Source organism: Pseudodesulfovibrio hydrargyri (genome assembly GCF_001874525.1).
GTDB classification, from domain to species: domain Bacteria; phylum Desulfobacterota; class Desulfovibrionia; order Desulfovibrionales; family Desulfovibrionaceae; genus Pseudodesulfovibrio; species Pseudodesulfovibrio hydrargyri.
Genome location: NZ_LKAQ01000004.1, coordinates 920,937 through 977,407, shown reverse-complemented (window position 1 = coordinate 977,407; position 56,471 = coordinate 920,937). Strand labels below are relative to the sequence as shown.

Sequence of the window (56,471 nt, the reverse complement as noted above, 5' to 3'; positions counted from 1 at the left end):
TGGCCCGCGTCTCGCCCGGTTTCGACCCGGTCACGCGCAAGATCAACGTGGACCTGGAGATCACCGAGGGCGACTTCGCGTTCCGGGGCGGCATCCGCACCGAGCTGGAGGTGGTCCTGCCCGATCCCGGGGGGGCCGTGGTCGTGCCCGCCTCGGCCCTGATCAAGGCGTACGAGGAGCATTTCCTGATGACCCCGGACGGCAGGCGCGTCCGCGTGGTCCTGCTCGGCTCGGCGGGCGATGATCTGCGCCGGGTGTCCGGCCCGGAGGTACGTCCCGGCGGCGTCTTCCTGCTCAATCCCTAACCCCCGGCGAGACGAGCCATGCACAAGGATTCGCCCACCCAGGCCCTGATCCGGTTCTCACTGGGCCAGAAGGTCTTCGTCAACCTCATGTTCGTCCTGCTCATGGTGGTGGGCGTGTTTTGCGTCTTCGAGCTGCCCGTGGAGCGCTATCCGGATGTGCGCATGGGCAAGGTGGTCATCTCCGCCTTCCTGCCCGGGGCCAGCCCGGACGAGGTGGAGACCCTGGTCACGCGCAAGATCGAGGACGCGCTCGAGGATCTGGAAAACGTGGAGTTCATCCGCTCCCGCTCTTTCCGCCAGCGCTGCTCCATCATGGTCAAGTTCCTGGACGACACCGATTACGACAAGTTGTATGACGAACTGCGTTTCAAGGTGTTGTCCATCCAGAATGACCTGCCCGACGATATGGACCCGCCGGAGTTCACGGTCATCCGCGTGTCCGAGTGGCTGCCGGTCCTGTCCGTGAACCTGCTCGGGGACCGCTCCAACCGCGCCCTGAGCCTTATGGCCGACGAGCTCAAGATTCCCCTGCAGTCCATCCCCGGGGTCAAGGAGGTCCAGATCAACGGGGAGTATACCCGGGAGTTCCACGTGGCCCTGGACCCGGTCAAGATGATGCGCTTCGGGGTCACCTTCGATCAGGTGGGCCAGGCGTTGCAGGGGGCCAACGTGTCGGTCCCGGCGGGCGATTTCATCAGCGATTCCGGCGAGTACGTAATTGTGGTCGACGAGAAGTTCCGGTCCCGCGACGAGGTCGCCCGGACCATCGTGCGGCGCGACCTGGACGGCTCCTTCGTGACCGTGGGCGACGTTTTGAGCTCGGCGGGCATGGACTACCGCGACCCGTTCGTGGTCTCGTCGGTCAACGGCAAGGACGCCGTGTCGGTCAAGGTCCTCAAGTCGCCCGAGGGCAACTCCCTGGACATCGGGGCCGCCGTGGAAAAGGTGGTCGCCGACTTCAAACCCGTGCTCGACAAGGAGGGCGTCCAGGCGGTGGTCACCCAGGACCAGCGCATCAACATCCGCGAAAACATCAACACGCTCGGCTCCAACCTGCTGGTGGGCATCGTCCTGGTCTGCGGCTGCATCTGGCTGGTCATGGGGTTCCGCAACGCCATGCTGACCACCATGGGCGTGCCTTTCTCCTTCCTGGTGACCATGATCATCATGTGGCTGACCGACAACTCCATCAACGAGATCACCCTCTTCTCCTTCGTCCTGGTCAGCGGCATCATCGTGGACGACGCCATCGTGGTGGTCGAGAACATCTACCGCCACGTCCAGGAGGGCAAGACCCTGCGCGAGGCCGTGGTGGACGGGGCCAGCGAGGTCTTTCTGCCCGTGGTGGCGGCCACCTCCACCACCGTGGCCGCGTTCATGCCCATGCTGATCATGACCGGGTCCACGGGCGAGTTCTTCGCCCTGGTGCCCAAGGCCGTTTCCTTTGCCATCATCGCCTCCCTGATCGAGTGCCTGGCCATCCTGCCTCTGCACTTCCTGGACTGGCCCGGCGCGGACAGGCTCGGCAGGCAGGCCGCCGAGCACCTCCAGGCCCGGGACCCGCGCTTCATGAACTGGCTGAAACGGGCGACCGACGCGGTCCTGCGCAGGACCCTGCGCCACCGCTGGAAGACCCTGGGACTGGTGGCCGTGGCCTTCTTCATGGCCCTGTTCATGCTCGGGGTCTCGGTCACCGGGGTCATGCCCCTGCTGCGCATCAAGTTCTTTCCGGACGAATACACCCTCTACTACGTGTCCATGGAAGGCCCGGTGGGCACGGACGTGTACACGGCGTCGGAACGGGCCAAGGAGGTCTCCAGGGCCCTGCTGGCGCTGGGGCCCGGGACCACCAAGGCGTGTTCCGGCCTGGGCGGCATGGACATCAACGAGGACTACGAGAATATCTTCGGCCCCAATCGGGCCATCGTCATCGTGGAGCTGCCCCGCCAGGGTGAGCAGGACTTTGTGGACAATCCGGAAAACGACCCTCAGCTCCTTCTGGACGTCATCCGGGAGAAACTCGAGCCCTTTGCCTCAAACGGCTGGAAACTGCGCGTCTGGCCCGAACAGGGCGGCCCTCCGGCGGGCAAGGACGTGAACATCCGCGTGCTCGGCCCGGACCAGGACGCGGTCACGGCGCTGAAGGACAACGTCTTCAACTGGATACGGGCCAACAAGAAGCTCTCGCCGTACCTCTTGGACCTGGCCACGGACACGGGCACGGACAACCGCGTCTTCCGGTTCATCCCCATCCCGAGCCTGGTGGCCGAGTACGGCCTGACCCCGGCCCAGGTGGTCTCCCTGGCTGGCGGCATCCTGGACGGCCGGTTCGTGGGCAAGTTCCGGGCGGCGGACGAGGACATCGACCTGCGCATGAAGATCGACAAGCGGTTCCTGTCCACCCCGGAGGACGCCCTGGACATCCCGATCCTGCAGAACGACACCGGCCCGGTGCGCGTGGGCGACCTGGCCGAGGTGCGCACCTACCGGGAGCCCGGCCAGCTTAACCGTTTCCAGGGACAGCGGGCAGTGACCCTGACCGCCAACATCCGCGAGGGCGCGCCGGTCAGCGCGCCGAGCGTGGTCCACGACGTCCGGGCCCATTACCGATCCATCCAGGGGGGCTACCCCGGCGCGACGCTCAGCTTTGCGGGCGAGTACGAATCCACGGGAAGGTCCTTCACCTCGCTCATGTACGCCTTCTGCATCGCCCTGCTGGTCATGTACACCATCCTGGCTTGCCAGTTCCAATCCTACGTCCAGCCCGCCATCATCCTGTCCGCCGTGGCCTTTGCCCTGATCGGCGTGGTCTTCGGGACCTTCCTGACCCGCTCCCTGTTCACCATCAACAGCTTCATCGCCACCGTGGGCGTGGCCGGGGTCGTGGTCAACGACTCCCTGGTCCTGCTCGATTTCATCAACCGCCTGTACGCCAAGGGGTATGAGCGCGCCGACGCCATCCGCGAGGCCGTGCGCGTGCGCCTGCGGCCTATCCTGCTGACCACCCTGACCACCACCCTGGGCCTGCTGCCCATGGCGCTGGGCATCCCCTACTACTCCGTGGTCTGGGGTACCATGGCCACGACCTTCGTCACCGGCCTGTGCGTGGCCACGGCCATGACCCTGCTGGTCATGCCCATCCTCTGGGACCTGGTCGCCCGGCGCAGGGAGCGCAAGGACCGGAAACGGTCCGTCAGACAGGGTTTTGACGGCCAGAAAGCGCAAGCCGATGAAATTTAGAGTAAGTCTAGATTAATTTTAGAAAATTGGGATGCAGTTGGGAATAATGAGGATTATCATTATTGGATGGAGCTCTGACGCCCGTTAGAATCGGCAGGCCGGTTGTTCGTGTCCCTGCACGGGAGGCGGGGAACGTCCGCCAAACGTCAGCGGCAGAGGGCGTCCAGAAACGATTGCGCCTTGTCCGGCGCGACGCTCACCCACCAGACAAGATCACCCTCCTGCCAGATGAGATGGACCTGGCCCATGCCGGTGAACCGGTATACGGCCCGCCCACCGTGGTCCAGCCGCCTGGGCTCCCGGAAAGGCGACTTGGGGTTCTCGAACATCTTGTGAACCATGAGCCCGGTCTGGCGGCGGGCCTCTTTTTCCGAGCTTACGCGCGACACCCAGACCTCGGCCGGACGCTCGTCACCTTCGGCGTAGCTGGCAATGGCGCTGGCCTTTGCCTTCAGCGCCTTGCCATGCAGGCGGTCCACTTCGGCCTGGGCTTCGGCTCCGGTGACCAACCGCACGCGCCTCAGCCCGCCCGCCGCCTCGGGCAGCAGCCCGGACAGGTCGTCGGCCAGGGCCGGAACCGCCATGGCCAAAACAAACACGCAACACAGGGTCAGGCAAGCGCGGCGCATCTATCGGGCCTCCGCCGTCGGGGGTACAGGGGGCTTGTGGTCGGCCTGGGGCGCGGTCTCGGGCGTCGCTTCGGGCTTGGGTTCCGCCTTGGGCTCGGCCTTGGACCTGGGCTTCCCGAGTTTGCCCAGGTCGGCGGTGAAGGTCTTGCCGCCGCGCAGGACCGTGAAGACCAGCGGTTCGTCCGCGTCGTGCACCCTGGTTCCGGCCATGTGCAGGCTGAACAGCCCCTCAAGCGGGATGCCCGAGGCCTCGGTCAGCAGGTCGCCGGGGCGCAGTCCGGCCCGGTCCGCTCTGGAGCCGCGCGACACGGACTCCACCAGGATGCCGTCCGCCTGGCCGGACAGGACCATGCCCATGCGCGAGCGGTAGGTGTCCGGCGAATAGAAGAACACGTCCCCGGCCTCGGAGTCGAACTCCCCTCCCCGCCACGGCATGACGGTCAGGATGCGCGCCGCCGGGTCGAACCAGCGGATGCGCTTGGCGATGCCCCAGCCGTATTCCACGTGCCCGGCCCCGGCCACCACCAGCACGGGCCAGTCGAACTGTCTGCGCAGCCGCACGGCCTCTTCCGCCATCTTGGAGTCCCAGATGGACTGGACCAGATAGAACCGCTCGCGCTCTTGTTCGTCCTTGGCGTTCTTGTTCTTGTGCATGGCCATGACCGCGTTCAGGAAGGCGCGCTGGTCCGTGGCGGGCGGCATGATCTCCCTGGGCAGCAGCGCCTTTTCCTCGTCGCTCAGTCCGTCCAGGCCGTCCTTGGTGATTTTGCGCACCACCGTTGAGGGCACATTCAGCCCGGCCACGGGTACGCCGTTGCGCTTGGCAATGGCGAAATGGTCGCGGAACAGCCCGAAATCATAGCCCCAGTTCTCGGACCAATCGAGCTCCTCGGGCAGTCCGTCCAGGCTCACCTGCCCCTTGCAGTAATCATCCAGCTCCTGTTGCCGGTCCACGCCGACCATCTCCAGCCCCAGGGACAGCCCGTCGCCGTTGCCGGACAGCGCGTCCAACAACGCTTGCTGTACCTTGTGGTCCACCGGGTTGCGGTGCCCCTCGCCAATGAGGATGTAGTCGTAACCCTTTGCCATGGCGGCGACCTCTTTCAGGCTCAGCGGTTGTCCATACCTGGAGATGAACTCGCCCTGCTGCGGCAGGAAGGTCACGGGCATGGGCGCGTCCCCGATGGCGTCGGGCCGCGTCTCGGGCGTATTCCTCACGCACGCGCCCAGAGTCAGAATCAGGCCCGGCAGGCAAAGGCACAACACGCCCTGACGCACGGTCCGCAATATGTGCTCGATCATGAAAACCTCGTTACTTGTCGAATTCGGCATACCAGATTGCCATGGGCAGCCCGGCCGCATCACGCTCCGCAGGGTCGGGCAAAGACCGCATTCGCCTTGCGCCCTGCCGCCCTGTCACGGCCAGGATCAGGGCGTCGAACATGTCGTCCCCGGCCACCTTGGATGCCGGAAACATGCCCCGCACCCGGTCCAGCAGCCCGCGGACGTCCGGCACGAACCTCGTCAGAATTTCATACCGTTCCAACACCCCGGGCGTGTCCCGCTTGGGGTATCGCATGGGCGCTCCCCCGGCCAGGGCGAAGCACAGTTCCGGGTGCGATTCGAACACCTTCTCCACAGCCCCAAGATTTGCGGCAAAGAACAAATCGACTTCTTCAATTTTTTTTATAATACCCAATGATTGTTCGGATAAAGACTTACCGGAAGCTTTCCGGTTGATTTCCTTTGCCGCAACCTTGGACCCGGCGTGGAGCGCGGCGCGGGCAGGCGTATTGAACACGCTGGCCCGCCTCGGCCCGAGCCGTTCCCTGAGCAGGCTCTCTGCTGTGCGGTTGGCGTTGTCCGCCAGCCCGATGGGGATGTCCACCAGCACGCTTGCCGCGTCCCGGTGCTCGGACCACAGGTCGGCGAACAAGGGATACACGCCCACGTCCCACCGGCCGTCCGCCACCCAGGCCGCGCACCAACCGGCCTTGCATCCGTCCACGCCCACGAATTTCATACCAGCACCTATACGCACCCCCGGCAGCGGCTGCAACCAACTGCAGCAAAGCGCACAAGGAGGAAGATGCCTCCGGCGGCCAGAGGGGAAACTTTTGAAAAAGTTTCCCCTCTGGACTCCCCTTCAAAACTTTTTGTTTGCCTTCGGCAGGGGCGTGCGAAGCGGGATGGCGGATTGTTGTGCGGGGGGAGTGAGAGTAGCTCGGCTGTGCGGCGTTTTGGAACTGTTGGAAAAGAATGGAGCTTTACCGCGTTGCCGCCATCCGCGAAGCGGCAAAAAAAAGTTTAGGAAGGGAGAGGGGATGGGGGTCCGGGGGAAGGGGAGAGGGAAAGCCCTTTCCAAAGGGTTTCCCTCTCCCTTCCCCGGCCGCCGGAGGCGTCTTTTCTACACGAACTTTCTGCGCAGGATGCCGCAGAGGTAGTCGATGATGGTCACGGAGACGATGACCATGATCATCATGGTGCAGACTTCGCGGTAGAGGTAGCCGTTGATCTTGTCGAACATGAGGAAGCCGATGCCGCCCGCGCCCACGAAGCCGAGGATGGTGGCCGAGCGGACGTTGGATTCGAAGCGCAGCAGGGTGTAGCTGACCACGAGCGGCATGACCTGCGGGATGACCGAGAAGGCCATGATCTGGGCCGGGCCCGCGCCCGAGGCGGTGACCGCCTCCACCTGGCCGGGTTCGATCTGTTCGATGGCTTCGGAAAAGACCTTGCCCAGGATGCCGAAGGTGTGGATGGCCAGGGCCAGGACGCCCGCGTAGGGGCCCAGGCCGATGACGGCCACGAAGATCAGGGCCATGACGAATTCGTTGAACCCGCGGCAGAAGTCGAGCACGCGCCGGGCCGCGAACTGGCCGAACCAGCGCACCGCGCGCTGCCAGATGCCGTCGCCCTGGACCATCAGCTCAAGGGTGTTGCTGGCCGCGAACATGGCCATGGGGATGGCCGCCACAAAGGCGATGAGCGTGCCCCAGATGGCGATGGCCACGGTCTCGATGAGCGCCTTGGAGTATTCCATGAGGTGCGGCCAGGCGGTCTCGGGCGGGAAGTAGCCGCCGGTCTTTTCGTCCGCGATGCGGTCGTATTCGCTCTGCACGATGCGGTCGCGGTCCGCCGGGGTCATGGTCTCCATGCGGGCGTCGGCGCGTTTTTGGGCCTCGCGCTGCATGGCCACCGGGTCGAGCGTTCTGCCGGTGGCGGCGTATTCCGCCTTGACCGCCTGGTAGGACTCCTCGAAGGCGATGATCGCGGGCAGCCGCTTGGCCTGGTCCATGGCCGCCTGCTTGTCCGCGTCGTTGAGCTGCCTGCCGAACAGGTACTCGAAGGCGTTCTGGCGCTTGGCGTAGAGCTTGAACGGGTCGATGTCCGTGGAGATGTAGGAGGCCACGAGCACGGCCAGGATGATGGCCACCAGGCCCCCCAGGGCGAGCTTCCGGGGGAAGCTCTTCCTGGGAGTGACCTGATCGAGTGTCAGATCATGAGACATCGTTACTTCTTCTTGGCCAGTTCGGCCTTGAGACGCTTGAGGTATCGGACCATGTCGTAGTCCTTGTCCGAGGTGTGGCGGTAGCCGCCGTTCTGCAGGATTTCCAGGGCCTCGGGGTCATCGTCGATCTTGAGCAGGGAACCGGCGATGGCCACCTTCAGGCTCTCGGGCAGATCCTTGCGCACGGCGATGGGCGCGCCCGGGATCATGTCGGAGCGCTTGATGATGTTGAAGTCGTCCAGGGAGGCGGCGCCCTTCTCGATCATGCGGTCCATGTCGATGTTGTTGGTGGCGGCCACCTGGATGGAGCCGTTTTTGACGGCCAGGATGGACGCGCCGTGGGAGCCGGAGAAGCGCACTTCCTGGAAGTACTTCTCGGGGTCGATCTTCATGTCGCGGGCGAAGATGACGTTGGGCACGAGGTAGCCGGAGGTGGAGTTGGGATCGGTGAAGGCGAAGGTCTTGCCCTGGGCCTTGTCCATGTCGGTGATGCCGGAATCCTTCTTGGTGATGATGATGCCGGTGTAGCCGGGCTGGCCGTCCTTGTTCAGCTCCATGACCACGGCCTCGGCGTTGGCCTTTTCAGCGGCCTCCACGTAGCTCTTGGGGCCGAAGTAGGCCAGGTCGATGTGGCTGTTGGCCATGGCGGTGATGATGCCGTTGTAGTCCGAGGCGGTGAAGATCTCGACCTTGACGCCGAGGTCCTTTTCCAGTTCGGCGGCGATGGGCTTGGCGCGCTTGGCGGAGTCGGCCGCGCCTTCGGTGGGGATGAAGCCGAGCTTCAGGGTGGTCGGCCACTCGGCCGGTCCGGCGAAGGCCAGGCCGGGCAGGGCCACGGTCAGCGCCAGGGCCGCCGTCATGAGCACTTTGGTCAGTTTCGAGAACATTGGGGAATCTCCTGTGATTGTTGAGGTTGACGCGGTTTTGCCGATCGGCGGCCGGTTCGCTGCCGGGTATGGATCAGGCGGCGGAGAGCTCTTCCAGGGCCTCTTCCGCCTTGTCGCCGTAGATGCACGACACGGTCTCGGCGTCCAGGTCGCGGGCCGTGCCGTCAAAGATCAGTTCGCCCTTGGACATGCCCAGGATGCGCTTGCCGTAGCGCTGGGCGAAATCGATGTGGTGCAGGTTCACGAGCACCGGAATGCCCTTGTCCTCGTGGATCCTGGCCAGGATCTGCATGACCGTCTCCGAGCTGCGCGGGTCGAGGCTGGCGATGGGCTCGTCGGCCAGGAAGACCTCGGGCTCCTGGGCCAGGGCGCGGGCGATGGCCACGCGCTGCTGCTGGCCGCCGGACAGGGCGTCGGCCCGGCGAAAGGCCAGGTCCCCGATGCCCACCTGCCGCAGGCAGTCGAAGGCGAACTCCCGCTCGGCCTTGGAGAACTGGCGGAACATGGACAGGCAGCGCTTGACCGGGTGGGCGTTGAAGCGCAGCCGCCCGACGAGCACGTTTTCGATCACGGTCAGGCGGCGGACCAGGTTGAACTGCTGGAAGATCATGCCCACGCGGCGACGCACCTGCCTGAGCTGCCCGCCGTTGACCCGGGTGACGTCCTCGCCGAACAGGGCGATGGACCCCTGGGTCGGGCGGATCAGCCGGTTCATGCAGCGCAGCAGCGTGGACTTGCCCGCCCCGGACAGGCCGATGATGACACAGAAGTCGTTCGCGTTGACCGTCACGGACACGTCCCTCAGGGCCACGGTGCCGTTGGGGTAGACCTTGCTCAGCTCCTTGGCCTGGATGGCCTCGCGGTGCTGGCGGTTGCGGATATCGATGGATTTCATGAAAGCCTCCCGACTCGTTCTTTGGGATATGTTCGGGGGAGGCCCGGCCCGAAGGCGGCGGCTTCCCTCACCGTGAACGGTCTACACACCCCCTGCAACAGGGATATTGTGACCGGGTGACGGTTTGACGAAATCGTCGCCCGGAGCTGTCACAATCAGGCCGCGTTTTTGGCTGGTATTTCAAGTGGTCCGGAACATCCGACCGCCCACGTCCGTAACACGGCGGGCACGCCCTCGATCTCGCGTACCCGGACCAGGTCCGCGCGCAGCCCGCAGGCTATGGCTCCCCGGTCGTTCAACCCCACGGCCTGGGCCGGGTTGGCGCTGATCCGGGCCACGGCCTCGGGCAGGGCGAAGTCCAGACGGTGGTGCAGGGCGAAGGCCCCGGCCACCAAGCTGCCGGGCACGTAGTCCGAGGAGATGATGTCGAGCAGCCCGGCCTCGGCCAGTTCGCGGGCCGAGACATTGCCCGAATGGGACGCGCCGCGCACCAGGTTGGGCCCGCCCATGACGATTTGGATGCCCGCTTCACGGGCCAACCGGGCGGCCTCCAGGGTGGTCGGGAACTCGGAGATGGCCATGCCCTCGGCCACGGCCTGGCCGATGTGCTCGGCCAGGGTGTCGTCGTGGCTGGCCATGGGCAGGTTCCGTTCTCGGCACAGGGAGACGATCCGTTCGCGGTTGCCTGCGGCGCACGCCTGCTGGGTGGCCCGCAGTCGCTTCTCGATTTCGGCGAATTCCTCGTCGCTCCAGCCCTTCTTGTAATATTTTCGGTACTTGTCCGTGTCCGTGAACTGGCGCTGGCCCGGGGTGTGGTCCATGAGCGAGACGAGCATGAGGACCGGGTCGTCGATGTGCGGCAGGAGCATGTCCATGACCTTGGGATCGGAGAATTCGCAGCGCAGGTGCAGCCGGTGGTCCGCCTTGAGCACCCCGGTGGCCCGGGCCCTTGAGAGCGCCCGCAGGGACATGCGCATCATCTCCGAGCGGTTGGGGCCGTCGTGGTATTCGCCCAGAGACACCGCGTCGAGCACCGTGGTCACGCCCGCGCCCGCCATGGTGTTGTCGTGGGCCAGGACCGCGCCGATGGGGTCGGGCCAGAACACGCCCGGCCTGGGCTCCAGTTCCTGCTCCAGGTTGTCGGTGTGCAGCTCCACGAAGCCGGGCAGGAGATAGTCGTTTTCCAGGTCCAGGGCGTTGGTCGCGTGGCACGGGCCCGGCTCGATGGCCTGGATGATTCCGTCCGTGATCTTGACCGAGCCGGTGAGTATCTCGTCGCGCAGGACGATGCGCGCGTTTTTGATAATGCGGTCCATGGTTATGCGGCCTCCTTGAAGCTGCGCATTTCGAACAGTCTGTCGGCCACCAGGTCGCGCACTTCCTCGTCGTGGAAGATGCCGACCACGGCCGTGCCCCTCGCCTTGGCCTCGTTGATGAGTCCGACCACCACCCGCCGGTTTTCGGCGTCCAGGGAGGCGGTGGGCTCGTCCAGGAGCAGGACCGGGTATTCCACGCTGAAGCCGCGCGCGATGTTGACCCGCTGCTGCTCGCCGCCCGAGAAGGTGGCCGGAGGCAGGGACCACAGGGCGGACGGGATGTTCAGCCGTTTGAGCAGGAATGCGGCCCGGTCGCGGGCGCCCTTGAGGTCGCCGGTCAGCGTCACCAGGGGCTCGGCCACCACGTCCAGGGCCGGGACGCGCGGCACCACGCGCAGGAACTGGCTGACGTAGCCCATGGTTTTCTTGCGGATGTCGAGAACCTGCCGGGGCGTGGCCAAGGTGATGTCGACCATTTCGTCCTCGTGGCGGATGGCCACGGACCCGCGCTGCGGCCGGTAGTTGCCGTACAGGGAGCAGATGAGCGAGGACTTCCCCGCGCCCGAGGAACCGGCCAGGGCCACGCACTCGCCCGCTTCAACGGCGAGGCTCAGCCCGGAAAAGACCGGAATGACCGTGCCGCCCTGGGTGTGCAGGGTGAAGGTCTTGTCCAGGCCGCGAACGGAAATCATGGTCTTGTCTGTGGGCATGTCCGCTCCTAGGCCTGCAGGATCGAGGAGACCAGCAGTTGGGTGTAGGGGTGTTGGGGATCGTCCAGGACCTGGTCGGTCAGCCCGGTCTCGACCACCTCGCCGCGCTGCATGACCATCAGCCTGTGGGCCAGCAAACGGGCCACGGCCAGGTCGTGGGTGACGATGACGACCGATAGCCCGAGCCGGGAAACCAGGTTGCGCAAAAGGTCCAGGAGCTTGGCCTGCACGGACACGTCCAGGCCGCCGGTGGGCTCGTCCATGAACACGATCCTCGGGTTGGTGATCAGGTTGCAGGCGATCTGCAGCCGCTGCTGCATGCCGCCGGAAAAGGTCTTTGGAAAGTGGTCGATGCGCCCGGCGTCGATCTCCACCTCGGCCAGCCATTTGAGGGCCTCGGCGCGGATGTTTCCGTAGTGGCGGGCGCCCACGGACATCAGCCGCTCGCCGAGGTTGGCCCCGGCCGTGACGCCCAGCCTGAGCCCGTCGCGCGGGTTCTGGTGGACCACGCCGAGCTCGGTGCGCAGCAGCTTGCGCCGGACCGGTTCGGCGCAGCCGTGCACGTCGATGTCGCCGAACTCGCGCGACGCATAGCCGACGTTGCCCGAGGTGGGGGCGAGCCTGCCGGACAGGCAGCCGAGCAGGGTCGACTTGCCCGAGCCGGACTCGCCCACGATGCCCATGACCTCGCCGGGCCAGAGGTCGAAGGATATGTCCTTGCAGCCGATCATCTCACCGTATTTCTTGGTGATATCGCGCACGCGGATCATGGGTTGCGGTAGGGTCGTCATTCGCTTTTGTCCTGGTTTTTCTGCTTGTCGCCCGTCAGCTCCGAGAACTCCTCGCGCCCGGCCATGGGGCCGGCGTGGCCCTGGGAGCGCCGGGTGGCGCAGTAGTCCGTGTCCGAGCAGACGAACATGCGCTCGCCCTTGTCGTTGAGGATGACCTCGTCAAGGTAGCTGTCCGTGGCCCCGCACAGGGCGCAGCAGCCGTCCCAGGTCTCCACCTCGAAGGGGTAGTCCTCGAAATCCAGGCTCTTGACCTCGGTGTAGGGCGGGATGGCGTAGATGCGTTTTTCGCGGCCCGCGCCGAAGACATGCAGGGCCGGGGAGTCGTCGAGCTTGGGGTTGTCGAATTTGGGGATGGGCGAGGGGCTCATGATGTACCGTCCGTTGACCTTGACCGGGTACATGAAGTTGGTGGCGATCCGCCCGTGCCGGGCGATGTCCTCGTAAAGCTGGACGTGCATGACCCCGTACTCCTCGAGCGCGTGCATGGTCCGCGTCTCGGTCTCGCGCGGCTCCACCCAGCGCAGGGGCTCGGGGATGGGCACCTGGTAGACCATGATCTGGCCGTCCGTGAGCGGGATCTCGGGGATGCGGTGGCGGGTCTGGATGACCGTGGCGTCCACGGTTCGCTCGGTGGTCTTCACCCCGGTGACCTTGGCGAAGAACTTGCGGATGGAGACCGCGTTGGTGGTGTCGTCCGCGCCCTGGTCGATGACCTTGAAGACGTCGTCGGGCCCGAGGATGGAGGCGGACAGCTGGATGCCGCCCGTGCCCCAGCCGTAGGGCATGGGCATCTCGCGCCCGGCAAAGGGCACCTGGTAGCCGGGGATGGCCACGGCCTTGAGGATGGCCCGGCGGATCATCCGCTTGGTCTGCTCGTTCAGGTAGCCGTAGTTGTAGCCCGCTTCCACGGCGGGGGGCGTCTGGGCGTCCGAAGGATTTTTTGCGGCGGCGGTCATGCGGCCTCCTCGGTCTCGGACCCGGCCCGTTTTAGGATCTCGGCCCGCATTCCCCGGACCATGACCAGGTCGGCCTGGAAGTCCACGTAGTGCGGGAGCTTGAGGTGCTGGACGAACCCCTGGGCCTCCACGTTGTCGCTGTGGGACAGGACGAACTCCTCGTCCCGGGACGGGGCGTTGATGTCCTCGCCCAGTTCGCGGGCCTGGAGCGAGCGGTCCACCAGGGACATGGCCAGGACCTTGCGCTCGTTGTAGCCGAAGGACAGGCCGTAGCCTCGGGTGAACCGGGGCAGTTCGTCCTTGGACCCCTTGAAGCTGGTGACCATCTCGCATTCGGACACGGTGACGTCGCCGATCTCCACCTCGAAGCCGAGCTCGTCCGGGCGGATGGACACGGCCACCTCGCCCATGCGGATCTCGCCCGCAAAGGGGTGGTTGTCGCCGAAGCCGCGCTGGCTGGAATAGCCCAGCGCCAGCAGGAACCCCTCGTCCCCGCGCGCCAGGTTCTGCAACCGCACGTCGCGGGCCGCCGGGTAGGTCAGCGGGTCGCGGGTGATGTCGCCCACGGGGCGCGTTTCGTCCTCACTTTCACAGCCGTCCCCGCCGGGGCGGTCGACCAGCCCTTCCTCGGCCAGCAGGTCCATGACCCGCGAGAGGGGCGGCCGGGACTCGTCCAGGCTTTCGTCCGGGACCGTGGCCGCCGGTTCGGGCCGGGACTCGGCGGCCAGTCCGAAGTCCAGGAGCCGGTGGGTGTAGTCGAAGGTCGGTCCGAGGACCTGGCCTCCGGGGATGTCCTTGAAGGTCGCGGAGACGCGGCGGCGGACCTCCATGGCCGTGGTGTCCACGGGCAGGGAGTCGTACAGCCTGGGCAGGGTCGTGCGGTAGGCCCGCAAAAGGAAGGTCGCCTCCACCAGGTCGCCGCGCGCCTGCTTCACGGCCAGGGCCGCGAGCCAGGGGTCGTACAGGGCGCCCTCGCTCATGACCCGGTCCACGGCCAGGCGCATCTGTTGAAGAATCTGTTCCACGGTCAGTTCCGGGACGCCTTGTGCGCCCCTGCGTTCCTCGGCCATGAGCCGATGGGCGTTCTCGATGGCCTGTTCGCCACCCTTGACGGCTACGTACACGTTAAATACCCACCTGGATCGTCCTCGGCAGGGAGACGATCTCCGTTTGAGTTGCCAGAATCACGTCGAACCCCAGCGGGAAGCGCCGTCCGTTGCGCTGCATCGACCGCCAGAAATCCGGGTTGAGCCCGTCCACGTGCAGCCGGGTCTCGCCGTTGATGCCCGGGCCGGACAGGGGCACGCCCCGGCCCACGTTCATGGCCTTGACCTGGATGATCAGGGTGGCCGAGCGGTCCGGGTATTCCAGGTCGCCGGGGTGGAACAGGCCGAGGTCCGGCAGTTCCTGCCCGTCGAGGATCAGCCCGAAGGCCGCGTTCTCCGGCCTGCGGCAGACGGTGCAGCCGCAGTGGAAGCGCAGGTAGGTCTGGATATCCAGCGGCCCGGAGGGGCCGATCCACAGGGGCGTGTCCATGTCCACCAGGGCCAGGCAGACCGCGGCCGCGGCCGGGTGCAGCCCCTTGGGCGGCTCGGGCCAGTTGCCGAGCACGGTGACCGAGCCCGGATGGGACATGGTCAGGAGTATGGCCCGGAATATGCGCTGGTTCTCAAGGGCCGGTTCGCGCGGCCCTCTGGCCGCGTCCAAGGCGTGTCCTTGCATGGGTTCCCCCTAGTCTTGGCCGCGGACCATGGTGAAGAAGTTCACCCTGGTGGCCGCGGTTTTGGCTGCCCGCTCACGGCGCCCCTTGTCGAGGGCGGCGGACAGCGGGTCGATGACGGCCCGGCGCAGGGCGGGGCCGGATTCAGGGTCCTGGAGCAGCGCGTCGAACAGAGCGGCCAGTTCGGCGTGCCGCGCGTCGCGCCCGGCCACGAAGCCGTGGCCCACGCTGCCGTCCGCCAGGCGGACCGAGCAGCGGCACATGGTCATCTCGCCGAGGTTGAACCGCTCCCCCCGGGCCTCGGCCCTGGCGCGGACCATGGCCATGCCCACTTCGGGCGGACGCAGGTGCTCGTATCGGGGTTCGGGATCGAGCCGGGCGTAGGCCGCCTCCAGGCTCTCGGTGCCGGTCCTGGCGAGGACCCCCATCCATTCCTTTCTGGCTCGGGTTTGCCGGTCCATGGGGGCCTTCATGTCACTATCGGGTTTCATTTGTGTGAAATCCTCACAGGTTGTCTAGACAACCGACGGAGCCTGTGCTCTGCCGGTCGAAAAACGAATCGAGGTGCGTTCATGCTCACGCGCGGAAACGGGATCGCCCTGTGGCGGCAGATCCATGCGCAATTGGAGGCGGCCATCGCGTCCGGGCGGTTCGGGCCGGGCGACCGGCTGCCGTCGGAACACAGCCTGGCCGTGGAGTTTCAGGTCAACCGGCACACCATCCGGCGCGCCCTGTCCGTGCTCGAGGAGGACGGACGCATCCGCGTGGAGCAGGGGCGCGGCTCCTTCGTGCGCGAGCGGGTGGTCCACTATCCGGTCAGCCGCCGGACCCGCTTCAGCGAGAACCTGTCCCGCCAGCGGCGCACGCCGGGCAACGTCCTGCTCGCGGCCGTGGACGCCGAGGCCGACCCGCGGGTGGCCGAGGCCCTGGGCCTCGAGCCGGGCGAGGTGGTCACGCGGATCACCAGCGCGGGCGAGGCGGACGGCAGGCGCATCAGCTATTCCACGGCCTTTTTTCCTAAGACCTTGTTTCCGGGCATGGTCCGCGTCTATCGCGAACTCAGGTCCGTGACCCGGACGCTGGAGCACTTCGGGGTGACCGACTACTCGCGCAGGCAGACCCGGATCATCGCCCGCATGCCCACCTCCGAGGAGGCCCGGGAGCTGGGCCAGCCCAGGAACCGCCCGGTCCTCGTCACCGAGAGCGTCAACGTGGACGAGAACGGCGTGCCCGTGGAGTTCGGGGTCTGCCTGTTCGCCAGCGACTGGGTGCAGATTCTGGTGGAGCCGTGATGGGGCCGTATCCATGGTCTCGGGTCCGCGTTCCGGGTTTGTCCGGCCCGGGGGGCGGGCCGCGTTCGGGAACGTGGTAGGACAAGGGCGGGCAAGGCACACTAGACAAGTCCCTCACTTGTCCGCTTTAGGCAGGGATTTCAACTTGTTGTAACCTGATCGTCAATTTCGTCGCGGAAATGATGCGCTTCCGTGCTTTTCCAAACCGGGCGCATTTGTCAGTCAAAGGCCATGAACATGCACCCACACCCCCAAGGAGACGTCCGGCTCGGCCCGGACCCTTCTGTCCACCCCACGGCGGACGTCCGCGACAGCTCGCTCGGCCACTACACCGAGGTCCTGGAAGACTGTCTGATGCTCGAATCCACGCTGGGGGACTACGCCTACCTGAGTTCCGGCTGCGATGTGGCCTACGCCGACATCGGCAGGTTCGCGTCCGTCGCCTCCAACGTGCGCATCGGCCCGACCAACCACCCCATGTGGCGGCCGTCCCAGCACCACTTCACCTACCGCAGCGCCCGCTACGGCTTCGGCCCGGACGACGACGCGGTCTTCGAGTGGCGGCGCTCCCAGCGCACGCGCGTCGGCTGCGACGTCTGGATCGGCCACGGGGCCGTGGTCTCCAAGGACGTGCCGCCCTACGCCATCGTGGGCGGCGTCCCCGCCCGGATGATCCGCGAGCGGTTCCCGGCCCCGGTGCGCCAGCGCCTCCTGCGCCTGGCCTGGTGGGACTGGCCCCACGACTATCTGAACAAGGCGCTGCCCGACTTCCGCGAACTGGACATCGAGGCGTTCCTGGACAAGTACGGGGGCGCGGCCCTATGAATGGTCTCATGAACGGTCCCGGGAACCGGCAAACCAGCGGACGGTACGGCGTGTACTACGCCCCGGAATCGGGCGGCGGACTCGACCGCTTCGGCGCGGCCTGGCTCGGCCGGGACAACGAGACCGGCCAGCCCGTATCCCCGGCACTGCCGGACTCTCTGTCCCCGGACGAATGGCGCGCGGCCACCGAGTCGCCCCGCCGCTACGGCTTCCACGGCACGCTCATGCCGCCCTTTACGCCCCTGCCGGACGTGGATGAGGCCGGGATCATCGAGCGGCTGGAGTCCCTGGCCGGTGCCCTGGCCCCGTTCGATCTGGCCCCCCTGTCCGTGCGCGTGATCGGTTCGTTCCTGGCCCTGGTCCCGGCCGACCAGGCCCGGCTGGGCGAGGTCGCCGAAGCGTGCCTGCGGGCCATGACCCCCCTGCGGGTCCCGGCCACCGCCGAGGAGAACGAGGCCCGCCGGACTCCGGGCCTGACCCCGGTCCAGAACCGCCTGCTCGACGAGTGGGGCTACCCCTACGTGCTTTCGGAATTCCGCTTCCACATCACCCTGACCGGCCGCGTCGAGGACCCGGACCGGCGCGCGCGTCTGGCGGACATCCTGTCCGGCCTGTCCGCGCCCGTCACCGGCCGTCCCCGTCCGGTCCGCGAACTCTGCCTCTTCCACCAGCCGGACCGGTCCGCGCCGTTTCGGCTGATCCACCGGGCCCGGCTCGGCAATTCCAAGGAGAACTCATGATCCCCGGCAACCTGATCTACGTCATCGGCCCTTCCGGCTGCGGCAAGGACTCCATCATGCTCTACGCCCGCAAACACTGCCCGGGAAGCGAGGCGGCCTTCGCCCACCGCTACATCACCCGCCCGGCCGACGCCGGGGGCGAAAACCACGTGGCCCTGCTGCCCGACGAATACCGCGCCCGCCTGGACCTCGGGCTGTTCGCGCTGGCCTGGGACAGCCACGGCAACCGCTACGGCGTGGGCCTCGAGATCGACGCCTGGCTGGAGGCGGGCCTGAACGTGGTGGTCAACGGCTCCCGCGCCTACCTGCCCGAGGCAGCCCGCCGCTACCCGGACCTCGTCCCGGTGCTGGTCACCCTGGACCGGGACATCCTGCGCCAGCGCCTCATCCTGCGCGGCCGCGAGACCGCCGAGGAGATCGAGGGCCGCTTGCAACGCGCCGGGGACTATGCCGTCAGCCACCCGGCGCTGGTGACCATCGACAACAGCGGGGAGCTGGCCGAGGCCGGGCGCGCCCTGCTCGACCTGGCCCGCAGACGCCCGCCCCGCATGCGCCGGGCGGTCTGATCCGCCATCCGGGCCCCTTGACTTTGGCCGGGCAGGACTTATCAGGAGGATGTCGAAAGGCAATCTTCAACTTCTTCCTAGGAGGACGCTATGGCCAGTACCAAGCTGAACCCCTGGAATTGGTTCAAGAGGGAACACGAGCAGACCCTCCCGGTCCGTCGAAACGACCCGGGAGAAGGCGTACCCGCCTCACCGCTGGACCAGTTCCACACCGAATTCGACCGCATGGTCGAGTCCATGTTTTCCGGTTTCGGATTCCAGAACCCCGTTTTCCGTCCCGGCGCGATGCGATCGCGCCTGAGAGACGCGGCCCTCAGGCCCAAGGTGGACGTCTACGGCACGGACAAGGAATACGTTGTCCAGGCCGACCTGCCCGGGGTCGACGAAAAGGATCTGTCCGTCGAGATCGAGGGCGACTTCCTCGTCCTTTCCGCTGAAACGCACAGCGAGGAAAAGACCGAGGAAAAGGGCTACTACCGCGTGGAGCGCTCTTCGGGCTCCTTCCGCAGGGTGCTCGACCTGCCCGGCGACGTGGACCGCGACAAGATCAGCGCCAAGCTCGAAAAGGGCGTCCTGTGCGTGATCCTGCCCCGGACCGGAAAGCCGGAAGGCGCGACGCGCAAGATCGCCGTCGACGGCTCGGCCCCGGTCTAGGCCCCACCATCATTCACCCATCCGGACCCCGGTTTCCCGGCCGGGGTCTTGTCGCCTGAACTGTACGGAGGAGACATGCACTACGAATGCGACAACTGCCGCTGGAGCGGCACCTGGGACGCCCTGATCCTCGAAACCCTCTGCCCCCTCTGCCGGTCGAGCGTGAGCCCCCGGCAGGAACAGGACTCCCCCTCGTCCGAGGCCGCGCCCGGCGCCCTGACCGGCGTCACGCCCGGCCCGCCGCCCCATTGCTGACCCGTCCGGCTCCTCCCGGCCGGGCATGTCCCCCAAGACAAGGCCCCCGTTCCCGAACGGGGGCCCGTCTTTTTCCCTCTGCCCGGGCCTTGAAAATACTGCTTTACTTTGCCCGGCCAATGGCCGATAAGGAGCCAGCTCAGCGTGACTGGACGTACGAATACTTCTTTGCCCCATCGGGCGCCCATCGTTCAACACCCCGTCGAACCAAGATTTACTCCCGTACCAGAGCACTTCCGATACACCGGGCAAGCCCCGGACCCCGACCGCTGTCGCGCGCCGTCGAAAATATCCCCTTTTTACCAAAGGTTCATATGACTTTTTCCAATTTCTCCCTGGATCGGCGTATCCTCGCCGGCATCAAAGGGTGCGGCTATGAAACCCCCACCCCCATTCAAGAACAGGCCATTCCCCTCGTGCTCAAAGGCCACGACGTCATGGGCCTGGCCCAGACCGGCACCGGCAAGACCGCGGCCTTCGCCCTGCCCATCCTGCAACGGCTGTTGACCAGCAAGAAGTCGGACCGGGCCATCCCCAGCGTCCTGGTCCTGGCCCCCACCCGCGAACTTGCCCTGCAGATCGACGAGAACTTCAACGATCTGGGCAAGCAGACCGGCATCCGCTCCGGCGTGGTCATCGGCGGCGTGGGCATGAACCCGCAGATCAAGGCCTTTTCCCACTGCCGCATCATCGTGGCCTGCCCCGGCCGCCTGGTCCGGCTGTTGAACAAGGGCTCCGTGTCCCTCAACCACATCGACACCCTGGTCCTGGACGAGGCCGACCGCATGCTCGACATGGGCTTCATGCCCGACATCAAGCGCATCCTGGCCAAGCTGCCCGTCAAACGGCAGAACCTGCTCTTCTCGGCCACCATGCCCAAGGATATCCGCAAGCTTGCCGAAAATATCCTGAACAATCCCAAGACCGTCCAGGTGTCCAACACCCAACCTGTGGAGTCCGTGGAACACTGCTTCTACGCCACGGCCAACAACCTCAAGGGCGATCTGCTCACCCGGCTCCTGGACAACGACGACCGCCAGAGCGTGCTCGTCTTCACCCGGACCAAGCACAAGGCCAAGAACCTGGCCCGCAAGCTGGCCAATTCCGGCTACAACTCCACCTTCCTCCAGGGCAACATGAGCCAGAGCCAGCGCCAGCGGGCCCTGGACGGCTTCCGCGACGGCCGGTTCGACATCATGGTCGCCACCGACATCGCCGCCCGGGGCATCGACTGCGACCGCATCTCCCACGTCATCAACTTCGACATGCCCGATACCGTGGAGACCTACACCCATCGCATCGGCCGCACCGGCCGCGCGGGCCGCTCCGGATGCGCCGTCAGCCTCGTCACCAGCGAAGACAAGACCCAGGTCCGCGACATCGAACGCGTCATGCGCGTCAAACTCAAGCAACAGACCCTGTAAGGCCACCCGCCCTCAGACCATTCAAGCCCCCAGGCATCCGCCCGGGGGCTTTTTTTTATGCCTCCGGCAGGCCCTCGCCGGGCGCGAAAGGCGTGCCTCCGGCGGCCGGGGCGCTGCCCCGGACCCCGCCAGGGAACCCTTTGAAAAGGGTCCCCTGGACCCTCCCAAACTTTTTGTGTCGCCTGCGGCGAAGGTGTGAAGCGGGGTGGCCGTTTGTCTTGTGGGAGTTTGGGGTGGGCGGTGTCCCGAAGGGTTCGCGCCGGATGTCCACGGGCCTCGGAGGGCCGCCCGGCGCGAACCCTTCGGGACGGTAGCCAACACCGCAGGCGGGCGTGGTCGAAACTCGATAAAATGGTTTTGCGGCGTTTTCGAACTGTGGCGAAAAGGCATTTCTTACCGGGCTATTTCCTTCCCTAAAAGAAAACCGCGATTTCGGGCAGGGATAACGGCGGGCGATCTTGTGAGAAAACGCACGTCGTCCCATCCGTTCTCCCTGTCCGAAATCGCCAACCGGCACGGCGGAAGGCATCCCTTGCCAGCCTTTCGCGCTCGCATGCTTCTGAGCGAAGCGAATATGGGGGTGCAGGGGGCTTTGCTCCCTGCCGGGTCCAGGGCAGCGTCCTGGTCTCCCCGAAGGGGCCGCCGGAGGCATCCCCGCCCTTATCAGGCGGTTTTCTTATCTCTGGGCAGGGCCACGCGGACCACGGTGCCGGTTTCCGGGGAGGTGTCCATGGAGATGTGGCCGCCGTGCGCTTCGGCGGCGAGGCGTGCGGAGTAGGTGCCCAGGCCGGTGCCGTTATGCTTGCCATGGGTGGAGTATTTATCGAAGAAGGACTGGCGCACCTCTTCGGGCACGGGCAGGCGGTTGCGGATTTCGAGCACGCAGGGGTCGCCGCTGGTCAAGTCCACGCGCACGGGCTGGCCGCCCGAGGCCTCGACCGCGTTTTTGAGCAGGTTGGCGGCCATGCCGTACAACAGGGTGCCGTCGCCCTGTATGATGAGTTGCATGCCTTTGGCGACCTTTTGGCCGTCCAGGCTGGTTTCGACGGAGCAGGCGGGTTCGCGGTGCATGGAGGTGTCGCGCACGGCGCGCATGACCACGGCCAGCCAGTCCACGGGCTGGGGCTGGTGCTCGTAGGTGCCGGATTCGAGCTTGAACAGGGTCAGGGACTGGTTGATCAGGTCCATCATCTGCATGCCCGCCTCCTCGACCACCTGGAGCATCTCCTTCTGACGGTCCGTGAGGTTCTCGTCCTCCTGCATGATGCGCGGCAGGCCGATGATGCCCATGAGCGGCGACTTGAGGTCGTGGCGGACGATGCGTTCCACGTCCTCCTTCAGTTTTTCCGCCGCCCTGCGCGCGGTGATGTCGATCCCGATGCAGAGGATGCCGGTGGCCTGGCCCGTCTCGTCGACCATGACCGAGGTGCCGAGCGACAGGGTGGCCCGGCTCTCGTTGCGGCGCACGACCTCCACCTCGGTGAAGGTGTGGCCCGGGTTGCGTTCGAGCAGGTCCTGGAAATGGGCGCGCAGGTCGCGGTCCTGGTGGTCGGTCTCGGGCAGGAGCAGTCCCAGGGCCTCACGGCCGGTCAGTTCGCCTTCATGGAACCCGTAGAAGTCCAGCCCCCAGCGGTTGATGAAAAAGACCTTGCCCTCGGTGTCCACCTCCAGGACGATGAAATGCGATTGCTCCACCAGGTCGCGGTACAGGCGGCGGCTCTCTCGCAGCCGGTTCTCGGCCTCCACCCGCTGGTCGATGATCCGGTTGCTGGCACGCGCGCCCAGAAAGGTGCCCTGCTCGCTGGTCACCGGCACGCAACGGTGCGACAGCCAGTGCTGGGTGCCGTCGGCCCGGATGATGCGGAAATCCAGGGTGTCCGTGCCCTGGTTCCGGTGCTCCCTGTGCAGGTGCGCCTTGACCATGGGCCGGTCCTCGGGATGGACCATCTCGAACATCAGCTCCGGGTTCTCCATGAACGCGGACCGGGGGTACCCGGTGATCCGCTCGCATGACGGCGACATGTACAGGAATTCTCCGTCCGGGCCGCGCCAGTACTCCCAATCATAGGTGAAGTCGGCCACGGTCCGGAACCGCTCCTCGTTCTTGGCCAGTTTCTCGTTGGCCGCCTTGAGCTGCCGGAAAATCGGCCGGATCTGCAATACTCCCAACAGGATGATGATGGAAACCAGGAGCCCGAGCAGCTCGAAGGCGGGGTCCGGCTGCGCCCGCCCCTCCCAGTACATGTACAGGGTGTGCACCCGCCGGTGGACCATGCCGATCAGACCCGCCGCGATCAGTATCCACGACCAGCGGCGACCCGTTTCCGGGATCAGAAACAGCGCCAGCCCTGCGGCCGTCAGCTGTATGCCTATGGAAGCGATGATGATCAGGTCCATGCATCCCCCTGTTCGTTGCGCCGGAGTCCGTCTTCCCAGCTTACCTCTTAATCCATTGATTAGGCAAATACCATTCATGGATGCCCCCGGAGACATGTCTCCGGCGGCCGGGGCGCTGCCCTGGACCCCCTTCCCAAACTTTTTGTGTCGCCTGCGGCGAAGGTGCGAAGCGGGGTGGCGGATTGTTGCGCGGGGGGAGTGAGAGTGGCTCGGCTGTGCGGTGTCCCGAAGTGCTCGCGCCGGTAGCCAGCGCCGCAGGCGGGCGTGGACGGAACCAGCCAAAGCGGCCTTGCGGCGTTTTCTTACTTCTGACTTATGGGAAAGCGCACGGCGTCACACCCGTTTCCCCTGCCCGAAATCGCCAACCGGCACGGCGGAAGGCGTCCCCGTCGCAACCTTCCGCTGCCGCACGAACCTGAGCGAAGCGAACATGGGATTCTTAAGGCCCTCGGCCTTAAGCGGGGACGCGTCGGGTCTTAGGCCGAGCTTGCTCGGTCTTAGAGCCGTCGACAGCAGCGATAGGGCAGCGCCCTGGTCTCCCCGAAGGGGCCGCCGGAGGCATCCCCGCCTCTGGACTCTCGTTTACCCCGTAATGACGAACAGGTGCATCTCTCTGGGGCCGTGCGCGCCGTGGACGAGTTCGGCCTCGATGTCGGCGGTTTTGGACGGTCCGGAGATGAAGGTGAAGGAAGCGGGCAGGTTGCCGTGGTTTTCGAGCAGGGCGTAGCCTTCGGGCAGGTCGGCCACTAGCCGGTCCAGGGGCAGGACCGCGATGTGGATGGACGGGACCAGGGACACGGCGCGTCCGTGGCCCGGTCCGGACAGCAGGGCGATGGCGGCGCAGTCCGCGGCGCACCAGTCCGCGCCGGTCACGCCGATGTAGGCCTTTTCCGCGACTTCGCGCAACCGTTGCTTGCCCGCGAGTTCGTCCTCGCCCGGGTTGAAACGGGCCACGTCCACGGCGATGGGGTCGTCGGCCAGGTGTCCGGGCAAATCGAGATCGTGGAGCAGGGCGTCGTCGTGCATGAGGACGTGCTTGTCGCCGCCCCATTCGGTTTCCGAGACGCGGGCCAGGTTGGCGATGCTTTGTCCGGCCTCACGGGTGTCCTCGGCGACGTGGACGTTGAGGTTCAGGGGGCCGGCGGCCTGTTGGAGCAGGGCGAGGAGTTCGAACCGTTCCTCCCGGCTGCGGTCGGCGCGGGAGAGCAGTCCTTCCCGTTCGCCTTGGGGGCGGCTGGAGAAGATGGTATCCGCGCCGGGCGCTTTTTTGCGGCCCAGGGCCTTGCGGATGCGCTTGAGGAAGTATTCTTCGTTAGTCATGGTCGGTCTCGCTGAGGCGCTTGGCGTGGTCGGTCTTCCATCGTTCGGCAAAGGTCTTCTTGGCGATGGGCGGGAAGTCGCGGGTGGCGGTCCATTTGGCCAGCGGGCCGACGCCCTTGGAGAGCGCGCCGTTCCTGACGAACGGGGCCTGGGCGATCCGTCCGGCCCTGACCAGCAGGTTGTAGGCGGTGCGGCTGGACATGGCCGCGCTCCAGGCCTTGAAGGCCCGCGCCTCGGTCTTGTCCACGGGCTCGACCTTCCAGGTCTCGTCGCCGTGGGCGAGCATGTGCCTGAGCTCGGAGAGCATGCGCGGCAGATCGTTGTTGACCGGGCAGATGTCCTTGCACGCGCCGCACAGGGACTCGCCCCGGCAGAGGTCGGCGTGTTGGTTGACGCCCTGGATGAGCGGCATGATGACCGCGCCGATGGGGCCGGGGTAGGGGCCGTTGTATGCGTGGCCGCCGATGCGCCCGTAGACCGGGCAGATGTTCAGGCAGCCGCCGCAGCGGATGCAGGACAGGACCTCGCGGAACCGGGGGTCGGCGAGCATTTTCATGCGCCCGTTGTCGATGACGACCAGATGGAATTCCTCGGGCCCGTCGGTCTCGCCGGGCTGGCGGGGGCCGCCCAGGAAGGAGACGTAGGTGGAGACCTTCTGGGCCGCGGCGCCACGCGTCAGCAGGCGCAGGAGCATGTCGTGCTCGGCCAGGGTGGCGGTGACCCGCTCCATGCCCATGAGCGCGACGTGGACCTTGGGCATGGTCGTGGCCATGCGGATGTTGCCCTCGTTGGACACCAGGCAGACGTGGCCGGTCTCGGCGCAGGCGATGTTGCAGCCGCTCAACCCCATGTCGGCGGTCAGGAGTTTTTCGCGCAGGGCCTTGCGCGCGGCTCTGGTCAGGGTGGGCGGGTCCTCGGAATAGGGGATGCCGAGCTTCTCCTGGAACAGCTTGCCGATCTGGCGCTTGTTCATGTGGATGCAAGGGGCGATGATGTGCGAGGGCGTGTCCCCGGCCAGCTGGATGATGTACTCGCCGAGGTCGGTCTCGACCACCTCGATGCCCTCGCTCTCGAGCAGGGGGTCCACGCCGATCTCGGCCGAGGTCATGGACTTGCCCTTGACCACGCGCTTGACGTTGTGCTTGCGGGCCACTTCCAGGCAGTAGTGGCGGGCGTCCTCGGCCGTGGCCGCGAAATGGACGTGCCCGCCCCGGGCGCGGACTTTTTCGGCCAGGGCGGCCAGAACCTCGTCGAGGTTGTCCAGGGTGCGCAGGCGCGCCTCCTTGGCCAACCGGCGGTGTTGCGGGGTGATCTCGTCCCGCCACAGGGCCTGGGAGGATTTGCCGATGCGGTCCTGGATCATGCGGATGGCCGCGTGCAGCTCCTCGTTGCCGATGGCGTCGTGGGCCAGTTCGGCGTAGGTCTTGTCGCTCGGTTGATTCATTGTTTCCCCTCCCCGGCCAGGATTTCGGCGATGTGCAGGGCGCGGACGCCCGAGCCCAGGCGGGAGAGGCGGCCCTGTATGTTCATCAGGCAGCTTACGTCGCAGCCGACCACGGCCCCGGCCCCGGTGTCCAGGATGGTCTTGACCTTGTCGTCAACCATGGCCGTGGAGATTTCCGGGTATTTGACCGCGAAGGTCCCGCCGAAGCCGCAGCAGCGGTCCGACTCGTCCATCTCGATGAGGGTCAGGCCCGGGGTGTTTTCCAGGAGCAGGCGGGGCTGCCTGCGGATGCCCAGTCCGCGCGAAAGGTGGCAGGAGTCGTGGTAGGTCACGGCCCCGTCGTAGCGGCAGCCGAGCTGCGCGCCGGGATCGGTCACGCCCAGGACGTCCACCAGGTATTCGGTGAATTCGAAGGTCTTGTCCGCGACCATGCGCGCCCGGGCCAGCTGGTCAGGCTCGTCGCGGAAGAGCTCGAGGTAGTGGTGGCGGACCATGTGCACGCAGGAGCCGGACGGGCAGACGATGGCCTCGCTGTTTTCAAATATGTCGAGAAACCGGCGGGCGGCCTTGGCCGCTTCCCTGCGGTACCCGGAATTGAAGGCGGGTTGGCCGCAGCAGGTCTGGTTCGGGGGGTAGTGCATGCGCACGCCGAGCCGTTCCAGCACGCGGACCATGGCGTCCCCGGTCTCGGGCGACAGGGAATCCACCAGGCACTGGATGAAAAGGGTCACGGTGGGTCGGGTCATTTCACAAAATCCGGAATGTGGGTGAGGGTGGCAGGGGGCGGATGTTGCACCCTTCGTCCGCAACTTGCAAGTCCTTTAATGTTGCTATAGAAAAACCGACACGTTAGCGAATATTACGGGATTGTCCCGACAGCCGTTCCTTTGAGGGGGTTTCATGAAACGTTGTCTCTGTCTTTTCGCCGTATTGCTCGTTCTGGGCATGGCCGGTCCCGCCCGCGCGGGCAAGGTCCTCATCGACGTCAGCCAGTTCGTCGAGCATCCGGCCCTGGACGCCGTGCTCAAGGGGTTCCAGGATGAGCTCAAGGACGCCGGCATGGACGTCGAATACAAGATCTACAATTCCCAGGGCAACATGAGCATGGCCTATCAGATCGCCACCCAGGTGGCGGCCGACAAGCCGGACATGATCGTGGCCATCGCCACGCCCAACGCCCAGGCCCTGGTCAAGCAGTACGACAAGACCGAGACACTCAAAGGCACGCCCATGCTGTTCACGGCCATCACCGACCCGCTGCTGGCCGGGCTGGTGACCGACTACGAGCATCCGGGCGGCGACGTGACCGGCGTGTCCAACCAGATGCCCATGGACAAGCACGTGGAGATGCTGCTCAAATTCCTGCCGGACATGAAAAAGCTGGGTTTCCTGTACAACGCGGGCGAGATGAACTCCGTGTCCAACCTCAAGCGGATCACGGCCGCCGCCAAGGACCGGGGCATCGAGGTCGTGCCGGTCACGGTGACCAGCTCCGCCGACGTGCAGCAGGCCGCGTCCAGCCTGGTGGGCAACGTGGACGCCATCTACATCCCCACGGACAACACCGTGGTCTCGGCCATGGAAGTGGTCGTCAAGGTGGGCCGCCGCAGCCAAACGCCGGTCTTCGTGGCCGACACGGACTCCGTGTCGCGCGGGGCCATCGCCGCGCTGGGCTTCGACTACTACCTGCACGGCCGTCAGACCGGGGCCATGGCCATCCGCATCCTGAACGGGGCCAAGCCCGCCGACACCCCGGTGGAATTCCAGAAAAAACTCTCCTTCCACATCTACCCGGCAGCGGCCGGGAAGATGGGCGTCGAGGTCCCCGAGGCGCTGCTCAAGCAGGCCGACGTGATCCACAAGTAGGCGCGGACAGCGGACAGACGACAAAGGCCGTCCTTCCGCAGAGGAGGGACGGCCTTTTTTTGCCTGGATGACCGGGCTAGAACCGTTCGAACTCGGCCGCCCCTTCGTCGTCCATGTCCAGGTCCAGGCCCGCGCCGAATCCCTCGAGATCGGCGGGCGAACGGGCGGGCTTGGCCGCCGTGGCAGGCCTGGACGCGGGCAGGGCGGCGGTCGGGGTCTTGCGCACCTGGACCGAGGTACGCTTGTCGCGGTTGCCGTTTCCCACGTTGAAGAAGGACATGGTTTCCTGGAGCTGCTGGCTCTGGCCGGCCAGTTCCTCGCTGGTGGAGGCCATCTCCTCCGAGGCCGAGGCGTTCTGCTGGATGACCGTGTCCAGCTGGCTGATGGCCTGGTTGATCTGGGTCGCGCCCGCGTTCTGCTCGTTGCTGGCCGCAGTGATCTCCTGGACCAGGGAGGCGGTCCGCTCGATGTCCGGGACAAGCTGCCCGAGCATGGTTCCCGCCTTTTCGGCCACCTCCACGCTGGTTGATGAGAGTTCGCTGATCTCGGCCGCGGCCGTGCCCGAGCGTTCGGCCAGCTTGCGCACCTCGGCGGCGACCACGGCGAACCCCTTGCCGTGCTCCCCGGCCCGGGCGGCCTCGATGGCCGCGTTCAGGGCCAGCAGGTTCGTCTGCCGGGCGATCTCCTCGATGATCGAGATCTTTTCCGCGATCTCCTTCATGGCCTCCACGGTCTGCCCCACGGCCCCGCCCGTCTCGCGGGCGTCCGAGGCGGCCTTGGCGGCCAGGGCCTCGGTCTCGCGGGCGTTCTCGGCGTTCTGGCTGATGTTCGAGGCCATCTGCTCCATGGACGAGGAGACCTCCTCGATGGACGCGGCCTGCTCCGTGGCTCCCTGGGACAGGGACTGGGACGAGGAGGACAGCTCGGCGCTGCCGCCGGCCACGTTGCTGGTGGCGGCGTCCACGTCGGCGACCACGGCCTGGAGCCGGGTGACCATATTGTTCAGGGCCTGGGCCAGGATGCCGATTTCATCACGCTGGTCGATGTCCAGGGTGCGGGTGAAGTCGCCCTCGCTCATGCGCTTGGCAAAGGACACTCCCATCAGGATGGGGCGGGTGATCATGCGCGTCAGGCCCCAGGCGATGACAACGCCGAAGAGGAAGGCGATACCCAGTCCCACCGCCATGACCATGGACGCGCTCTCCATGGAGGTCATGGCCGCGTCGGCCCGTTCCTGGGTGGCCTCCACGCCTGCGGTTGCGGTGTTTTGGGCCGCATCGAGCACGGCCTGCCCGCTCTCGTTGCGCTTTCCGTTCAGGTCGCGCAGGGCCCTGGAGTTGTCCATGAACAGCTGCATGGCCGCTTGGTAGCTTTTGCTCGAGGCCCGGATGTTCTCCAGCTGGTGAAGATTTTCCGGCCGCCGGGTGACAGCCTTCAGGTCGTCATATTGTTTTTCCATACGCGGAAAGTCTTCCATGGCGGCTTCCATGATCGTCAGGTCCCGGGTGGCCTGGGACTTGAAGTTGTTGATCCGGATGCCGTTGCACAGGTCGATGATCGCATGGACCATGGAGATCTTGCCGTGCCGCTCGGTGAGCTGGCCCACGGCCGCGCCCGCGGCGATCTCCCTGTCCAGGGTCTGGTTCTGCGAGGCCAGGAAATCCGTGCAGTTCTTCATGAAGGTGGCTGCGGCCGTGTCCATGGTGCCCCTGTTTTCGCCGATGTCCGTGATCAACTGCCGGGTCTCACCCACCAGGCCGTCGTAGGTGGTGACGCCCTGCCCGGCCTTTTCCACGTCCTGCTTCAGTTTGACCAGGCGGGGATACTTTTCGGCATGGGCCTTGGCCCTGCGCAGAATCTCCCCGGTCTCGTCCAGCCGTTTGCGCCCCTCGGTCCAATAGGTCTCGGACTCGCTCAGGGAGTAACCCCTGAATGCGTACATGGCCAGCAGGGCGGCCCGCTCCAGTTGGTTGGCCATGCCCACTTCCGGGACGTACTCCTGGGCAAGTTGCCGCGAATCCTCACTCACGACCAGCATGTCGTAGATGGCTATGCCGCCCAGGGCCGCGGCAATGAGTATCAGGCACCCGAAGCCGAGTCCGAGCTTCAGGCCAAGATTGAGATTCTTGAACATATGCCCTCCAAGGTGCGTGTTTTGCGAGCCGGGGAACAATCCCCGAAAGAGAGTTGGTCCATATGTCTCATTGAATACCGGAATGCGGCAAATGCGGACTATTATATTTATGTTATAAATATATTGCATAGACAAAACGAACCGCAGAGGTCCGTTTTATTGCGGGGGCAGGGGGCTGGAACGCCTCGAGATCAGTGCTCGGGGAAATATTGCACCACGGACCTGGAATCCAGGTAGCCCTTGACCTCGCGGTCTATTTCTCCCGGGTTCAGGGTGCCGGTGATGGTCAGGTCGAGGTCCTCGCCCAGCCGGTAGATCATGGCGTCGTATTTGGGGATGTTCGCGTCGTAGATGACCACTTCCGGCAACAGCGGATTGGCCGGGTCGACCGAGACCACCACGCCCACGTCGCCGGAGTTGAAACGGCAGACGGTGCCGGGCGGGTAGACCCCGAGCATCTTGATGAAAGTCTCCAGGTATCCCTCCTGGAATTCCTTCCGCTTCTTGGTGAACATCAGGGCGAGGGCCTTGTGCGGTGCGAGTCCGCGCGTCACGTCCCGGGCGTTGACCAGCCGGTCGTACGCGTCCGCGATGGCCACGATCTTGCTGAGTTCGGCGATGGCGTCGCCCTTGAGGGCCTTGGGGTATCCCCGGCCGTCGCACTGCTCGTGGTGCTGGTAGACGATCTTCATGACCGCCGGGTCGATGCCGGGCAGCCTGGAGAGCAGCTGCACGCCGGTCATGGGGTGCCGCTTGAAGAGAATCCACCCGGCCTTGCTCAGCTTGGGGCTGGTCGCGATGCCGCCGGGCAGGAGCAGCTGCCCCACGTCGTGGAGCAGGGCGCCCATGCTCAGGGTGTTCATGTCCTCCCTGGACAGGCCCAATTGCTTGCCGAGCATCAGAGACAGGGTCATGACATTGAGGGAGTGGAAGTGCTGCCCCGCGTCCGTGGACGTCAGGTTGATGTGCTGGATGGCCAGGCTGACGTCCTCCAGGAACTTTTCGCCGAAGGCCGTGGCCATCCGCCGGGCGTCCTCGGCGGCCGAGGGGTCCCCGCCCTTGATGGCTTCCAGGATCCACTTGGACGTGCCCAGCCCCTTGCCGAACTCCTCCCTGATTTCGTTGAACCGGGCACGCCGGGCGCGCAACTCCGAGGCCTTTTCCCGCTTGCGCCGGGACTTGGTCACCGTCCCCGTGCTTTGGTTGGCGATCTCCACGTCCCGGTCCTCGGCGAGGGGGGCCGAATGGCTCTTCTCCGGATCGTAGAGTACCGTGGCCCGGCCGATGGCGAGGATGTCCCGCAGTTCCTGGCGGTTGCGTATCTCGAAGTTGGACAGCAGGAAGGGATGGCTGAACCAGGGAATCTCCCTCAGGCTCACATACATGCCCACGGTGAGGCGTTTGACTGAAATCTCCTTGAGCATGGTCAGCCCCCGAGGGCTCCCTCGACGTCCTCACGAATCTGGATGGGTTCCGTGATGTCGAGGAATTCGTCGCAGTGCCGTTGGATGAATTCGATGGTCTTCGGAGTCAGTATCTCGCCGCCCGACAGGAACTTTCTCCGCTGGCCGTCGACCGTTCCGTAGACGTCCTCGGCCACGACCATGCCCGGGGTGAGCCCCAGGGGATAGACAGCCCGCTGGACGGCCTGCCCGGCGTTGCCGACGATGGACTTGAGCTCCTCGTACAACCGCTTGTCGTACCGCTTGCCCCGTTGGTTGAGGATGAAGACCGCTTCGCTCTCGCTTTTGCCGCTCTGGACCAGATAGTGGTAGTCCAGCACCAGCCGGATCATCCGGGCCGGGAGGGGGATGTCGTCGCCCCGGACGTCGTCCTTGGGGTAGCCGCCGCCGTCGTAGCGTTTCAGGACGTAGCGCAGGCTGTGGGCCATTCCCTCGGTCCGGTCGTCGGCCTCCAGCAGGATCACGGCCCGTTCCACGTGTTCGAAGATGTCCCGCAGCGTCTCGGCGCTGGAGTCGTTGCCGCTCATGACCGAGGAGAGCCGCTCCCGGTCGAGGCTGGAGAGGATCAAAAGATAGGCGGTGAACAGTTTCCGAATCCGTTCCGCGCCCCAGCCCACGTTGGAGGCCATGGTCATGAGCAGGGGAAGGACCTGGCGGTGGCAGATGTACACGCAGGGGATGTAGTTGCTGGTGAACTCGACCAGGGAATGGAGGATGGCCTTTTCCTTGTCCGCCTGGATGGAATAGCGCAGGACCTCCTTGTAGTCGTCCACGATCTCGGTGAGCCGTTTTCTGGAGCAGCGGCCGAAGATTGTGGTGTGCGCAGGTATGGAAACGCCCCGCAGCCGGGCCGCGTCCGATAGGGCGGGCAGCAGCAGGATGGCCAGGGCCCCGGGCCAGGTACGGCGGACAAGGGTCACCTTCTTGCGGACCTCCTCCACCGGGCCGACGCCCACATAGATCACGATGCTCGGCGGTTCGATGTCCCCAAGAGTCGCCAGATCGCCTGTGGGGATGCTTCTGACTCTGAATTCGTCCCTGAAAACCGCCTCGACGGCCGTGTGGAACTTTTTGCTTTCATCTATGACGAGCATGTGCAGCATGGGAGTGCTCCTGTGTCCGTATTCGGTTCCGCCTGGAGAAGAGGGCCGCGCCACTTGCGACAACTCGATCCGCAGTAATCTCCATCGTCCGTTCCGATGGCGGAAACGGGTGGTTGAGGCCGTGGTTCTTATATCGGTATAATGATATGCATCCTAGCGAAATCATTTAGTAACTAGTTACAATCGTTAGTATTTCCGTATGCTAATAATATGAATCATGGGTATCTCTGTCAATGGTTGCCGTTTTCGGGCGAGCGGCCGCTTGATCCAGAGCGTCAATCCGTGCGGCTTCGCCTCCCGGGGGAGGTGAGCCCGTTTTTTTCCCTGCCCGTCCACCCCGCATCCCGGCTCCGGGAAAAATAATGGAACCGCCTGACCGCCAGGTGCAGTATATGATTGGAGCAGGAGTCCATGGCAACGGTGCGTGTCACGAGTTGAGCGGAGGGAAGATGGATGAAAAGGATCATGCTTTTCATGCTGATGGCGGTGTTCATGCCGTGTGTCGCCGCCGCCGGCCCGGTCAAGGTGACGTCCGGGGAATACCCGCCGTACACCGGCGAGCACCTCCTCCACGGCGGATTCGTCAACCATGTGCTCACCGAGGCCTTCAACGCCATGGGTTACGAGGTCAGAATCCGGTACTATCCCTGGGCCCGGGCCTTCGCGTTCGCCCGGGAAGGGACGTCCGACGCGGTCTCCTACGTGTACGTGACCGAGCGGCGCGGCAGGGACTACTGGTTCAGCGACCCGGTGACCCACGAGCGGCTGGTGGTCTTCACCAAGAAGGAGACCAGGGTGCCCGAGTGGGAGTCCTTCAAGGATTTCAAGGGACTCCGCATCGGTGTCACCAGGGACTTTTCCTATACGGACGAATTTTGGAGGCTGGCCGAACAGGGGGTCCTGACTCTGGATGTCGCCAACAACGACACCTCCAACTTTGCCAAGCTGATCGAAAAGCGGATCGACGTCTTCTTCGCCGACGAGCTCGTCGGCTTCACGATCCTACGGGAGCGGTTCGCCCCGGCCATCGGCGACATGATCAAGAGCAGCGAACGGGCCATCGCCGAACACACCGGCACCCTCGGCTTCACCAGGGCCACGCCGCGCGGGCGCAAGCTCCGGGACGCATTCAACCGAGGGCTGAAGCAACTCAAGGATTCCGGCAAGTTCCAGGCCATGTACGGCGATCTGCTGGAGGGAAAGTACAACCACTGAGCGGTGGAGCCGGGACGGATACGGGCCGTGAAGGGTACCGCTTCCTGTACGCCGTTGTGTTTCCCGCGACGCTGTTGGCGGGAATTGCGTTTTTTTTGTCATTGCCGCCAAATCATGTCCCTCCTATCATGATCCCATGAAGAAGCGCATGGAGTTCTATTTCTATCCGGGCATGGTGGCCCTCGACGTCACCGGACCGCTGGAGGTCTTCCAGGCGGCCGACGAGCTGCTCGCCCGCAACGGGCGGGAGCGGGACGGTTACGAGATGGTCTTTGCCGCCAACGAGCCCGGCCCGGTGTCCACCTCGTCGGGCCTGCGGCTGCACGCCGAGGTTCGCCCCGGGACGAGGGATGCGGACACGCTGCTGGTGCCCGGCGGGCTGGCTGCCGAGGCTGCCTCGACCGAGGCGGCCAACGTGGCGGCCGTGCGTGCGGCGGCCTCCAGGGCCGAGCGGGTGGTGTCCGTCTGCACCGGGGCGTTTATCCTGGCCGCCGCAGGCGTTCTCGACGGCCGGAGGGCGACCACCCACTGGGCCATGGCGGACCGTCTGGGCGAGCTCTACCCCGAGGTGCGTCTGGAGCCGGACGCCCTTTACGTCCGGGACGGCCGTGTTGCCACCAGTGGCGGGGTCACGGCCGGGATCGACCTCGCCCTGGCCCTGGTGGAGGAAGACTACGGCCCGGCCCTGGCCATCGAAGTGGCCCGGCTGCTGCTCGTCTACCGCAGGCGGCCCGGGAATCAGAGCCAGTTCAGCAGCGCCCTGGCCATGCAGGCCCGGGCGGGCGAGCGCTTCAAGCCGCTCTTCGACTGGGTCGAGACCCATCTCGACCAAAACCTCACCGTGGACCGGCTGGCCGAGAAGGCCAATATGAGCCCACGGACATTCGCCCGCATATTTCCGTCGGAAACAGGCATGAGCCCTGGCCGGTTCGTCGAGCAGATGCGCATTGATCGCGCGCGCGAGCTGCTCGAATCCGGCGCCGAGGGGCTCGATCGGATCGCGCTCCAATCCGGCTTCGGCCGTGAGGAGCGCCTGCGCCGTGCCTTCCAGCGAAGGCTCGGTCTCAGCCCGGCCCAGTACCGGGCCCACTTCCAACAAGGAGAACACCATGACCAAAGGTCTCACTTACGGGATATTCATCTATGAACAGGTGGCGGAGCTGGACTTCGTCGGCCCGCTCCAGGTCTTCAGCGCATCCAACCAGATGTGCGGGGGCGGTCGGGTCGTGACCATCGCGGACTCCGCCCGGCCCCTGCGCGGCGTGGGCGGTTTGCAAATGGTCCCCGATTACAGCCTCGAGGACGCGCCCAAGCTGGACGTGCTGCTTCTGCCCGGCACGGCCGAGGTCGACGAATACGCCCTGGGCAACGCCAAGGCCATCGACTGGGTTCGCGAGCAGTACGACAAGGTCGACTACATGACCGCCGTGTGCACGGGCTCGCTCATTCTGCAGAAGGCGGGCCTGCTCAAGGGGCGCAAGGCCACGACCCACTGGACGCTCATGGACGCCCTGGCCAAGGATCCGGAAGTGACGGAGCTGCCCGAAATGCGCTACGTGCGCGACGGCAAGGTCGTGACCTCCCAGGGCGTCTCGGCGGGCATCGACATGGCTCTGTGGCTGGTGGGGGAGATTTACACCCCGGACCACGCCCGCACGATCAGGAAGATCCTGCAGTACGACCCGGCCCCGCCCTACGCGGCCGAGGTGTAAGGTCCGAGCCGCAGCAACAAAAACGGGTTACGACATACGCCGTAACCCGTTGTTTCGTTTTGGTGCCCGGAGGGGCCGCCGGGTCCTATTTAACCACGATCAGCTCGTAATCCCGGGTGCCCAGCCCGATCTTCTCCGCATGGTCCATGCAGGTCTTCCATTCGGACTCGGGCTTGGAATTGGTGAAGTGGTCGTGGTGGTCCACGAAATCCTTCTTGGCCAGGTTGTCCGCGAGCTGGCTGCCGGGCAGCGGGGTGGCCTTCATGCAGGCGTCCACGCAGGCCTGGTCCAGGGCCAGGGGGTCGGCGGAGGCCAGCATGCCCAGGTTGGGCAGGATGGGCGCGTCGTTCTCGCCGTGGCAGTCGCAGTTGGGGGAGACGTCCACGATCAGGGAGATGTGGAACTGCGGGCGGCCGTCGACCACGGCCTTGGTGTACTCGGCCATCTTCCGGTTGAGGTCGCCGATGGCGGAATCCAGGCCAAAGGCGATGGCGTCGAAGTTGCAGGCACCCAGACACCGGCCGCAGCCCACGCAGTTGTCGTGGTTGATGCGGGATTTCTTGGCCTCGGCGTCGAAATGCAGGGCGTCGTTGGCGCATTCCTTGAGGCAGGCGCGGCAGCCCACGCATTTTTCCTCGTCGATGTCCGGCTTGCCGCCGCTGTGCTGCTCGGTCTTGCCCGCGCGGGAGCCGCAGCCCATGCCGATGTTCTTGATCGTGCCGCCGAAGCCGGTCATCTCATGGCCCTTGAAGTGGGTCAGGCTGATGAACACGTCGGCGTCCATGATGGCCCGTCCGATCTTGGCCGCCTTGACGTATTCGCCGCCCTCAACCGGAACCTCGACGTCGTCGGTGCCCTTGAGGCCGTCGCCGATGAGCACGGGACAGCCCACGGTCAGGGGCGTGAAGCCGTTTTCCCAGGCGCATTCCAGGTGCTCCAGGGCGTTCTTGCGCTTGCCCGGATACATGGTGTTGCAGTCGGTCAGGAACGGCTTGCCGCCCAGCTCCTTGACCAGGTCGGCCACGGCCTTGGCGTAGTTGGGCCGCAGATAGCTGATGTTCCCCAGCTCGCCGAAGTGCATCTTGATGGCCACGAACCGGCCGCCCATGTCGATGTCGCCGATGCCCGCCTTTTTGAGCATCTTTTTGAGCTTGGTGGGCAATCCGTCGCCGAACGCCTTGGTCCGAAAGTCCGTGAAGTAGACTTTTGCTTTCTCCATTTTTCCCTCAACTTTTTTGAGTTAAAACTTGCCGAAGCAAAATTGATTGCATGCAGTTTTGGGGGCGATCCCCCACCCATGTGGACGGAACGCCCCACCATATCATTTTTTTCCCCGGATGACTGCCCCGGGAAAACATGTTGGAATTGCTATAAATTTGGTGTTTACAACCGGTGCGGTGTCACAAAGTGGCAAACCGGACGGCCTGAGGCCATGCCGCGGGACGATACCGTCTCCCAAGGCCGTGTCTCCCGAGGTGCCGCGCGCAAACCGCCGAAGCGGATTCATCCGAGGCCTGTTCATAGCAGCACCAAACGGTGTTGCGGAATACGCGATCCTCCGGTTTTTTTGCCTGATCCTGTCGGTGGACTCCTTTGTTGCGGCGTGGGGCGTTGTCCGGCGAGACAATGGCCCAGGTCTTCCCAAGGAGGCTCCGATGAAAAAGAAAAAGCCCCGGGATCAAATGAGTCCGGGGGTGTTTCCGCGTTCATCTGCACGCAAAAAACGGGTCACGGCGCAAACCGTAACCCGTTGATTTGTCAGTGGCGTCCCCAAGGGGGTTTGAACCCCTGTTGCCGGCGTGAGAGGGTATACTGAAAACCACGGGAGGCCGCTTACCTACGTGATTTCAGCCATTTGCAAACGCCACCAACGCCACGAAAAGCACGTTTGACACGCATGGAGCCACGGGCGAGCCACGTGGAAATGGGGCCCCTTTGCAATCTCAGGCGAGGCTATCGACTTTCAAATAATTGTTGACAACATTTATTCTTTATCATATTGTAATATAAAAGAAAAGAGGTTAACATGGCCACCTGCACCATTTCTCATGACGACTTCGTGTGTTTCTTGGGCCCCAAGGTCCGCAATAATATCAAGGAAACTACCCGGCCATATAAGAAAAATGCTGTCTGTGATTGTTGCGGAAAAAGGAGATCGTTGCAATCCGCTCATCTGATGACCAGAAAAAGAAATGATATCATAAAAGAATGTTTGGAGCGTTCTGAAAAAGTAGGTTCCGAATATTCTATTGAAATAGATGAAACGGTTCATCTGATAGAGGTGTCACATTATCCCATATCAGAAACATGTGCATTTTTGTGTAAAGAATGCCATGGGAAGTATGATAATGAAGATGAAGAAACTGTTTCCAAGGTCAATCACGCTATTTACAGAAAAAACAGAATAAAATCTTTTGTTGAGATAAAGGGAACAAAGTTGCCAACAGCCTTGGGCAATAAAACAAGTAAAGATTATTTGTTTCTTGTCATGGGCATATTGGTTCAAAAACTTTCACAAAAGGATATTGGTCTTTTGCAGGATCAGGTCTTTTGTCGAAAAGTATTGGGTTTGGGGCATCCTGTTTTGACGACAGATCCCTTCAAGGTCTTTGATGCCAAAGGACGGCGGCGTTATTATAACGACGCCTTGGGCAAATACTTTTTGTGCATGGAATGGAAAAAAGAGAACTTTCCCCTGCTTGCCAGGATGCTGAACGATTACAGCATCAAGTATTCAAATTGATTTTGAGCAGGACGAGATGAAGCCCAGCCGATCAAAATCGACCGATCGAGAACAATTCCTTTCAAGAAATGGTGCCTGTTAGGGGGGGCACACGGGCAATCGAAAGTGTCTGCTTAATGACCTTTCCCGCAATTAGACATCCGGCCCCTCCCCCCCTCTGCCTTCATTTCGACAATCCTCACGCTCCAATTGGTGATATATTGGACGATCTCACAGGACGCTGACCATCAGGGCCGAGAAGTTCGCCGAGACATACTTGAAATATTTTTTGCATCAAAATGCAAACTGCACTTGACGAATCGATCTCGCTTACTTATATCGAAACACATGATTCAAGAAAAAACAAAAAGATTGGTGCATTCAAAATATCAATCGGCTTCTTTGAAGCGCGTGGCGAAATTGTTCGCCGGGCATCCGTTTCGGGGCAGGATTGAACACGATCCGGAAGGCACGATATCCGTGGTCCAGCTTAAGAATGTGGACCCTGTTCTGGGGGTAAACGAGAATCGGTTGCCCAAGGTCGTGCCGACTGGGCGCCGCCGCCCTACTTTTCTGGAGCAAGGGGATATCCTTTTCGTGAACCGGGGGATGCGGTTTTTCGGGGCGCTGGTCGACAAGCCGCTCAAGAAAGCCGTCGCCGCGCCGCATTTCTTCATTATCAAGGCCAACCCCGCGTTGGTTCGTCCGGACTATCTGGCCTGGTTCCTGAACAGCAAGCAGGCCCAGCGATATTATGGGCAGTGCGCGGCCGGGACGGCCTTGCCGCATATCACCCGAAAGACGTTGGAGGCGCTTCCGGTTCCGGTGCCGTCTCTCGAAAGGCAAGCGCTGATAGCCAAGGTCTACCAGTGTGGTTTGCAAGAAAAAATTCTGACGGAGCGGATCGTGGAGCAGCGGGAATTGCTGTTGTCCGAGATACTGGACGCCGCATCGCAAGAGTAAAATTAACGGAGAATATATGACCACCACCAAAGTGAACCAGAAAGAGATCAATGATATCCTTTTCAAGGCGTGCGACACGTTCCGGGGCATCCTCAACGCCAGCCAGTACAAGGATTATATCCTGGCGATGCTTTTCGTGAAGTATCTCTCGGACGTTTACCGCGAGCGGTATGACGAGTTGAGCCAGCAGTTCAAGGGCGACAAGGAGCGCATCGGGCGCCGTCTGGCCAGGGAGCGTTTCGTCATGCCGGAAGGGTGCACCTTCTATGACCTTTTCGACCAGCGCAACGCCACCAATGTGGGTGAGGTCATCAACACCACCTTTGAGAAGATTGAAGACGCGAACCGTGCCAAGTTGCAGGGCGTCTTCCGCAATATCGACTACAATTCCGAGGCGAATCTCGGCAAGACCAAGGACCGCAACCGCCGTCTGAAGAAGTTCCTGGAGGACCTCAATGACCCTCGCCTGGATCTGCGCCCGTCGCGGGTGGGCAACCTGGATGTCATCGGCAATGCCTATGAATACCTTATCGCCAACTTCGCCGCCGGTGCGGGCAAGAAGGCCGGGGAATTCTACACGCCGCCGGAGGTCTCGGAGTTGATCGCGGAACTGGTTGATCCCCAGCCGGGCGAGCGCATCTGCGATCCCGCCTGCGGTTCGGGCTCGTTGCTCATCAAGTGCGGCAACCGGGTCCGCCGGACGTCCGAGGATTTTTCCCTGTACGGGCAGGAGATCAACGGCGAGACCTGGGCGCTCGCCAAGATGAATATGTTTCTGCACGGCATGGACCGGGCCAGGGTCGAATGGGGCGACACCCTGCGTGAACCCAAGCTGATCGAGGACGACACCACCATGAAGTTCGAGGTGGTGGTGGCCAATCCGCCCTTCTCCCTCGATAAGTGGGGCTACAAGTCGGCCCAGAGCGATCCGCATAATCGGTTCCATCGCGGCCTGCCGCCCAAGTCCAAGGCGGATTACGCCTTTATTTCGCACATGATCGAGACCACCACCCTGGAATCCGGGCGGGTCGGCGTGGTCGTGCCGCACGGCGTGCTTTTCCGGGGCGGCGCGGAAGGCAAGATCCGGCAGCAGCTCATTGAGGAGAACCTTCTGGATGCCGTCATCGGCCTGCCCGCCAACCTGTTCTTCGGCACGGGCATCCCGGCGGCCATCCTGGTGTTCAAGCGCAATCGGCCTGACAAGGATGTCCTGTTCATCGACGCCAGCCGGGAATACGCCGACGCCAAGAACCAGAACAAGCTGCGCCCCGAGGATGTCCGGAAGATCGTGGACACGTACAAGGCCCGCGAGTTCGTGGACAAGTACGCCTATGCCGCCGGGTTCGATGAACTCAAGGAGAATGATTTCAACTTGAATATCCCTCGCTATGTGGACACCTTCGAGGAAGAGGAAGAAGTGAACATCGCCAAAGTACAGGGCGAGATCGAGGAACTGGAAAAGGAGCTGGCCGAAGTCCGCAAGGAAATGGCCGGATACCTGGAAGAGCTGGGGGTGCTGTAATGACCAGGGAACGAAGCGTCGAGAAGGCGCACCACCTGACTTTTGAAGAGCTGAAGCTTCAGGACGAGAACGGGGATGATTTTTGGCTGGCCCGCCAGTTGTCGAAAGTGCTTGGCTACGGGGAATACCGCAACTTCCTCCCCGTCATAGAAAAGGCTAAAACGAGCTGTGAAAACAGCGGTCAGCCGGTGTCCGATCATTTCGTGGAGGTCCACGAGATGATCGCCCTGGGCAAGGGGGGGCAGAGGGCCATGGAGTCCTATGCCCTCAGCCGCTACGCCTGTTACCTGATCGTGCAGAATGCCGATCCCTCAAAGCCGGTCATCGCCAATGGGCAGACCTATTTTGCCATCCAGACCCGTCGGCAGGAACTGGCGGATGACGAGTCGTTCCAGCAGCTCAAGGAAGAAGAGAAGCGGCTGTTCTTGCGCGAGGAGATGAAGGAGCACAACAAGCAACTGGTGAAGGCCGCCCAGCAGGCCGGGGTCGAATCCGGCCTTGATTTCGCCATCTTCCAGAACCACGGCTACAAGGGATTGTACGGCGGCCTCGACGCCAAGGGCATCCATCAACGCAAGGGGCTGAAAAAGAGTCAAAACATCCTCGACAACATGGGCAGCACTGAACTTGCCGCCAACCTGTTTCGTGCCACGCAGACCGAGGAGAAGCTTCGGCGCGAGAACATCCGGGGCAAACAAGCGGCCAACCAGACCCATTTCGAGGTCGGCAAGAAGGTCCGCCAGACCATCAAGGAGTTAGGCGGAACCATGCCCGAGGAACTGCCCGTGCCGGATGAGGATTTGGCAAAGGTCGCCCGACGGGTAAAGGCTGCGGAAAAGAAGGCGCTTGAAACCAAGGGAAAAGAGGAGGAATGACATGCAGCATCACTCGGTGTCTTCAAGAGCGATCAGGTCCATCGGTTATGATGAGGTCTCCATGACAATGGAAGTAGTCTTTCGATCTGGATCAACTCGGTACCGTTTTTGTGGTGTGCCGAAATCCGTTTTTACCGCCTTTTTAAATGCCGGTTCAAAAGGATCATATTTCCATAGGCATATTAAAGATCATTACCACTGTTAGACTGATCGTAGTGAGTAAATGGTAAATATTTCAATATCAGCATGGGTATAGCGATGGTTTTTAAGTCCACCCCTTGGCCATTAAAGATGGTCTCTTCGCAGGGACAAGTGCAAGCAGGTCGTCAACGCTCTCCTCATTTTGTTGAGGGTAAGATGAGGTGTTATCTTAGAGTTGCCAATGTATTCGATGGGTTCATCGACACCTCGGATATAAAACAAATGCCCTTTTCAGATAAAGAATATGAAATCTATAAGTTAGCCCAGGGGGACATCCTCCTTAATGAAGGGCAAAGCCTTGAGCTTGTTGGCCGCCCAGCAATATATGCAGGAAAGCCTGCAAGCTGCTGTTTTCAAAACACTTTAGTACGTTTTCGACCAGGGCCAGAATGTGATCCTAAATATGCTTTGCAGCTTTTTCAGCTTTGCCTTCAGATTGGTGTTTTTGCATCCATAGCAAGTCAGACGACTTCGATAGCACATCTAGGAGTTAAACGTTTTTCCCGGTTAAAGCTTCCTTTCCCACCGAAAAAAGAGCAACAGGCCATTGCCACAATTTTGTCCACCTGGGACCGTGCCATCGAGAAGGCCGAGGCCATAATCGAGGCCAAGGAGCGGCGGAAAGCGGGACTCATGCAGCGGCTCCTGACGGGCAAGGTGCGGTTCGGGGAATTTGTGAAGTCCCAGGCACGGCAGAAGACCAAGTCTTACGACCTCCCAGAGGACTGGGGGTATCCGACCATCGGGGATATCGCTGTGGCGGTATCGCAGAAGAACGGAACGAAAACCTCGCTCCCGGTGCTTTCCTGCACCAAACATTCTGGCCTCGTCGATTCCCTGGCCTACTTTGGAAAGCAGGTCTTCAGCAAGGACCTGTCCACCTACAAGGTTGTTCCGAGAGGGGCCTTCGCCTACGCGACGAACCATATCGAAGAGGGGTCCATCGGATATCAAGACCTTCATGACAAGGCCCTGATCAGCCCCATGTACACGGTCTTCAAAACATCGGGTGTCGTTCACGACGGTTTTCTTTTCAAGTTGCTGAAGACCGAATGGTACCGCCACATATTCCAGACCCGGACAAGCGCATCGGTGGATAGACGAGGGAGCCTTCGTTGGAAGGAATTTGCCAAAATTCACATCCCGTTGCCGAGCATGGAAGAACAGGGAAAAATCGCCGAGATCCTCGACAAGGCCGAACAGGAAATCGAGGAACACCGCAATCAGCTCGTCGCCCTCAAGGAACAGAAAAAGGGTCTCATGCAGCAATTATTGACCGGAAAAGTGCGAGTAAAATCATAACGCGTGCAAATTAAAATTAACTATAAAAGATAGTTGTGAGCACGCGGCGTGAAGGCTTGGCTTCGGCGACCGGAGAGGGTATATTTTGAAGTCTAGAAAAAATCTAAAAACAATTCTGAAGGGGGCCGCATGAGCTTTCGCAAACAGAGAATTGCATTTGTCTACGACTTCGACGGCACGCTTGCCCCTGGGAATATGCAGGAATACGACTTCATCCCGAAACTCAAACTGACCAGTAAAACGTTCTGGAATGAGGTGAAAAGGCGCGCCAAGGATCAGCAGGCAGATGAAATTCTTGCCTACATGTATCTGATGCTTCGAAAGGCCAAAGAAAACGACATGAGGGTCACGCGGCAGGACTTCAAGCAATACGCCAAGGGTATCGAGATGTTCCCCGGGGTATCGGGGTGGTTTGACCGAGTTGACGACTATGCCAAAGAGAAAGGGCTGATTCCCCAACATTACATCATCTCCTCCGGAATACGGGAAATGCTTTTGGGAACGAGCATTGCCAACAAGTTTACCGACGTGTTCGCTTCGTCGTTCATGTACGACCAACATGGCGTCGCCGAGGCCCCCGGGCTTGCCGTCAACTATACGACCAAGACGCAGTTCCTGTTTCGGATCAACAAGGGGGTTCGGGACATCTGCGACAACAAGAAAATCAACCAGTATATCGAGGCCGATCAACGAGAAGTGCCGTTCACCAATATGATTTTCATCGGTGATGGGGCGACGGATGTCCCGTGTATGCGGCTTGTCAAAGCGCAGGGAGGACATTCCATCGCTGTGTATAAACCGAAGACTTCGAAGGAGCTTGCCGAGCAGTTGAGGAGCGAAGGCCGGGTTCATTATGTGGCCCCGGCGGACTACTCGAAAGGGAAGCACATGGACAAGATCGCCCACGCCATCATCGACAAAGTGGCGGCGTATTGGGCGGCAAAGAAGTTATAAATTTCGCAACCGGACAACCGGAAAATGAGCACCAAAGGAGGTGAGATCAATGAGTGGTAAAGACATGCATGTCACGCCCCATCCTGATGGCGGCTGGCAAGGCAAGAAAGGCGGCGCAAAGCGCGCTTCCTTCAAAGCCGAAACCCAGGCCGAAGCTCGGGAACGAGCCATTGACCAGGGGAAACGGGAAGGCCTTGAGGTCAGCATTCACGGAAAGGATGGAAGAATCCGTGAAAAAAACAGCTACGGCAACGACCCATACCCGCCCAAAGGGTAGCTGGCTAGGAGAAGGGAAATGATTGAAGTCCACAAGAAAAGCGGCCTGATGCTGGAACCATCAGACCGCCCTTGAGGTCAACCTGCTCGAACACGAGCCGTTGCAGGTTCATCGGACCTCCGCCATAAGCGTACGCGGAGCATACATAATGGTCCGGTATAGTTCAAGACGGCTCATTCATCTGTTTAAGGAAAAAACATGTCTATAACCATTGCTGGCTATCCAGCGGAGGGACCATACACCTCGACTGATGATCTAGAAGACCGCTCGGGGGTATATACGATCCTGACGCGCAAAGATGCGACCGAGAAATGGACAGTACTGGATGTTGGAGAATCGAAAGGACTTAAGTCTCGTGTCGAAACTCATGATCGTGCTGGGTGTTGGGGCCGTCACAGCCGGGGGATATTAGGATGTGCCCCTCACTACACCCCGAACAAGCAGCAAGCCGGGCGTAAAGAAATCGAACAGGCTATTCGAGCGAAATATAACCCGGCCTGTGGAGAACGATAGAATGAATGGCCGGGAGGGCCTCCTTCCCGGCCTTGTTTATAACAATACGGTGCAAGCATGAGCAATATTGAAAATTCCGTCCCCAAAGTGTTTATTTCCTATAGCTGGACAACCCCCGATTACGAATCACAGGTCGTCGCTCTTGCGGAGCGGCTTGTCGAGATGGGTGTCGATGTGGTGCTGGATAAATGGGACCTTGTAGAAGGTGCGGACGTCAACAAATATATGGAGCAGATGAGGGCGGACGCCAATATCTCCAAGGTCCTTATGCTCTGCGACAAAGCCTATGCGGAAAAAGCCGATAGCCGCAAAGGCGGGGTTGGAACAGAAACGCTCATCATCACCCCGGAGATTTACGGCCAAGCGGATCCCGCGAGCAAGGAGCAAAGATATATCCCGATCATAATGGAACGGGATGAACAGGGCCAAGCATGCTGCCCGATATTTCTTTCGGGTAGAAGTTATATCGATATGTCTACCCCTGATTTGTTTGAGAAGGGATTTGAACAGTTGCTACGGGCGATCTTCAACAAGCCGGTTTTTAAAAAGCCGGAATTGGGAAAACCGCCTGCGTATATTCTTAGTGACGAAGAAATCACTCTCGGAAGTTCCTCGAAGCAACGAGTGGCCATGACGGCGCTTCAAGCTGGGAAAGCAAATGCTCTTGGGGCCTGCAGGGACTATTTCGATACGGTTGTCGAGAACCTTGAGCGTTTTCGGGTTGAGCCTGAAGGTGATGGGGAACTGGACGATCGCTTGGTGCGGAGCATCGAGATGCTGGAAGAACCCAAAAACGAGCTGGTTGAATTTTTCGCAATCTTAATTCGATATGTCCCTGCTCAGCAGGCTGGAGAGACTCTTCGTCGGTTCATTGAAAGGCTTTATCCGTTTACCCAGTGGCCCGATGATGGAAGGCATCAATGGGTGGAAATTGCTGCCGACAATTACCGATTTTTTCTTCATGAGTTGTTCTTATGCGCCGTTGCCATTGCCTTGAAGGAAGAACGCTTTGAAGTGGTTCCCGAATTGGTACAGGATTTCTATTTCGTCGGTCGGTTTAGCTCCAATGAACATCCTATGAAGTCGTACACTCACTATCGACCATATCTCGGGGGGCTCAATGATGTGCGAAATGCCCGCCTTGAATTGAATAGAAGATCAATTCATGCCGACATGTTGAAAGGTCGGGCCGACATGTGCCCGTCCTTAAGCTTTTACCATCTGATGCAGGCAGATTTTTTCTTATATCTGCATAGTTATCTTAATGGTAGGGAGGAAGGGCATCTTTGGTATCCCGTTTCATTGCTATATACAGGGTACAGGAGTGCGCCCTTTGAAATTTTTGCGCGATCCCAATCTACGGCTTATTTTGAAAGAATGAAGGTGGCGTTAGGCGTAGAGTCCAAAGTCCCTTTGGTTGAATTATGTGGGGAATTTGCCACCGGGAAAATTGAACCTCCAAAATGGGGGTTCGAATCGTTTAGTCCAGCATATTTAATAGCCATAGACACGCTGTGTACGAAACCTTGAGAGATCACCAATGAATAGCATCGATTTCAAGGAATACGCCGCGTCCCACGCCCCTGCCCTGATCCTGCTGGAACAGCTTGGCTACAAGTATGTCCCGCCCACCAAGGCCCTGTCCATGCGTGGAGGGCGCAAGTCCATGCCGGTCCTGCTGGACGTGTTGGAAGCCCGGTTGCGGGAGATGAATTCCATCACCTTCAAGGGGCGGGAGCACGAGTTCTCGGATGCCAATATCGCGCGGGCCGTGCGGGAAATCGCTCAGGTGCCGTTCGACAGCCTGATAGCCACCAGCGAGCAGGTCTATGACCTGCTCACCCTCGGCATCAGCCTGGAGCAGACCATCGACGGGTCCGTGAAAAGCCATTCCCTGAAATACATCGATTGGGAACACCCGGAAAACAACGTCTACCACATGTGCGACGAGTTCGAGTTCGAGCGGCGCCACTCCGATGCCGTGCGCCGGCCAGACATCGTGCTTTTCGTCAACGGCATTCCTGTGGCCATCATCGAGTGCAAGCGGCCCGACCAGCGCGGGGCCATCAAGGAAGGCATCAGCCAGCATCTGCGCAATCAGCGGGTCACGGAAATCCCGGAGTTGTACATCTACAGCCAGATATTGCTTTCAATCAGCCAGAATCGGGCCATGTACGCCACCACGGACACGGATGCGAAGTTCTGGTCGATCTGGAAGGAAGAGGACGCTGACGGCCAAAATGAAGCCCTGAGCGCCATCGTCAACACACCCTTGGTCGAAGCGCAACGGTCCCGGCTCATGGCCGAGGCCACGGACGAACAGCGGGAAGCCCTGACACGTATCCTCACTTCCGGGCATCGCACCCCCACGCCGCAGGACAAGACCCTGCATTCCCTCCTGCGCCCGGAGCGGCTTCTGGAACTCATATACGGTTTCATCATCTACGACAGCCGCATCAAGAAAATCGCCCGCTACCAGCAATATTTCGCGGTCAAGGCCACGGTGGATCGGGTCACCGACGTCAAGGGCGACAGCCGCCGTCGGGGCGGGGTCATCTGGCACACCACGGGGTCGGGCAAATCCCTGACTATGGTCATGCTCGCCAAGGCCCTGGCACTCAATCCCCGCATCAAGAATCCCAAGGTGGTCATCGTCACAGACCGCATCGACCTGGACAACCAGATTTCCAAGACCTTCAAGGCGTGCGGCAAGGACGTGGTCCAAGCCCGGACCGGGGAACACCTGCTCAAGCTCATTGCCGGGGAACGCGCCTCCATCGTCACCACCATCATCGACAAATTCGAGACCGTGGCCAACAAGCGCACCAAGGACGAAGACCGGAACATCTTCGTGCTGGTGGACGAAAGCCATCGCAGCCAATACGGCCAGAGCCATGCCAAGATGCGCGTGGTCTTCCCCAACGCCTGCTATATCGGCTTCACGGGCACGCCGCTCCTGAAGAAAGAGAAGAGCACGGCCGACCAGTTCGGCGGCTTCATCCACAAATACACCATGAATCAGGCGGTCCAGGACCGGGCTGTGGCCCCGCTCAGGTACGAAGGGCGCATGAGCGAGCTGCACGGGGACGATGCCGAACTGGACAAGTGGTTTGATCGTATTACCGAAGGGCTGAATCCCGAGCAGAAACGCGACCTCAAAAAGAAGTTCAGGCAGGCCGAGCAGCTCTTTTCCGCCGAGTCGCGGATTGCCGAAGTCGCTTATGACATCGCCCAGCATTTCAAGCAGTTTTGCAAGGGAACCGGCAAGAAAGCCCAGTTCGCGGTTGCCAGCCGCCCGGCGGCTCTGGCCTACCTTCGGTGTTTCGCGGAACAGGACGAAGTCTCCGTGGCCGTGGTCATGTCTTCCCCCGACAGCCGAGAGGGCAACACCTCCACCGATGAATCCAAGATGCCCGAGGTGCAGGTGTTCTGGAACGACATGATGCGCCGGTACGGAAACGAGAAGCAGTATCTCGAAAGCATCATCAACGCCTTCAACCACAATGACGACCCCGAAATCCTGATCGTCATCGACAAGCTTCTCACCGGGTTCGACGCGCCCCGGAACAGCGTCCTTTACCTGGACAAGAACCTCAAGGAGCACAACATCCTTCAGGCCATCGCCCGGGTGAACCGTTTGTGGGACGGCAAGGATTACGGCCTGGTGGTGGATTACCGGGGCATCTTCGGAGCCTTGAATGAAGCCATCGACACCTATGCCGCCCTGGAAAAGGAAGGGTTCGACCGGGCCGACATCGAGAATACCATTCTCGACGTCAGCGGCGAAATTGAACAACTCAAGGCCAGGCACGCCAATGTCTGGGAGATTTTCAAGGAAGTCGCGAACAAGGCGGACATCGAGGCCATGCAACTGGCTTTGGAGCCGGAAGACATTCGGGAGCGATTTTACGATGCCCTGCGCCTCTTTGCCAACACCCTGCAACTGGCGCTGAGCAGCGCGCGGTTTCTCGACAATACGCCCGAAAAGACGATCCGCCGGTACAAGGCCGATTTGAAGGATTTCCTGAACCTTCGCAACGCCGTCAAGCATCGGTTCGGCGAGGCCGTGGATTATTCGGCCTACGAGCAGCAGCTCAAGAACATGGTCAGCAAGCACATCGGAGCGGATGCCGTGCAGGAGGTAGTCGCCCCGGTGGATATCTTTGCCGTGGACGCCTTCGAGCAACAGTTGGAGCTGATCCAGGGAGATGCCGCCAAGGCCGACCACATTGCGGCCCGGGTGAAGAAAACAATCACTGTCCGGATGGATGAGGACCCGGTCCTCTTCAAACGCTTGTCGGAAATCATCAACGAAACCATCAGCAGCCATCGTGCGCACCGGCTTTCCGATGCCGAATATCTCGGCAAGATGCGAGGGCTGCTGGATGACTTGCAACAGGGGGAACGTGGCAACCTGCCGCCGTCCCTCAAGGGCAAGGACGAAGCCGCCGTTTACTTCGGAATCCTGGGGGAAATGCTGGAAGGGCAGATCGCCGAAGCTTCCTTGCCCCAGATGGCGATATCCATAGACGACGCCGTAACATCCAGGAAAATCAGGGATTGGAGCGACAATATTGATATTGTCAACGAAATGAAGAACGATATTGAAGACGTTTTGTATGATGCTTCGGAATCATCCGGTGTGACATTCCCCGGCGAAGTGATAGATGCTGTCATCGACAAATTGATTCTTGTTGCCAAGAGACGTGACCTTGCCTGATTTGCCAGCTCGGGGTTCCGTACATTACGGGACCACCAGAATCGATTACTCCATCCGGCCAGCGACCAGGAAGACCTTGGCCATTCATGTCTTCCCAGATGGTTCCGTCGTCACGGATGCGCCTCGGACGGCGACCGAAGATGAGATAGCGGCCAAGGTGAAAAGCCGGGGAGCATGGGTCCTCAAGCAGCAGAGGATATTCGCGGCTTATCCCCCGGCCATCCCGGCCAGGCGATATGTCTCCGGCGAGGAAGTCAGGTATCTGGGACGGCAATATCGGTTGAAGCTGTTGGTTGGCCACGAACGTTCAGCCAAGCTCAAGGGAGCGCATCTGGAAGTGACCCTCCTGGCCCAGGATGGCGCAGATGAAGCCAAGAAACTGGTGGATGCGTGGCTTCGTGATCGGGCGGATGCTATTTTCCATTCCCTGGTGGGATCGTGTCTGGAGAGAACTTCCGGGATCGGCGTGAAAACCGTTCCGGAGTGGCGAATGCTTCGGATGCGGAAACGTTGGGGAAGCTGTACCAATAGCGGTACGCTCATCCTGAATCCCGAGCTCGTCGCAGCGCCGAAGGATTGCATCGAGTACGTGATTTTCCACGAACTTTGCCATTTGCGCGTCAGGAACCACTCGGCGGCGTTTTATCGCCTGTTGTCCCGAGTCGTCCCAAAATGGGAACACCTTAGGATGAAGTTGAATCGGGCAGTCGAGCTTCGGCTCGAATATTGATTCGGCTTGTTGGGATATGGTTTACTCTTCCCCTCGAATCCGGTCCCATGCCGCAATGTGGTTCCGGAAGCCGTACTCGACCATCTCGAATTTCCTTCCCAATTTTTTGGCTGCAACCCCAAGCGTTCCGGTGCCGGCAAAGGGGTCAAAAATGGTGTCGCCTTTTTTGCTCAAGGCGGTAACCAGTTCTTCGACCACTTTCAGCGGTTTTTGTGTGGGATGAAGGGCTTTTTCGCCTTTTTTCTCTGACCATTCTTCGTCGGGGTCAGGCATCAGCCGTTCTTTCCCCGATGTTTTCCCAGTGACCATATGATTTTTGTAGTATTTTTGATCATCGAAAAATGAGTCTTCCGAGCACGCATGCAACCCAAGTTCGAAGCTTTCCTGAAACATACCCTTGTTGAACCCGACGGAGTCGGGCTTGCACCAGGCAAACTTGCGCAGTTTGGGGAAGTAGCGCGAAAGTTCACAATACCAGTCGCCGAATTGAAAATCCGAGCAAAATACAAAGACATTGCCGCCAGGTTTCAGAACACGATGGAATTGATAAGCCAGAACGTCGATCCGCAGCTTTTTGCAATCCCAATCCTTGCCGGCAATTCCGATCTCGTAAGGTGGGTCTGTGATTATGGCCTCGTACCTGTGGGCAGGGCAATTTCCCAAAAATAGAAATGCGTCATTGTTGTGAATGTCTCCATTTTCAGACGACGAGGTTACCCCAAGATGGTCTTGTTTCCGTAAATCAATCACGAGTCACCTGCCACCGGTTCCCCATATGTTGGCTTTTGGTTCTTCAAGATAAATTCCCGCATTCGATCAAGCGATTTTGAGCTCAGTCCCGGATTGAGAATTTTGCGGCGTTTGGCTCGTAGTTTCGCGTCGTTCGTCGAGTGGCACTGATCGGCTGCATGGGCCATTTCCGGGTCATTTTCCAGTATGCTCATGAGCGCCCGATAAGTGTCGTTGTGCATGGCGACGAGAACAATTCGAACGAACTCCGGCACAGGAAGATCATAGGCAAGGGAGAAGTCCAGTACCCGATCCAGCGGAATCGAAGCGTTCCCCTTTTCGATCTGGGATATAAACGAGCTGGTGCATCCCAACTTCTGGGCGACCCATCTGAGGGGCTTGCCCTGAGCCTCCCGCACAATCTTCAGATAAAGCCCGACTTCTTCCTTCAGCAATTGTTCCGGGGTCTTCACAGGGGTGAGGTCAACGACGTCATCTTCAGCCATGGTTAATCAACCACCTTGTTAACAGGGTTAAGCAACTAGTTGCTTATCAAGATTAATAAATAAGTTGATAATCAGTAGCAAGGGATTTGTTGCTTTTGGGGGTGGATGCGTGAGCAGGGACATGAGAATATCCCTTGAGCCGGAGTCGAACCCGCCATCCCTCTCACCGTCGCCTGCGGTAATCACGGCGCAAGTAAAGTCGTCGGGGCAAGGCCGGACCGCGAAGCGTCCGCCCGCAGGGCTTGGCCTTGCCCCGGCGGCTGCTTGCGTCACGCTCGCGGCAAAATGGGCGGGAGGGGCAGAAACCCTGCCGCCGGAGCTTGCGCGAAGGTTTTGCGGCGTCATAGGGTGGAGCATATCCACCGGATAATTCCGTAACCCAAAGGAGGTGAAACGCACGTACCGTGCGTCATAAGTTCATGACGTTAGTCTGAACTGATGACGCATGAAGAAGCCTTGTGCTTCAACGATCCGCGCGCCGTTTTCCAAACAAACGGCCTTTTCAGAATCCAAACGCAGGCTGTAACGCAGCACCCGCCACAGGTTGAATGACAGATATCTACGTCTGTCATTGCCGCACTTCCCCTATGGATGCCATCCAATCCGCAAGACATACGCGTTTGCGGGGCATCACCCTTTATTAACTAGGTTTTCCGGAGTCCTCTTCCGAATGGGAATCGGGCATTCATTCTACCCCTGACCGGTGATGCGTGGTGGGTTTCCGCCACAGGCAGGTCTTTCCTGGATAACGGGAAAAGTCCGATCTGCTTGGCCCAGGGGCGCTGCCCCGAACCTTTAACGGAAGGAGAATTCCAATGGGAAAATCCGACAGCCTCAAGTATGCGGTAAACCGGGCAACCTTGTCCGGTCCGAAAACGAAACAGTACCGAATCCGCCAAAACGGACGCTTCTTTGTGAAGACGCTACGAAGGGTTGGGTTTGGGGTCCAGAAATGGTCCAAACTGACGAACAAGCACTTCCAGCGCGTGGCGGATGTCATGCGCTCGGACGGTGTGGGTGATGGTCGGATAGCCGAGGTGTTCAGTGCCGCCAGGCATCTTTGCGACGCTTACGGAAACGACCGCATCAGCGGGAACAACGACACTTTCGGGGTCAAGCGCGGGTCCATAGCCAACCAGGCGTCCCGCACGGTCAGCCCGGAAGTTGTTGAAGAATCCCTGACCAGCATGCGGAACGACGCGTCGTTCCGGCATGCTGGTCGGGTGGCGGTCCAGATCGAGTTAATGTATGAGCTCGAGCTGCGACGAGAAGAATCCGCCAAACTGGATTTGCCCAGTGACTGGGACAGGGAAAACCATAGCCTGCTCGTACAATACGGGACCAAGGGCGGTAGGCCTCGGACCCTGTATAACTTGTCCCCGCAACAGGAGGCGGCTCTTGAGCGGGCCGGGGAATACGTGTCCCCCTTCAACAGGAAGGGTATCCACAACCTCATGCCCGAGGGCATGGGCGACGAATGGCTGCACCGGCTGGATTATGCGGCCAGGAAACACGGCCTTGCGGGCAAAAATGCCGGAGGAACCCTGCACGGCCTTCGACACGAAAGGTTTCATCAAATGTATTTGAATCACGCGGGCTTTGAACCGCCCAACCAGCACGAGAGTGTGCAGGCGTTCCAGGAGGCAGCCCAGGCAACGGCCGGGGACGAATGGCCCCGGCTCGACAACGAAGCGCGAGACGCCATCGAGGAAGTGGCAGGGCATTCCCCCGGTCGCCGTGACATATCGAACGCCTACCTGGGCAGTTCCTATTAGATGCGGCCCCGCCATTTCCCGGCGGGGTCGTTTTTTTATTCTTTTCCCCCTCCAGCCGTTTGACTTTGCACATGCCGGGAGTGTTGAACTGGTGTGTTGGGCGTCAGGATGTCCGGCTCGACGAAACCGGTTGAAGGTTGTGAACGTGGATGATGTGTTGACGGTTAAACAAGTTGCCCAGCTTTTTGGAATTTCCGAAAGCCTTGTAAGGCGTCGCGATATGAAGGTTCGTTTGAAGGCCTTCATTGTCGGAACGCGTGGAATCCGGTTTCTCCGGGAAAACGTGGAAGCTTACCAGGAACTGAACACCGTGGGAGCCTCGGAGCAGCCAGCCGATGTTCCTGTGGCCAGAAAACGGCAGCGGAAGAATTTGACCGACAAACACAAGCTATGGCAGCGTGAATCCCGGTAAGCGGTCTTCCCTATAAGGAGAAAAGACAATGCCTTACAAGGAAGGAAAACGGTGGCGTGGAGCCGTGCGCTTTACGCCCGCCGACGGTTCGCCTCAAATCAGGCGCACCCAGCTCTTTGACAAGATGAAAGACGCGGAAAAATGGGAAAACAAGACCCGAGAAGCCTTGGAGCTCGCCGATGCGGAAAAACGAAAGGACATGCATCGCGTGGGCCTGGAAGTCCTGGTCGGGGATTGGGCGAATGCCTACATGGATTACGCCACGGCCACATGGTCCAAGGGAAGTTGCTCGGACAAGCGCCTTGCCTTTCGGCGTTTGTTCGAAATGACGGCAAGGCCGACACAGCTGGTTCATGAGATCAGCCCTGTGGTGGCCCTGGACCATCTGAGCCGACTCAAGAAGCAGACCACGGGGAACACGGCCAATCGGGACAGGAAAAACCTTGCCGCCGCCTGGAAGTGGGGTGCGCGGTATCTGGAAATGGACAAGACGAATCCGTTCCGGTCCGTGGACAAGTTCCCCGAGCAGCGCCACCCGAGGTGGGTTCCGTCCCTGGAGGACTTCCGCAAGGCCGTGGATGTGGCGACCCCCTTGCAACGGCAACTCCTTCTGTTGGCGTTCCACACAGCTGCCCGTCGGGGCGAACTGTGGAAGCTCAAGTGGTCGGAAGTCAACCTGACCACGGGCATGATCGGTTTCTGGACCAACAAGCGCAGAAGCGGAAATGCCGAGTTCGACGAACTGCCCATTTCCGGCATGCTCAGGGCGCACTTGGCGGAATGGAAGCTGATGTCCAGGGACGAGGAATTGGTGTTCGGAAGTCGGTTCGAAGGCCTTCTGGACATCAACAACCGCTGGCTGCGGCGGCTGTGTGCCGATGTCGGCGTGAGGAACTTCGGTTATCACGGAATCCGTCATCTGTCCGCCAGCATCGCCATCCATAACGGGGCGACCATCGTGGAAGTGCAGCAGTTGCTTCGTCACAAGTCCATTGCGACGACCCAGCGATACATCCACAAGGTCAAGAAAAGCACCGGCGCGGTGGATGCCTTGGATGCGGCCTGGCGGAATGACGGGGACAAGGAATCGCCCGCCCTGAAGTTGGTCAGGTGATGCTGACGTGGCGCTCGAGCCACGCGGACGAGCCACGCAAACAAAAACGGGTTACAGCGATTTGCTGTAACCCGTTGATTTGTCAGTGGCGTCCCCAAGGGGGTTTGAACCCCTGTTGCCGGCGTGAGAGGCCGGAGTCCTAGGCCACTAGACGATGGGGACGCATTCTGGTGGGTCGTACTGGGCTCGAACCAGTGACTCTCTGCTTAAAAGGCAGATACTCTACCAACTGAGTTAACGACCCATGACCCGTCAGGGAAAGTATGAGTATCTATTTGGTATTCCGGTGTCAAGCACATTCTGCAACTTGTGCGTGAGGGGGAATTGTGCTTGCAACTGTTCGGAATGTCTGCAAATTTAAAGTTTTTCTTGCAAAATCCGACCGGCGTGGTATAGTCCCGCTCCCTGTCCGATATGGAATCCAAGCCACCAAGGAGCTAGATATGACACGAAAAGACCGTACCGAGGGAATCTATTCCCGCCGCGAGGTGCTCGACGAGTCCGAGCGCAGGCAGTATTGCCAGCTGCAGCTGAAAGAGCTGCTTTCCTATGCCTACAGGTACTCCGAGGACGTCAAGAAGCGGTTCGACCGCGCCCAGTTCAACGTGGACAAGTTCCGCGTGCTCAACGATCTCAAGCATATCCCCATCATCAAGAAAAAGGAACTGATCTTTCTCCAGTCCATGGGCCCCCGCCTTGGCGGGCTGCTGACCAAGGACCTGGGCGAGCTGCAGCGCGTGTTCCTTTCCCCGGGCCCGATCTTCGACCCCGAAGACCGCTCCGAGGATTACTGGGGCTGGACCGAAGGTTTTTACGCCGCGGGCTTCCGCTCCGGCGACCTGGCCCAGATCACCTTCAACTACCATCTGGCCCCGGCCGGGCTGATGTTCGAAGAGCCCCTGCGCAACCTGTCCTGCGCCGTGGTGCCCGCCGGTCCCGGCAACACCAATTCGCAGATCGAGATCATGCAGAAGCTGCGCGTCACCGGCTATGTGGGCACGCCCAGCTACCTCATGCACCTGGCCCAGAAGGCCGAGGAAGCGGGCCTGTCCCTGCGCAAGGACCTGTTCCTGGAAGTGGCTTTCGTGACCGGCGAAAAGTTCTCCGAGAAGATGCGCTCCACCCTGGAAAAGAAGTTCGACTGCATCATGCGCCAGGGCTACGGCACGGCCGACGTGGGCTGCATCGGCTACGAGTGCTTCCACAAGTCCGGCTTGCACCTGTCCAACCGCGCCTACGTCGAAATCTGCCACCCGGACACCGGCATTCCGCTCAAGGACGGCGAGGTCGGCGAGATCGTGGTCACCGCCTTCAACCGCACCTACCCGCTCATCCGCCTGGCCACCGGCGACCTCGGCTACCTGGACCGCACCCCGTGCGCCTGCGGCCGTACCTCCCCGCGCCTGGGCGGCATCGTCGGCCGCGTGGACACCACCGCCCGTATCAAGGGCATGTTCGTGTACCCGCACCAGGTCGAGCAGGTCATGGCCCGGTTCGAAGAGGTCAAACGCTGGCAGATCGAAGTCACCAACCCCGGCGGCATCGACGAGATGATCCTGTCCATCGAGGCGGGCCAGTTCAATCAGGAGGAGGAACTCCTCCACCTCTTCCGCGAAAAGATCAAACTGCGCCCCATCCTCAAGGTCCTCGCCCCCGGCACCCTGCCCCCGCAGATCCGCCCCATCGAAGACAAACGCACCTGGGACTAACCGTCCCAGTGACGCTTATAATAAACCCCGCCCGGCGAATCCGCCGGGCGGGGTTTTTTGATGCCTCCGGCGGCCAG

At 61.7% G+C, this 56,471-nt stretch carries 52 protein-coding genes and 2 tRNA genes (1 of these 54 only partly in view); 29 read left to right on the top strand and 25 right to left on the bottom strand.

What is annotated here, in order from left to right; all coding sequences use genetic code 11:
* On the top strand, positions 1–305 hold the 3' end of the coding sequence (locus tag BerOc1_RS08925) for an efflux RND transporter periplasmic adaptor subunit (RefSeq protein WP_071545365.1). 790 nt of this gene lie to the left of the window's left edge; 305 of the gene's 1,095 nt are visible here — the last part of the coding sequence; its start codon lies off the left edge, out of view; its stop codon occupies positions 303–305.
* A gap of 18 nt (positions 306–323) precedes the next feature.
* Positions 324–3,545, top strand: coding sequence for an efflux RND transporter permease subunit (locus BerOc1_RS08920; RefSeq protein WP_071545364.1), 3,222 nt, complete (start codon positions 324–326; stop codon positions 3,543–3,545).
* Between the two features lie 146 nt (positions 3,546–3,691).
* Here BerOc1_RS08920 and BerOc1_RS08915 read toward each other — a convergent pair whose 3' ends face one another.
* From BerOc1_RS08915 to phnG, 13 genes are all read right to left on the bottom strand, one after another.
* Entirely contained in the window at positions 3,692–4,174 is a 483-nt protein-coding gene (locus tag BerOc1_RS08915) for a hypothetical protein (RefSeq protein ID WP_071545363.1), read from the bottom strand.
* Entirely contained in the window at positions 4,175–5,476 is a 1,302-nt protein-coding gene (locus BerOc1_RS08910; RefSeq protein WP_071545362.1) for a ChaN family lipoprotein, read from the bottom strand.
* Positions 5,477–5,486: 10 nt separating this feature from the next.
* On the bottom strand, positions 5,487–6,197 hold the full coding sequence (locus tag BerOc1_RS08905) for a DUF429 domain-containing protein (protein WP_071545361.1): 711 nt from the start codon (positions 6,195–6,197) through the stop codon (positions 5,487–5,489).
* Positions 6,198–6,581: 384 nt separating this feature from the next.
* Entirely contained in the window at positions 6,582–7,685 is a 1,104-nt protein-coding gene (gene phnE / locus BerOc1_RS08900; protein ID WP_071545360.1) for a phosphonate ABC transporter, permease protein PhnE, read from the bottom strand.
* Positions 7,686–7,687: 2 nt separating this feature from the next.
* Positions 7,688–8,572, bottom strand: coding sequence for a phosphonate ABC transporter substrate-binding protein (gene phnD / locus BerOc1_RS08895; protein WP_071545359.1), 885 nt, complete (start codon positions 8,570–8,572; stop codon positions 7,688–7,690).
* Positions 8,573–8,645: 73 nt separating this feature from the next.
* Positions 8,646–9,467, bottom strand: coding sequence for a phosphonate ABC transporter ATP-binding protein (phnC, locus tag BerOc1_RS08890; RefSeq protein WP_071545358.1), 822 nt, complete (start codon positions 9,465–9,467; stop codon positions 8,646–8,648).
* Between the two features lie 155 nt (positions 9,468–9,622).
* Complete coding sequence (locus tag BerOc1_RS08885) at positions 9,623–10,783, bottom strand: alpha-D-ribose 1-methylphosphonate 5-triphosphate diphosphatase (RefSeq protein ID WP_071545357.1); 1,161 nt, start codon at positions 10,781–10,783, stop codon at positions 9,623–9,625.
* A gap of 2 nt (positions 10,784–10,785) precedes the next feature.
* A complete protein-coding gene (gene phnL / locus BerOc1_RS08880; RefSeq protein WP_071545356.1) occupies positions 10,786–11,493 on the bottom strand; it encodes a phosphonate C-P lyase system protein PhnL in 708 nt (235 codons plus the stop codon).
* An 8-nt stretch (positions 11,494–11,501) separates the two neighbouring features.
* Entirely contained in the window at positions 11,502–12,284 is a 783-nt protein-coding gene (gene phnK / locus BerOc1_RS08875) for a phosphonate C-P lyase system protein PhnK (RefSeq protein WP_071545355.1), read from the bottom strand.
* Positions 12,281–13,240: an alpha-D-ribose 1-methylphosphonate 5-phosphate C-P-lyase PhnJ gene (locus BerOc1_RS08870; RefSeq protein WP_071545354.1), complete on the bottom strand. Its 960-nt coding sequence runs from the start codon at positions 13,238–13,240 to the stop codon at positions 12,281–12,283. The genes phnK and BerOc1_RS08870 overlap by 4 nt, the downstream gene beginning before the upstream one ends.
* Positions 13,237–14,364, bottom strand: coding sequence for a carbon-phosphorus lyase complex subunit (locus BerOc1_RS08865; protein WP_071545353.1), 1,128 nt, complete (start codon positions 14,362–14,364; stop codon positions 13,237–13,239). The genes BerOc1_RS08870 and BerOc1_RS08865 overlap by 4 nt, the downstream gene beginning before the upstream one ends.
* A gap of 1 nt (position 14,365) precedes the next feature.
* Positions 14,366–14,962 carry a phosphonate C-P lyase system protein PhnH gene (gene phnH / locus BerOc1_RS08860; RefSeq protein WP_071545352.1) on the bottom strand — a complete coding sequence of 199 codons (597 nt, stop codon included), beginning with the start codon at positions 14,960–14,962 and terminating at the stop codon, positions 14,366–14,368.
* A gap of 9 nt (positions 14,963–14,971) precedes the next feature.
* Positions 14,972–15,451, bottom strand: a complete 480-nt coding sequence (gene phnG / locus BerOc1_RS08855; RefSeq protein WP_207503303.1) for a phosphonate C-P lyase system protein PhnG — start codon at positions 15,449–15,451, stop codon at positions 14,972–14,974.
* An 81-nt stretch (positions 15,452–15,532) separates the two neighbouring features.
* On the opposite strand from phnG, the gene phnF reads away from it, so the two are divergent.
* The 7 genes from phnF (at position 15,533) to BerOc1_RS08820 (ending at position 20,716) form a co-directional block, all read left to right on the top strand.
* The gene (gene phnF, locus BerOc1_RS08850; RefSeq protein ID WP_071545351.1) at positions 15,533–16,252 is read left to right on the top strand and encodes a phosphonate metabolism transcriptional regulator PhnF; all 720 of its coding nucleotides are present in this window, start codon (positions 15,533–15,535) and stop codon (positions 16,250–16,252) included.
* Positions 16,253–16,489: 237 nt separating this feature from the next.
* The gene (locus BerOc1_RS08845) at positions 16,490–17,077 is read left to right on the top strand and encodes an LbetaH domain-containing protein (protein WP_071545350.1); all 588 of its coding nucleotides are present in this window, start codon (positions 16,490–16,492) and stop codon (positions 17,075–17,077) included.
* Positions 17,078–17,085: 8 nt separating this feature from the next.
* The gene (locus BerOc1_RS08840; RefSeq protein WP_071545349.1) at positions 17,086–17,817 is read left to right on the top strand and encodes a DUF1045 domain-containing protein; all 732 of its coding nucleotides are present in this window, start codon (positions 17,086–17,088) and stop codon (positions 17,815–17,817) included.
* A complete protein-coding gene (phnN, locus tag BerOc1_RS08835) occupies positions 17,814–18,383 on the top strand; it encodes a phosphonate metabolism protein/1,5-bisphosphokinase (PRPP-forming) PhnN (protein ID WP_071545348.1) in 570 nt (189 codons plus the stop codon). The genes BerOc1_RS08840 and phnN overlap by 4 nt, the downstream gene beginning before the upstream one ends.
* Positions 18,384–18,473: 90 nt before the next feature.
* Complete coding sequence (locus BerOc1_RS08830; RefSeq protein ID WP_071545347.1) at positions 18,474–19,037, top strand: Hsp20/alpha crystallin family protein; 564 nt, start codon at positions 18,474–18,476, stop codon at positions 19,035–19,037.
* 75 nt (positions 19,038–19,112) lie between these two features.
* A complete protein-coding gene (locus BerOc1_RS08825) occupies positions 19,113–19,292 on the top strand; it encodes a hypothetical protein (protein ID WP_071545346.1) in 180 nt (59 codons plus the stop codon).
* A gap of 314 nt (positions 19,293–19,606) precedes the next feature.
* Positions 19,607–20,716, top strand: coding sequence for a DEAD/DEAH box helicase (locus BerOc1_RS08820; protein WP_071545345.1), 1,110 nt, complete (start codon positions 19,607–19,609; stop codon positions 20,714–20,716).
* A 663-nt stretch (positions 20,717–21,379) separates the two neighbouring features.
* Here the strand turns inward: BerOc1_RS08820 and BerOc1_RS08815 are convergent.
* The 4 genes from BerOc1_RS08815 to BerOc1_RS08800 form a co-directional block, all read right to left on the bottom strand.
* Positions 21,380–23,113, bottom strand: coding sequence for a PAS domain S-box protein (locus BerOc1_RS08815; protein WP_071545344.1), 1,734 nt, complete (start codon positions 23,111–23,113; stop codon positions 21,380–21,382).
* Positions 23,114–23,695: 582 nt separating this feature from the next.
* On the bottom strand, positions 23,696–24,433 hold the full coding sequence (locus BerOc1_RS08810) for a LutC/YkgG family protein (protein ID WP_071545343.1): 738 nt from the start codon (positions 24,431–24,433) through the stop codon (positions 23,696–23,698).
* Positions 24,426–25,877, bottom strand: a complete 1,452-nt coding sequence (locus tag BerOc1_RS08805) for a LutB/LldF family L-lactate oxidation iron-sulfur protein (RefSeq protein ID WP_071545342.1) — start codon at positions 25,875–25,877, stop codon at positions 24,426–24,428. The genes BerOc1_RS08810 and BerOc1_RS08805 overlap by 8 nt, the downstream gene beginning before the upstream one ends.
* A complete protein-coding gene (locus BerOc1_RS08800; protein ID WP_071545341.1) occupies positions 25,874–26,623 on the bottom strand; it encodes a (Fe-S)-binding protein in 750 nt (249 codons plus the stop codon). The genes BerOc1_RS08805 and BerOc1_RS08800 overlap by 4 nt, the downstream gene beginning before the upstream one ends.
* Positions 26,624–26,777: 154 nt before the next feature.
* Here BerOc1_RS08800 and BerOc1_RS08795 point away from each other — a divergent pair, with 154 nt between their 5' ends.
* Entirely contained in the window at positions 26,778–27,743 is a 966-nt protein-coding gene (locus BerOc1_RS08795) for an ABC transporter substrate-binding protein (protein ID WP_071545340.1), read from the top strand.
* A gap of 76 nt (positions 27,744–27,819) precedes the next feature.
* On the opposite strand, the gene BerOc1_RS08790 is transcribed toward BerOc1_RS08795, so the two are convergent.
* From BerOc1_RS08790 to BerOc1_RS08780, 3 genes are all read right to left on the bottom strand, one after another.
* Positions 27,820–29,877, bottom strand: coding sequence for a methyl-accepting chemotaxis protein (locus BerOc1_RS08790; RefSeq protein ID WP_071545339.1), 2,058 nt, complete (start codon positions 29,875–29,877; stop codon positions 27,820–27,822).
* 191 nt (positions 29,878–30,068) lie between these two features.
* Positions 30,069–31,301, bottom strand: coding sequence for an HD-GYP domain-containing protein (locus tag BerOc1_RS08785; protein ID WP_071545338.1), 1,233 nt, complete (start codon positions 31,299–31,301; stop codon positions 30,069–30,071).
* Between the two features lie 2 nt (positions 31,302–31,303).
* Positions 31,304–32,443: an HD domain-containing phosphohydrolase gene (locus BerOc1_RS08780; RefSeq protein WP_071545337.1), complete on the bottom strand. Its 1,140-nt coding sequence runs from the start codon at positions 32,441–32,443 to the stop codon at positions 31,304–31,306.
* Positions 32,444–32,896: 453 nt separating this feature from the next.
* Between BerOc1_RS08780 and BerOc1_RS08775 the strand changes: the two genes are divergently transcribed.
* The 3 genes from BerOc1_RS08775 to BerOc1_RS08765 all read left to right on the top strand — a co-directional run bounded on the left by BerOc1_RS08775 (position 32,897) and on the right by BerOc1_RS08765 (position 35,370).
* Complete coding sequence (locus BerOc1_RS08775) at positions 32,897–33,658, top strand: substrate-binding periplasmic protein (protein ID WP_071545336.1); 762 nt, start codon at positions 32,897–32,899, stop codon at positions 33,656–33,658.
* Positions 33,659–33,794: 136 nt separating this feature from the next.
* Positions 33,795–34,805: a GlxA family transcriptional regulator gene (locus BerOc1_RS08770; protein ID WP_071545335.1), complete on the top strand. Its 1,011-nt coding sequence runs from the start codon at positions 33,795–33,797 to the stop codon at positions 34,803–34,805.
* Entirely contained in the window at positions 34,768–35,370 is a 603-nt protein-coding gene (locus BerOc1_RS08765) for a DJ-1/PfpI family protein (RefSeq protein ID WP_071545334.1), read from the top strand. The genes BerOc1_RS08770 and BerOc1_RS08765 overlap by 38 nt, the downstream gene beginning before the upstream one ends.
* An 85-nt stretch (positions 35,371–35,455) precedes the next feature.
* On the opposite strand, the gene BerOc1_RS08760 is transcribed toward BerOc1_RS08765, so the two are convergent.
* Positions 35,456–36,589 (bottom strand): DUF362 domain-containing protein, encoded by a 1,134-nt coding sequence (locus BerOc1_RS08760; protein WP_071545333.1) that lies wholly within the window; start codon positions 36,587–36,589, stop codon positions 35,456–35,458.
* 807 nt (positions 36,590–37,396) lie between these two features.
* Between BerOc1_RS08760 and BerOc1_RS18850 the strand changes: the two genes are divergently transcribed.
* From BerOc1_RS18850 to BerOc1_RS08710, 12 genes are all read left to right on the top strand, one after another.
* Entirely contained in the window at positions 37,397–38,113 is a 717-nt protein-coding gene (locus BerOc1_RS18850; RefSeq protein WP_129586515.1) for a hypothetical protein, read from the top strand.
* 327 nt (positions 38,114–38,440) lie between these two features.
* Complete coding sequence (locus tag BerOc1_RS08755) at positions 38,441–39,055, top strand: restriction endonuclease subunit S (protein WP_129586514.1); 615 nt, start codon at positions 38,441–38,443, stop codon at positions 39,053–39,055.
* 16 nt (positions 39,056–39,071) lie between these two features.
* Positions 39,072–40,577: a type I restriction-modification system subunit M gene (locus BerOc1_RS08750; protein WP_071545331.1), complete on the top strand. Its 1,506-nt coding sequence runs from the start codon at positions 39,072–39,074 to the stop codon at positions 40,575–40,577.
* Positions 40,577–41,452: a DNA damage-inducible protein D gene (gene dinD / locus BerOc1_RS08745; RefSeq protein WP_071545330.1), complete on the top strand. Its 876-nt coding sequence runs from the start codon at positions 40,577–40,579 to the stop codon at positions 41,450–41,452. The genes BerOc1_RS08750 and dinD overlap by 1 nt, the downstream gene beginning before the upstream one ends.
* A 1-nt stretch (position 41,453) precedes the next feature.
* On the top strand, positions 41,454–41,657 hold the full coding sequence (locus BerOc1_RS19510) for a KTSC domain-containing protein (RefSeq protein WP_071545329.1): 204 nt from the start codon (positions 41,454–41,456) through the stop codon (positions 41,655–41,657).
* A 41-nt stretch (positions 41,658–41,698) separates the two neighbouring features.
* Positions 41,699–42,955, top strand: a complete 1,257-nt coding sequence (locus BerOc1_RS08735; protein ID WP_084641283.1) for a restriction endonuclease subunit S — start codon at positions 41,699–41,701, stop codon at positions 42,953–42,955.
* A gap of 129 nt (positions 42,956–43,084) precedes the next feature.
* Positions 43,085–43,909 (top strand): HAD family hydrolase, encoded by an 825-nt coding sequence (locus tag BerOc1_RS08730; RefSeq protein ID WP_071545327.1) that lies wholly within the window; start codon positions 43,085–43,087, stop codon positions 43,907–43,909.
* Positions 43,910–43,958: 49 nt separating this feature from the next.
* Positions 43,959–44,186 carry a DUF2188 domain-containing protein gene (locus BerOc1_RS08725; protein WP_014322838.1) on the top strand — a complete coding sequence of 76 codons (228 nt, stop codon included), beginning with the start codon at positions 43,959–43,961 and terminating at the stop codon, positions 44,184–44,186.
* 198 nt (positions 44,187–44,384) lie between these two features.
* Positions 44,385–44,699, top strand: a complete 315-nt coding sequence (locus tag BerOc1_RS18845) for a hypothetical protein (RefSeq protein ID WP_129586513.1) — start codon at positions 44,385–44,387, stop codon at positions 44,697–44,699.
* A gap of 57 nt (positions 44,700–44,756) precedes the next feature.
* Positions 44,757–46,229 (top strand): toll/interleukin-1 receptor domain-containing protein, encoded by a 1,473-nt coding sequence (locus BerOc1_RS08720; protein ID WP_071545326.1) that lies wholly within the window; start codon positions 44,757–44,759, stop codon positions 46,227–46,229.
* A 10-nt stretch (positions 46,230–46,239) separates the two neighbouring features.
* Positions 46,240–49,419 carry a type I restriction endonuclease subunit R gene (locus BerOc1_RS08715; RefSeq protein WP_071545325.1) on the top strand — a complete coding sequence of 1,060 codons (3,180 nt, stop codon included), beginning with the start codon at positions 46,240–46,242 and terminating at the stop codon, positions 49,417–49,419.
* 76 nt (positions 49,420–49,495) lie between these two features.
* On the top strand, positions 49,496–50,149 hold the full coding sequence (locus BerOc1_RS08710; protein WP_207503302.1) for a M48 family metallopeptidase: 654 nt from the start codon (positions 49,496–49,498) through the stop codon (positions 50,147–50,149).
* A 21-nt stretch (positions 50,150–50,170) separates the two neighbouring features.
* Here BerOc1_RS08710 and BerOc1_RS08705 read toward each other — a convergent pair whose 3' ends face one another.
* Entirely contained in the window at positions 50,171–50,899 is a 729-nt protein-coding gene (locus tag BerOc1_RS08705) for a DNA-methyltransferase (protein ID WP_071545323.1), read from the bottom strand.
* Positions 50,896–51,384 (bottom strand): helix-turn-helix domain-containing protein, encoded by a 489-nt coding sequence (locus BerOc1_RS08700; RefSeq protein ID WP_071545322.1) that lies wholly within the window; start codon positions 51,382–51,384, stop codon positions 50,896–50,898. The genes BerOc1_RS08705 and BerOc1_RS08700 overlap by 4 nt, the downstream gene beginning before the upstream one ends.
* Positions 51,385–52,199: 815 nt before the next feature.
* On the opposite strand from BerOc1_RS08700, the gene BerOc1_RS08695 reads away from it, so the two are divergent.
* From BerOc1_RS08695 to BerOc1_RS08685, 3 genes are all read left to right on the top strand, one after another.
* Positions 52,200–53,159, top strand: coding sequence for an integrase domain-containing protein (locus BerOc1_RS08695; RefSeq protein ID WP_071545321.1), 960 nt, complete (start codon positions 52,200–52,202; stop codon positions 53,157–53,159).
* A 145-nt stretch (positions 53,160–53,304) separates the two neighbouring features.
* A complete protein-coding gene (locus tag BerOc1_RS19085; RefSeq protein WP_165610802.1) occupies positions 53,305–53,571 on the top strand; it encodes a helix-turn-helix domain-containing protein in 267 nt (88 codons plus the stop codon).
* Between the two features lie 28 nt (positions 53,572–53,599).
* Complete coding sequence (locus tag BerOc1_RS08685; RefSeq protein ID WP_071545319.1) at positions 53,600–54,685, top strand: site-specific integrase; 1,086 nt, start codon at positions 53,600–53,602, stop codon at positions 54,683–54,685.
* An 86-nt stretch (positions 54,686–54,771) separates the two neighbouring features.
* Here the strand turns inward: BerOc1_RS08685 and BerOc1_RS08680 are convergent.
* A tRNA-Glu gene (locus BerOc1_RS08680) sits at positions 54,772–54,847 on the bottom strand.
* A gap of 6 nt (positions 54,848–54,853) precedes the next feature.
* Positions 54,854–54,929 (bottom strand) — tRNA-Lys (locus BerOc1_RS08675).
* 199 nt (positions 54,930–55,128) lie between these two features.
* Here BerOc1_RS08675 and BerOc1_RS08670 point away from each other — a divergent pair.
* Positions 55,129–56,394: a phenylacetate--CoA ligase family protein gene (locus BerOc1_RS08670; protein WP_071545318.1), complete on the top strand. Its 1,266-nt coding sequence runs from the start codon at positions 55,129–55,131 to the stop codon at positions 56,392–56,394.
* Positions 56,395–56,471: the final 77 nt, after the last annotated feature.

Coding starts and splice junctions, on each gene's coding strand:
- BerOc1_RS08920 (WP_071545364.1), top strand. CDS start 324: ATGCACAAGGATTCGCCCACCCAGGCCCTGATCCGGTTCTCACTGGGC.
- BerOc1_RS08915 (WP_071545363.1), bottom strand. CDS start 4,174: ATGCGCCGCGCTTGCCTGACCCTGTGTTGCGTGTTTGTTTTGGCCATG.
- BerOc1_RS08910 (WP_071545362.1), bottom strand. CDS start 5,476: ATGATCGAGCACATATTGCGGACCGTGCGTCAGGGCGTGTTGTGCCTT.
- BerOc1_RS08905 (WP_071545361.1), bottom strand. CDS start 6,197: ATGAAATTCGTGGGCGTGGACGGATGCAAGGCCGGTTGGTGCGCGGCC.
- phnE (WP_071545360.1), bottom strand. CDS start 7,685: ATGTCTCATGATCTGACACTCGATCAGGTCACTCCCAGGAAGAGCTTC.
- phnD (WP_071545359.1), bottom strand. CDS start 8,572: ATGTTCTCGAAACTGACCAAAGTGCTCATGACGGCGGCCCTGGCGCTG.
- phnC (WP_071545358.1), bottom strand. CDS start 9,467: ATGAAATCCATCGATATCCGCAACCGCCAGCACCGCGAGGCCATCCAG.
- BerOc1_RS08885 (WP_071545357.1), bottom strand. CDS start 10,783: ATGGACCGCATTATCAAAAACGCGCGCATCGTCCTGCGCGACGAGATA.
- phnL (WP_071545356.1), bottom strand. CDS start 11,493: ATGCCCACAGACAAGACCATGATTTCCGTTCGCGGCCTGGACAAGACC.
- phnK (WP_071545355.1), bottom strand. CDS start 12,284: ATGACGACCCTACCGCAACCCATGATCCGCGTGCGCGATATCACCAAG.
- BerOc1_RS08870 (WP_071545354.1), bottom strand. CDS start 13,240: ATGACCGCCGCCGCAAAAAATCCTTCGGACGCCCAGACGCCCCCCGCC.
- phnH (WP_071545352.1), bottom strand. CDS start 14,962: ATGCAAGGACACGCCTTGGACGCGGCCAGAGGGCCGCGCGAACCGGCC.
- phnG (WP_207503303.1), bottom strand. CDS start 15,451: ATGAAACCCGATAGTGACATGAAGGCCCCCATGGACCGGCAAACCCGA.
- phnF (WP_071545351.1), top strand. CDS start 15,533: ATGCTCACGCGCGGAAACGGGATCGCCCTGTGGCGGCAGATCCATGCG.
- BerOc1_RS08845 (WP_071545350.1), top strand. CDS start 16,490: ATGCACCCACACCCCCAAGGAGACGTCCGGCTCGGCCCGGACCCTTCT.
- BerOc1_RS08840 (WP_071545349.1), top strand. CDS start 17,086: ATGAACGGTCCCGGGAACCGGCAAACCAGCGGACGGTACGGCGTGTAC.
- phnN (WP_071545348.1), top strand. CDS start 17,814: ATGATCCCCGGCAACCTGATCTACGTCATCGGCCCTTCCGGCTGCGGC.
- BerOc1_RS08830 (WP_071545347.1), top strand. CDS start 18,474: ATGGCCAGTACCAAGCTGAACCCCTGGAATTGGTTCAAGAGGGAACAC.
- BerOc1_RS08825 (WP_071545346.1), top strand. CDS start 19,113: ATGCACTACGAATGCGACAACTGCCGCTGGAGCGGCACCTGGGACGCC.
- BerOc1_RS08820 (WP_071545345.1), top strand. CDS start 19,607: ATGACTTTTTCCAATTTCTCCCTGGATCGGCGTATCCTCGCCGGCATC.
- BerOc1_RS08815 (WP_071545344.1), bottom strand. CDS start 23,113: ATGGACCTGATCATCATCGCTTCCATAGGCATACAGCTGACGGCCGCA.
- BerOc1_RS08810 (WP_071545343.1), bottom strand. CDS start 24,433: ATGACTAACGAAGAATACTTCCTCAAGCGCATCCGCAAGGCCCTGGGC.
- BerOc1_RS08805 (WP_071545342.1), bottom strand. CDS start 25,877: ATGAATCAACCGAGCGACAAGACCTACGCCGAACTGGCCCACGACGCC.
- BerOc1_RS08800 (WP_071545341.1), bottom strand. CDS start 26,623: ATGACCCGACCCACCGTGACCCTTTTCATCCAGTGCCTGGTGGATTCC.
- BerOc1_RS08795 (WP_071545340.1), top strand. CDS start 26,778: ATGAAACGTTGTCTCTGTCTTTTCGCCGTATTGCTCGTTCTGGGCATG.
- BerOc1_RS08790 (WP_071545339.1), bottom strand. CDS start 29,877: ATGTTCAAGAATCTCAATCTTGGCCTGAAGCTCGGACTCGGCTTCGGG.
- BerOc1_RS08785 (WP_071545338.1), bottom strand. CDS start 31,301: ATGCTCAAGGAGATTTCAGTCAAACGCCTCACCGTGGGCATGTATGTG.
- BerOc1_RS08780 (WP_071545337.1), bottom strand. CDS start 32,443: ATGCTGCACATGCTCGTCATAGATGAAAGCAAAAAGTTCCACACGGCC.
- BerOc1_RS08775 (WP_071545336.1), top strand. CDS start 32,897: ATGAAAAGGATCATGCTTTTCATGCTGATGGCGGTGTTCATGCCGTGT.
- BerOc1_RS08770 (WP_071545335.1), top strand. CDS start 33,795: ATGAAGAAGCGCATGGAGTTCTATTTCTATCCGGGCATGGTGGCCCTC.
- BerOc1_RS08765 (WP_071545334.1), top strand. CDS start 34,768: ATGACCAAAGGTCTCACTTACGGGATATTCATCTATGAACAGGTGGCG.
- BerOc1_RS08760 (WP_071545333.1), bottom strand. CDS start 36,589: ATGGAGAAAGCAAAAGTCTACTTCACGGACTTTCGGACCAAGGCGTTC.
- BerOc1_RS18850 (WP_129586515.1), top strand. CDS start 37,397: ATGGCCACCTGCACCATTTCTCATGACGACTTCGTGTGTTTCTTGGGC.
- BerOc1_RS08755 (WP_129586514.1), top strand. CDS start 38,441: ATGATTCAAGAAAAAACAAAAAGATTGGTGCATTCAAAATATCAATCG.
- BerOc1_RS08750 (WP_071545331.1), top strand. CDS start 39,072: ATGACCACCACCAAAGTGAACCAGAAAGAGATCAATGATATCCTTTTC.
- dinD (WP_071545330.1), top strand. CDS start 40,577: ATGACCAGGGAACGAAGCGTCGAGAAGGCGCACCACCTGACTTTTGAA.
- BerOc1_RS19510 (WP_071545329.1), top strand. CDS start 41,454: ATGCAGCATCACTCGGTGTCTTCAAGAGCGATCAGGTCCATCGGTTAT.
- BerOc1_RS08735 (WP_084641283.1), top strand. CDS start 41,699: ATGGGTATAGCGATGGTTTTTAAGTCCACCCCTTGGCCATTAAAGATG.
- BerOc1_RS08730 (WP_071545327.1), top strand. CDS start 43,085: ATGAGCTTTCGCAAACAGAGAATTGCATTTGTCTACGACTTCGACGGC.
- BerOc1_RS08725 (WP_014322838.1), top strand. CDS start 43,959: ATGAGTGGTAAAGACATGCATGTCACGCCCCATCCTGATGGCGGCTGG.
- BerOc1_RS18845 (WP_129586513.1), top strand. CDS start 44,385: ATGTCTATAACCATTGCTGGCTATCCAGCGGAGGGACCATACACCTCG.
- BerOc1_RS08720 (WP_071545326.1), top strand. CDS start 44,757: ATGAGCAATATTGAAAATTCCGTCCCCAAAGTGTTTATTTCCTATAGC.
- BerOc1_RS08715 (WP_071545325.1), top strand. CDS start 46,240: ATGAATAGCATCGATTTCAAGGAATACGCCGCGTCCCACGCCCCTGCC.
- BerOc1_RS08700 (WP_071545322.1), bottom strand. CDS start 51,384: ATGGCTGAAGATGACGTCGTTGACCTCACCCCTGTGAAGACCCCGGAA.
- BerOc1_RS08695 (WP_071545321.1), top strand. CDS start 52,200: ATGGGAAAATCCGACAGCCTCAAGTATGCGGTAAACCGGGCAACCTTG.
- BerOc1_RS08685 (WP_071545319.1), top strand. CDS start 53,600: ATGCCTTACAAGGAAGGAAAACGGTGGCGTGGAGCCGTGCGCTTTACG.
- BerOc1_RS08670 (WP_071545318.1), top strand. CDS start 55,129: ATGACACGAAAAGACCGTACCGAGGGAATCTATTCCCGCCGCGAGGTG.